Annotated in this window: 48 protein-coding genes and 2 tRNA genes (1 of these 50 running past the window's edge); 32 read left to right on the forward strand and 18 right to left on the reverse strand. The window is 70.9% G+C overall.

Annotated features, from left to right (window positions below; translation table 11 throughout):
- A partial coding sequence (locus ACZ5WE_RS17245; RefSeq protein ID WP_469157295.1) for a DEAD/DEAH box helicase occupies window positions 1-1657 on the reverse strand: 1657 nt, incomplete at its 3' end.
- 463 nt (window positions 1658-2120) lie between these two features.
- On the opposite strand from ACZ5WE_RS17245, the gene ACZ5WE_RS17250 reads away from it, so the two are divergent.
- On the forward strand, window positions 2121-2858 hold the full coding sequence (locus ACZ5WE_RS17250; protein WP_467688814.1) for a ferritin-like fold-containing protein: 738 nt from the start codon (window positions 2121-2123) through the stop codon (window positions 2856-2858).
- A gap of 210 nt (window positions 2859-3068) precedes the next feature.
- Here ACZ5WE_RS17250 and ACZ5WE_RS17255 read toward each other — a convergent pair whose 3' ends face one another.
- The 4 genes from ACZ5WE_RS17255 to ACZ5WE_RS17270 all read right to left on the reverse strand — a co-directional run bounded on the left by ACZ5WE_RS17255 (window position 3069) and on the right by ACZ5WE_RS17270 (window position 4954).
- Complete coding sequence (locus tag ACZ5WE_RS17255; protein WP_467688816.1) at window positions 3069-3341, reverse strand: hypothetical protein; 273 nt, start codon at window positions 3339-3341, stop codon at window positions 3069-3071.
- Between the two features lie 220 nt (window positions 3342-3561).
- Window positions 3562-3789 (reverse strand): DUF3107 domain-containing protein, encoded by a 228-nt coding sequence (locus ACZ5WE_RS17260; protein ID WP_055565193.1) that lies wholly within the window; start codon window positions 3787-3789, stop codon window positions 3562-3564.
- Between the two features lie 163 nt (window positions 3790-3952).
- Entirely contained in the window at window positions 3953-4594 is a 642-nt protein-coding gene (locus ACZ5WE_RS17265; RefSeq protein ID WP_467689203.1) for a TetR/AcrR family transcriptional regulator, read from the reverse strand.
- A 144-nt stretch (window positions 4595-4738) separates the two neighbouring features.
- Window positions 4739-4954 (reverse strand): hypothetical protein, encoded by a 216-nt coding sequence (locus ACZ5WE_RS17270; RefSeq protein WP_467688818.1) that lies wholly within the window; start codon window positions 4952-4954, stop codon window positions 4739-4741.
- A gap of 205 nt (window positions 4955-5159) precedes the next feature.
- Between ACZ5WE_RS17270 and ACZ5WE_RS17275 the strand changes: the two genes are divergently transcribed.
- The 7 genes from ACZ5WE_RS17275 (at window position 5160) to moeZ (ending at window position 13864) form a co-directional block, all read left to right on the forward strand.
- On the forward strand, window positions 5160-6149 hold the full coding sequence (locus ACZ5WE_RS17275; protein WP_467688819.1) for an alpha/beta fold hydrolase: 990 nt from the start codon (window positions 5160-5162) through the stop codon (window positions 6147-6149).
- Window positions 6150-6157: 8 nt separating this feature from the next.
- Window positions 6158-7567 (forward strand): DUF3152 domain-containing protein, encoded by a 1410-nt coding sequence (locus ACZ5WE_RS17280; RefSeq protein ID WP_467688821.1) that lies wholly within the window; start codon window positions 6158-6160, stop codon window positions 7565-7567.
- A gap of 233 nt (window positions 7568-7800) precedes the next feature.
- Window positions 7801-9537, forward strand: coding sequence for a DUF3492 domain-containing protein (locus ACZ5WE_RS17285; RefSeq protein WP_467688823.1), 1737 nt, complete (start codon window positions 7801-7803; stop codon window positions 9535-9537).
- The gene (locus ACZ5WE_RS17290) at window positions 9534-10754 is read left to right on the forward strand and encodes a hypothetical protein (RefSeq protein WP_467688825.1); all 1221 of its coding nucleotides are present in this window, start codon (window positions 9534-9536) and stop codon (window positions 10752-10754) included. The genes ACZ5WE_RS17285 and ACZ5WE_RS17290 overlap by 4 nt, the downstream gene beginning before the upstream one ends.
- A gap of 177 nt (window positions 10755-10931) precedes the next feature.
- Complete coding sequence (locus tag ACZ5WE_RS17295) at window positions 10932-11885, forward strand: NAD-dependent epimerase/dehydratase family protein (protein ID WP_344520507.1); 954 nt, start codon at window positions 10932-10934, stop codon at window positions 11883-11885.
- A complete protein-coding gene (locus tag ACZ5WE_RS17300) occupies window positions 11873-12622 on the forward strand; it encodes a spherulation-specific family 4 protein (RefSeq protein WP_467688827.1) in 750 nt (249 codons plus the stop codon). The genes ACZ5WE_RS17295 and ACZ5WE_RS17300 overlap by 13 nt, the downstream gene beginning before the upstream one ends.
- Before the next feature lie 63 nt (window positions 12623-12685).
- Window positions 12686-13864 carry an adenylyltransferase/sulfurtransferase MoeZ gene (moeZ, locus tag ACZ5WE_RS17305; RefSeq protein WP_453637914.1) on the forward strand — a complete coding sequence of 393 codons (1179 nt, stop codon included), beginning with the start codon at window positions 12686-12688 and terminating at the stop codon, window positions 13862-13864.
- A gap of 65 nt (window positions 13865-13929) precedes the next feature.
- On the opposite strand, the gene ACZ5WE_RS17310 is transcribed toward moeZ, so the two are convergent.
- The 3 genes from ACZ5WE_RS17310 to ACZ5WE_RS17320 all read right to left on the reverse strand — a co-directional run bounded on the left by ACZ5WE_RS17310 (window position 13930) and on the right by ACZ5WE_RS17320 (window position 20119).
- The gene (locus ACZ5WE_RS17310) at window positions 13930-15495 is read right to left on the reverse strand and encodes an alpha/beta hydrolase (RefSeq protein ID WP_467688829.1); all 1566 of its coding nucleotides are present in this window, start codon (window positions 15493-15495) and stop codon (window positions 13930-13932) included.
- 118 nt (window positions 15496-15613) lie between these two features.
- The gene (locus ACZ5WE_RS17315) at window positions 15614-17158 is read right to left on the reverse strand and encodes an alpha/beta hydrolase (protein WP_467688831.1); all 1545 of its coding nucleotides are present in this window, start codon (window positions 17156-17158) and stop codon (window positions 15614-15616) included.
- A 93-nt stretch (window positions 17159-17251) separates the two neighbouring features.
- On the reverse strand, window positions 17252-20119 hold the full coding sequence (locus tag ACZ5WE_RS17320; protein WP_467688832.1) for a lysylphosphatidylglycerol synthase transmembrane domain-containing protein: 2868 nt from the start codon (window positions 20117-20119) through the stop codon (window positions 17252-17254).
- Between the two features lie 161 nt (window positions 20120-20280).
- Between ACZ5WE_RS17320 and ACZ5WE_RS17325 the strand changes: the two genes are divergently transcribed.
- The 6 genes from ACZ5WE_RS17325 (at window position 20281) to nudC (ending at window position 31059) form a co-directional block, all read left to right on the forward strand.
- Window positions 20281-20700: an MGMT family protein gene (locus tag ACZ5WE_RS17325; RefSeq protein WP_467688834.1), complete on the forward strand. Its 420-nt coding sequence runs from the start codon at window positions 20281-20283 to the stop codon at window positions 20698-20700.
- A 167-nt stretch (window positions 20701-20867) separates the two neighbouring features.
- The gene (locus ACZ5WE_RS17330) at window positions 20868-24206 is read left to right on the forward strand and encodes an ATP-dependent helicase (protein WP_467688835.1); all 3339 of its coding nucleotides are present in this window, start codon (window positions 20868-20870) and stop codon (window positions 24204-24206) included.
- Window positions 24207-24320: 114 nt separating this feature from the next.
- The gene (locus ACZ5WE_RS17335) at window positions 24321-25016 is read left to right on the forward strand and encodes a hypothetical protein (RefSeq protein ID WP_467688837.1); all 696 of its coding nucleotides are present in this window, start codon (window positions 24321-24323) and stop codon (window positions 25014-25016) included.
- Between the two features lie 80 nt (window positions 25017-25096).
- Window positions 25097-28621 (forward strand): ATP-dependent DNA helicase, encoded by a 3525-nt coding sequence (locus ACZ5WE_RS17340; RefSeq protein WP_467688839.1) that lies wholly within the window; start codon window positions 25097-25099, stop codon window positions 28619-28621.
- 10 nt (window positions 28622-28631) lie between these two features.
- Window positions 28632-30053: a dipeptidase gene (locus ACZ5WE_RS17345; RefSeq protein WP_467688841.1), complete on the forward strand. Its 1422-nt coding sequence runs from the start codon at window positions 28632-28634 to the stop codon at window positions 30051-30053.
- 58 nt (window positions 30054-30111) lie between these two features.
- The gene (gene nudC / locus ACZ5WE_RS17350; protein WP_467688843.1) at window positions 30112-31059 is read left to right on the forward strand and encodes an NAD(+) diphosphatase; all 948 of its coding nucleotides are present in this window, start codon (window positions 30112-30114) and stop codon (window positions 31057-31059) included.
- Here nudC and ACZ5WE_RS17355 read toward each other — a convergent pair.
- Window positions 31056-31295, reverse strand: coding sequence for a mycoredoxin (locus ACZ5WE_RS17355; RefSeq protein ID WP_344522160.1), 240 nt, complete (start codon window positions 31293-31295; stop codon window positions 31056-31058). The genes nudC and ACZ5WE_RS17355 overlap by 4 nt on opposite strands.
- Before the next feature lie 45 nt (window positions 31296-31340).
- Here ACZ5WE_RS17355 and ACZ5WE_RS17360 point away from each other — a divergent pair, with 45 nt between their 5' ends.
- From ACZ5WE_RS17360 to ACZ5WE_RS17380, 5 genes are all read left to right on the forward strand, one after another.
- Window positions 31341-33662 (forward strand): ATP-dependent DNA helicase UvrD2, encoded by a 2322-nt coding sequence (locus tag ACZ5WE_RS17360; protein ID WP_467689205.1) that lies wholly within the window; start codon window positions 31341-31343, stop codon window positions 33660-33662.
- A gap of 167 nt (window positions 33663-33829) precedes the next feature.
- Window positions 33830-34192, forward strand: coding sequence for a hypothetical protein (locus ACZ5WE_RS17365; RefSeq protein ID WP_467688845.1), 363 nt, complete (start codon window positions 33830-33832; stop codon window positions 34190-34192).
- A gap of 167 nt (window positions 34193-34359) precedes the next feature.
- The gene (locus ACZ5WE_RS17370) at window positions 34360-34728 is read left to right on the forward strand and encodes a WhiB family transcriptional regulator (RefSeq protein ID WP_467688847.1); all 369 of its coding nucleotides are present in this window, start codon (window positions 34360-34362) and stop codon (window positions 34726-34728) included.
- Entirely contained in the window at window positions 34725-35048 is a 324-nt protein-coding gene (locus ACZ5WE_RS17375; RefSeq protein ID WP_467688849.1) for a hypothetical protein, read from the forward strand. The genes ACZ5WE_RS17370 and ACZ5WE_RS17375 overlap by 4 nt, the downstream gene beginning before the upstream one ends.
- Before the next feature lie 122 nt (window positions 35049-35170).
- Window positions 35171-35371 (forward strand): hypothetical protein, encoded by a 201-nt coding sequence (locus ACZ5WE_RS17380; RefSeq protein WP_467688851.1) that lies wholly within the window; start codon window positions 35171-35173, stop codon window positions 35369-35371.
- Window positions 35372-35404: 33 nt separating this feature from the next.
- Here the strand turns inward: ACZ5WE_RS17380 and ACZ5WE_RS17385 are convergent, their stop codons facing one another.
- The gene (locus ACZ5WE_RS17385) at window positions 35405-36763 is read right to left on the reverse strand and encodes an ABC1 kinase family protein (RefSeq protein WP_467688853.1); all 1359 of its coding nucleotides are present in this window, start codon (window positions 36761-36763) and stop codon (window positions 35405-35407) included.
- Window positions 36764-36804: 41 nt separating this feature from the next.
- On the reverse strand, window positions 36805-37953 hold the full coding sequence (locus tag ACZ5WE_RS17390; RefSeq protein ID WP_467688855.1) for a ThiF family adenylyltransferase: 1149 nt from the start codon (window positions 37951-37953) through the stop codon (window positions 36805-36807).
- 216 nt (window positions 37954-38169) lie between these two features.
- On the opposite strand from ACZ5WE_RS17390, the gene ACZ5WE_RS17395 reads away from it, so the two are divergent.
- The 4 genes from ACZ5WE_RS17395 to ACZ5WE_RS17410 all read left to right on the forward strand — a co-directional run bounded on the left by ACZ5WE_RS17395 (window position 38170) and on the right by ACZ5WE_RS17410 (window position 42042).
- Entirely contained in the window at window positions 38170-38766 is a 597-nt protein-coding gene (locus ACZ5WE_RS17395; RefSeq protein ID WP_467688857.1) for a M48 metallopeptidase family protein, read from the forward strand.
- 117 nt (window positions 38767-38883) lie between these two features.
- A complete protein-coding gene (locus tag ACZ5WE_RS17400) occupies window positions 38884-40578 on the forward strand; it encodes a TerD family protein (protein ID WP_467688859.1) in 1695 nt (564 codons plus the stop codon).
- Between the two features lie 11 nt (window positions 40579-40589).
- Window positions 40590-41270 carry an AIM24 family protein gene (locus ACZ5WE_RS17405; protein WP_399394988.1) on the forward strand — a complete coding sequence of 227 codons (681 nt, stop codon included), beginning with the start codon at window positions 40590-40592 and terminating at the stop codon, window positions 41268-41270.
- A gap of 16 nt (window positions 41271-41286) precedes the next feature.
- The gene (locus tag ACZ5WE_RS17410) at window positions 41287-42042 is read left to right on the forward strand and encodes an AIM24 family protein (protein ID WP_467688861.1); all 756 of its coding nucleotides are present in this window, start codon (window positions 41287-41289) and stop codon (window positions 42040-42042) included.
- Window positions 42043-42151: 109 nt separating this feature from the next.
- Here the strand turns inward: ACZ5WE_RS17410 and ACZ5WE_RS17415 are convergent, their stop codons facing one another.
- Together ACZ5WE_RS17415 and ACZ5WE_RS17420 are read right to left on the reverse strand one after the other, a co-directional pair.
- Window positions 42152-42682: an NUDIX hydrolase gene (locus ACZ5WE_RS17415; RefSeq protein WP_467688863.1), complete on the reverse strand. Its 531-nt coding sequence runs from the start codon at window positions 42680-42682 to the stop codon at window positions 42152-42154.
- Complete coding sequence (locus tag ACZ5WE_RS17420) at window positions 42679-44151, reverse strand: zinc-dependent metalloprotease (protein WP_467688865.1); 1473 nt, start codon at window positions 44149-44151, stop codon at window positions 42679-42681. The genes ACZ5WE_RS17415 and ACZ5WE_RS17420 overlap by 4 nt, the downstream gene beginning before the upstream one ends.
- Window positions 44152-44342: 191 nt before the next feature.
- Between ACZ5WE_RS17420 and ACZ5WE_RS17425 the strand changes: the two genes are divergently transcribed.
- The 4 genes from ACZ5WE_RS17425 (at window position 44343) to ACZ5WE_RS17440 (ending at window position 47532) form a co-directional block, all read left to right on the forward strand.
- A complete protein-coding gene (locus ACZ5WE_RS17425) occupies window positions 44343-45455 on the forward strand; it encodes an NAD-dependent epimerase/dehydratase family protein (protein WP_160507120.1) in 1113 nt (370 codons plus the stop codon).
- A gap of 110 nt (window positions 45456-45565) precedes the next feature.
- Window positions 45566-46030 carry a molybdenum cofactor biosynthesis protein MoaE gene (locus tag ACZ5WE_RS17430; protein WP_467688866.1) on the forward strand — a complete coding sequence of 155 codons (465 nt, stop codon included), beginning with the start codon at window positions 45566-45568 and terminating at the stop codon, window positions 46028-46030.
- A 176-nt stretch (window positions 46031-46206) separates the two neighbouring features.
- Window positions 46207-46377, forward strand: a complete 171-nt coding sequence (locus ACZ5WE_RS17435) for a hypothetical protein (protein ID WP_467688868.1) — start codon at window positions 46207-46209, stop codon at window positions 46375-46377.
- Between the two features lie 66 nt (window positions 46378-46443).
- Complete coding sequence (locus tag ACZ5WE_RS17440; protein WP_467688870.1) at window positions 46444-47532, forward strand: YlbL family protein; 1089 nt, start codon at window positions 46444-46446, stop codon at window positions 47530-47532.
- A 70-nt stretch (window positions 47533-47602) separates the two neighbouring features.
- Here ACZ5WE_RS17440 and ACZ5WE_RS17445 read toward each other — a convergent pair whose 3' ends face one another.
- Window positions 47603-48145, reverse strand: a complete 543-nt coding sequence (locus ACZ5WE_RS17445; RefSeq protein ID WP_467688872.1) for a PPA1309 family protein — start codon at window positions 48143-48145, stop codon at window positions 47603-47605.
- A gap of 145 nt (window positions 48146-48290) precedes the next feature.
- Between ACZ5WE_RS17445 and ACZ5WE_RS17450 the strand changes: the two genes are divergently transcribed.
- From ACZ5WE_RS17450 to ACZ5WE_RS17465, 4 genes are all read left to right on the forward strand, one after another.
- Window positions 48291-51236 carry a UPF0182 family membrane protein gene (locus tag ACZ5WE_RS17450; RefSeq protein ID WP_467689207.1) on the forward strand — a complete coding sequence of 982 codons (2946 nt, stop codon included), beginning with the start codon at window positions 48291-48293 and terminating at the stop codon, window positions 51234-51236.
- Window positions 51237-51286: 50 nt separating this feature from the next.
- Window positions 51287-51360, forward strand: a tRNA-Met gene (locus ACZ5WE_RS17455).
- Between the two features lie 220 nt (window positions 51361-51580).
- Complete coding sequence (locus ACZ5WE_RS17460) at window positions 51581-53377, forward strand: sel1 repeat family protein (RefSeq protein ID WP_467688874.1); 1797 nt, start codon at window positions 51581-51583, stop codon at window positions 53375-53377.
- Between the two features lie 204 nt (window positions 53378-53581).
- Window positions 53582-53655 (forward strand) — tRNA-Met (locus tag ACZ5WE_RS17465).
- Between the two features lie 62 nt (window positions 53656-53717).
- Here the strand turns inward: ACZ5WE_RS17465 and ACZ5WE_RS17470 are convergent.
- The 4 genes from ACZ5WE_RS17470 to ACZ5WE_RS17485 form a co-directional block, all read right to left on the reverse strand.
- Window positions 53718-54869, reverse strand: coding sequence for an ABC transporter substrate-binding protein (locus ACZ5WE_RS17470; RefSeq protein ID WP_467688876.1), 1152 nt, complete (start codon window positions 54867-54869; stop codon window positions 53718-53720).
- Window positions 54870-54909: 40 nt separating this feature from the next.
- Window positions 54910-55788: an ABC transporter permease gene (locus ACZ5WE_RS17475; protein ID WP_467688877.1), complete on the reverse strand. Its 879-nt coding sequence runs from the start codon at window positions 55786-55788 to the stop codon at window positions 54910-54912.
- Window positions 55785-56579: an ABC transporter ATP-binding protein gene (locus tag ACZ5WE_RS17480; protein WP_467688878.1), complete on the reverse strand. Its 795-nt coding sequence runs from the start codon at window positions 56577-56579 to the stop codon at window positions 55785-55787. The genes ACZ5WE_RS17475 and ACZ5WE_RS17480 overlap by 4 nt, the downstream gene beginning before the upstream one ends.
- A gap of 108 nt (window positions 56580-56687) precedes the next feature.
- Entirely contained in the window at window positions 56688-57104 is a 417-nt protein-coding gene (locus ACZ5WE_RS17485) for a Fur family transcriptional regulator (protein WP_453397835.1), read from the reverse strand.
- Between the two features lie 126 nt (window positions 57105-57230).
- On the opposite strand from ACZ5WE_RS17485, the gene ACZ5WE_RS17490 reads away from it, so the two are divergent.
- Window positions 57231-57671, forward strand: partial view of a catalase gene (locus ACZ5WE_RS17490; RefSeq protein ID WP_467689209.1) — the beginning only. It continues 1029 nt past the right edge of the window; the window shows 441 of its 1470 coding nt (coding positions 1-441); it begins with the start codon at window positions 57231-57233; the stop codon falls past the right edge of the window.

Consider the following 57671-nt stretch of genomic DNA (forward strand, 5'->3'; position numbering starts at 1 on the left):
CTTCCGCGGCCTTGCGGGTGCGGCGGCGGGGCTTGGCGGCCGGGGCTTCGGCCTCGGTCTCGGCGGCCTCTGCCACCTCCACCGCGGGCTCCGCTGCCTTACGGGTGCGACGGCGCGGCTTCGCGGCCGGGGCCTCGGTCACGGTCTCGGTCGTCTCCACGGCCTCGACCGTGTCGACCACGGCCTGAGCACCGGCGGCCTCCCCACCGCTCCGCGTCCGGCGACGGCGACGCGGCGCGCGCGGCTCCGTCAGCTCGGCCTCGGGAGCGGCTACCACCTCAGCCGCCATGGCGGCGGCCACCGCCGGAGTCTCCAGCGGCGTACCCGAACGGGTCCGGCGGCGGCGACGCGGCGTACGCGCCTCACGCGGCTCGCGCTCCGGCTCGGAAGCGCGGCCACGGTCACGGCCGCCGTCCCGGCCGCCGTCCCGGCCGCGATCGCGACCTCGCGAGCCACCCTTGCCGCCGGTCTCGCCGAGGTCCTCGACCTCCTCGGCGCGCAGCCCGGCACGGGTCCGCTCGCCGCGCGGCAGGACACCCTTCGTGCCCACCGGGATGCTCAGCTCCTCATACAGGTGAGGAGAGCTCGAGTACGTCTCGACCGGGTCGCTGAGGCCGAGGTTCAGCGCCTTGTTGATCAGCTGCCAGCGCGGGATGTCGTCCCAGTCGACCAGCGTGATCGCGATGCCCTTGGCGCCCGCGCGGCCGGTGCGGCCGATGCGGTGCAGGTACGTCTTCTCGTCCTCGGGGGACTGGTAGTTGATGACGTGCGTGACGCCACCGACGTCGATGCCGCGCGCGGCGACGTCCGTGCAGACGAGCACGTCCACCTTGCCGTTGCGGAACGCGCGCAGCGCCTGCTCGCGGGCACCCTGACCGAGGTCACCGTGCACGGCGCCCGAGGCGAAGCCACGCTTCTCGAGCTGCTCGGCGATGTCGGCGGCGGTCCGCTTCGTACGGCAGAAGATCATCGCGAGTCCGCGGCCGTCGGCCTGCAGAATGCGCGAGACCATCTCGGGCTTGTCCATGTTGTGTGCGCGGTACACGTGCTGCTTCGTGTTCGCGACGGTCTGGCCCTCGTCGTCCGGCGCGGTGGCGCGGATGTGCGTGGGCTGCGACATGTACCGACGGGCCAGGCCGATGACCGCACCCGGCATGGTCGCCGAGAACAGCATCGTCTGACGCTTCGCCGGAAGCATGTTGATGATCCGCTCGACGTCGGGCAGGAAGCCCAGGTCGAGCATCTCGTCGGCCTCGTCGAGGACCAGGCACTTGATGTGCTTGAGGTTGAGCTTCTTCTGGCCCGCGAGGTCGAGCAGACGACCGGGTGTGCCGACGACGATGTCGATGCCCTTCTTGAGGGCCTCGACCTGCGGCTCGTAGGCCCGGCCGCCGTATATGGCGAGGACGCGTACGTTCCGCGCCTTGCCGGCGGTCAGGAGGTCGTTCGTGACCTGCTGGCAGAGCTCACGCGTGGGGACGACGATGAGCGCCTGCGGGGCGTCGGTCAGCTGCTCGGGATTGGCCCGGCCCGCCTCGACGTCCGCGGGGACGGTGACGCGCTCCAGGAGCGGGAGTCCGAAGCCGAGCGTCTTGCCGGTGCCGGTCTTGGCCTGGCCGATGACGTCGGAACCGGAGAGCGCCACGGGCAGCGTCATCTCTTGGATGGGAAAAGGGCTGATGATGCCGACGGCCTCAAGGGCCTCGGCCGTCTCGGGAAGAATTCCGAGATCGCGGAAAGTCGTAGTCAGGGCATTGCCTCTTCTGTGAGACGCGGCGCGAGGCGAACGCTGGGGGTCGTGACCGTGCCACTACCGCCGGCTGCTTGGGGGGCGGGGCCGGGGGCGCGGGACCACTGCCTGCGCTCGAGCGCTCGTACCGCTGAGGTTCCCTCCTCGTGCCGTCCGCACTGTGCGGGCCGCCTGGAGGGCTGTCGGGTCGGAGCCGATCGGGCCTCCGACCGGGCATCCTCATTCGTACGGCCCGACGAATATTCGGCAGGCGCATTACCACTGTACCCCGGAATCTCGCAGCCGTGTCTGGCGAATTGGTCACGTCACTGTCGTCACAGTCACTGACCAGGCCCTTACACGTTGCTGCGCGCGGGCTATTGTGCGGTTTATGGACACGCCTGACACCGCCGCTGACACACCTGCCGAACCCACGGGAATCGCTGCCCAGGACTGGACGACCGCTGCCGCAGACCCGAACTACCGCGCCGCGGTCGTGGACCTCCTCGGAGCGCTTGCCTACGGAGAGCTCGCGGCGTTCGAGCGGCTCGCGGAGGACGCCAAGCTGGCGCCGACGCTCGGCGACAAGGCGGAGCTGGCGAAGATGGCGTCGGCCGAGTTCCATCACTTCGAGCAGTTGCGGGACCGGCTCTCGGCGATCGGCGCGGACGCCACCGAGGCGATGGAGCCCTTCGTGGCCGCGCTCGACGGCTTCCACCGGCAGACGGCGCCGTCCGACTGGCTCGAGGGCCTGGTCAAGGCGTACGTGGGCGACTCGATCGCCAGTGACTTCTACCGCGAGGTCGCGGCGCGGCTCGACGGCGACACCCGTCGTCTCGTCCTCGGCGTGCTCGATGACACGGGGCACGCGAGCTTCGCGGTGGAGAAGGTGCGGGCCGCGATCGACGCGGATCCGCGTGTGGGTGGGCGGCTCGCGCTGTGGGCGCGGCGGCTTATGGGCGAGGCGCTTTCGCAGTCGCAGCGGGTGGTTGCTGATCGGGATGCCTTGTCGACCATGCTGGTCGGGGGCGTCGCCGACGGGTTCGACCTCGCCGAGGTCGGGCGGATGTTCTCCCGGATCACGGAGGCGCACACCAAGCGGATGGCTGCGCTTGGCCTGGCGGCGTAGTCGCTGGGGCTCCGGGGGCGGGTTTCGTCTGCGGGGGCGTTGTGGTTGCTCGCGCCGTTCCCCGCGCCCCTTGGGGTGGGTCCGCCGGTCTACCCCTGCGGGCGCGTTGTCGTTGCTCGCGCCGTTCCCCGCGCTCCTGGCGGGGCGCTTCCCCGCGCTCCTGGCCGGGCGCTTCCCCGCGCTCCTGACGGGGCGCCGAGCCCCCGCCCCCTACGCCGTCGCCGAGCGACGGCGTAGTTGGCCCCTGCTGGGGCGGATCAGGAGTGAGAGCAGGGCTGCTGCCATGGCCACCGCGCCGATGATGGTGCCGGGTGCGTGGCCAGCGCCCAGGGCCATGTGCGTGACGAAGGCGCCGATGACAGCTCCCGCGGCGCCGGTCGACAGGACCAGGCTGCGTGCGGGGAGCCGGTGGGACAGTCGGTGGGCCGTGGCCCATGCCAGGGCGAAACCGAGCAGTGCGGAGCCGAGTGCTTCCAGAATCACAGGGTGTTCCCTCCCTCGCGGCCAGGTGCAAAACGGTCGTAGCCGGTCTTACCCCTGGTGGCCGGAATGCAATCCTCCAGAGCCTCCCTGCGCGGGGGCGCGTCAGGCGGCACGCCTCTGCGGCACGCCTCACGCGGCCCGCGTCAACACACGAGTACGGCCCGGTGGTTGTCACCACCGGGCCGTACTCGTTGTTCATCCTGTGTGCGGCGCCCCTGAACTACAGGGCGCTGAAGCCCACCTTGCGTGCGGTCGGCTCGCCGAGCTCGACGTACGCGAGGCGGTCGGCCGGAACCAGGACCTTGCGGCCGTGGTCGTCCACGAGGCTCAGCAGCGGCGACTTGCCGGTCAGCGCCTCGGACACCGCGTGCTCGACTTCCTCGGCACTCTGGCCGCTCTCCAGCACGATCTCGCGGGGCGCGTACTGCACGCCGATCTTGACCTCCACGGCTTTGTCCCTCCGACGGTCAGTGATGTGCGCGGCCTGCCGCGCCGTACTCAGCACACATTAGCCCGGTGAGGCGACCCGCATGTCTCCGCCGCTGCACGCCAGTAGCGAACAGAGATCGGGAACAGAACACGGGACGGCGAAGCCCGGCTCCCGGTCGGCCTCAGTGGCCCTCCACGCCGTGCAGCGGGAAGCCGGCGATGCCGCGCCAGGCCAGCGAGGTGAGCAGCTCCACCGCCTTGTCGCGCGGGACCGTGCTGCCGCTGGCGAGCCAGTAACGGGCGACCACCTGGGAGTAGCCCCCGAGGCCCACCGCGAGCAGCATCGCCTCGTCACGGGGCAGGCCCGTGTCCTCGGCGATGACCTCGCAGATCGCTTCCGCGCACTGGAGCGTGACCCGGTCCACGCGCTCGCGGACCGCTGCCTCGTTCGTCAGGTCGGACTCGAAGACGAGACGGAAGGCACCGCCCTCGTCCTCCACGTACGCGAAGTACGCGTCCATCGTGGCCGCGACCCGCAGCTTGTTGTCCGAGGTGGAGGCAAGTGCCGTACGGACGGACTGCAGCAGTGATTCGCAGTGCTGGTCGAGCAGAGCGAGGTACAGGTCGAGCTTTCCGGGGAAGTGCTGGTAGAGCACCGGCTTGCTGACTCCGGCCCGCTCGGCGATGTCGTCCATCGCGGCCGCGTGGTAACCCTGCGCGACGAAGACCTCTTGTGCCGCGCCCAGCAACTGATTGCGTCGGGCACGACGCGGCAGGCGTGTGCCCCGCGGGCGCGCTGCCTCTGTCTGCTCGATGGCTGTCACGCCGCCTCCCATGATCGTGAATGTGCGGTGTGCGCCGCGCGGCCATCGTACTTTTCGGTAACCGTGATGTGCGCGGTACGAGCGGAGAATTTCACGGACTGGATGCCCGTGAAAGCCGTGCGTAGCAGGGCAAACACGGGCAGCTCAGCGATAGTCGTCCTCGTCGAGGCTGACGACCCGGGCCTGTTCGGCCAGGTCGGCCTCGTTGGCCGCGTCCGTGTCCGCGTCCTGCAAGGAGTCGTCCTCGCGCGGTGCGAGATCGGTCTGCTGCTCCGCGGTATCGGCCTCGGGCGCTTCGGTGCTGTGGTCGGCGTTTTCCTCGACCTCGAAGGTCTCGGGGTCGGACGGGTCGACGGTCATCGTGGCTCTCTTCCCTGGAGGACTAGTGGTGCGAGTGCCCTGTTCGCCCTCTTCTATGAGTCGCCCTCTTCTATGAGCGTAGGAGACTGCCGAACCCGGCGCTACGCGATCTCCGGCTGATCCCGGGCGGTCTCCGGGCGACATCGGCCGGATCTGTGACGGCGAACACATGAGCCACCGTGTGATCGTCTCGTAACATTGCCGCATGTCCTCGACCGAGCTGCCGAACGTGATCGCCGCCACCGTCGCCCCCAAGCCGGGCGTCGTGGCGGTCGCGGCGGGCGAGCGGCTCGACCCGGTCAGCCTTCCCGGGCTCACGCTCTCGGTGCGGTCCAGGCCGTCGGTCCGTGAGGGTCTGCCGGCCGCGTTGTACGTGCACGGGCTCGGTGGGTCCTCGCAGAACTGGTCGGCTCTGATGCCGTTGCTCGAGGACGTCGTCGACTGTGCGGCGATCGACCTCCCGGGATTCGGCGACTCGCCACCGCCGGACGACGGCGACTATTCGATCACCGGGCACGCGCGCGCTGTCATCCGTTATCTGGACGCGTGCGAGCACGGGCCCGTGCATCTGATCGCGAACTCGCTCGGCGGCGCCGTCACCACCCGCGTCGCCGCCGTCCGCCCCGACTTGGTCCGCACCCTCACGCTGATCTCGCCCGCGCTCCCGGAGCTGCGGGTACAGCGCACGGCGGTGCCGACCGCCCTCCTCGCGGTGCCCGGAGTCGCGGCTCTGTTCACCAGGCTCACCAAGGACTGGACGGCCGAGCAGCGGGTCAGCGGTGTCATGGCGCTCTGCTACGGAGACCCGGGGCGGGTCTCGCCCGAGGGGTACAGCGCGGCCGTGCGGGAGATGGAGCGCAGGCTCGGCCTTCCGTACATGTGGGACGCGATGACCCGCTCGGCGCGCGGCATCGTGAACGCGTACACACTGGGCGGGCAGCACGGCCTGTGGCGGCAGGCGGAGCGGGTGCTGGCGCCGACGCTGCTCGTCTACGGCGGCAAGGACCTCCTCGTCTCGTACCGCATGGCACGCAAGGCCGCCGCCGCGTTCCGTGACTCACGGCTGCTCACTCTTCCGGACGCGGGGCATGTGGCGATGATGGAGTATCCCGATACGGTGGCCACGGCATTCCGCGAACTCCTCGCGGACACGGGCGAGTTGCATGCATCCGGTCATTCGGGCGCGGGGAGCTGAGGCGGCGAGTGGGACGTCATAGCCGCCGGGGTTCGGTCGACCTCGCAGACAACACGGGCAACACGAATACCGACGACATACCGTCACCGCAGGGCGCGCGCCCGCCGGGTCCCGGCACGGGGCGCCGCAGGCGTGCCCCGGGGGACGACGGCACGCCCGCGCACGGAATCCCGCAGGCCACGCCCGCGCACGGCACGCCCCAGGCCACCCCGCCGCAGGGCACGCCGCACGTCCGTGGCGGCCATCCCGAGCAGCGTGAGCCGGGCGGGGCGTGGGGATCGGGGCCGGGGATGGGCGCCGCCTACGGGACGCCGGGAGCGCGACCCGCGCCACCCCGTATGCCGGGGCCGCGCCGCGAGTACGTGGACGCGTTCAGCGGCGAGTTCGCCGACGATGACCTCTTCGGGGGCGGCGCGAGCCGTCCCTCTCCCATGTCGGCCGGCGCCCCGCCCCGCGACCCGTACGCCTCCGTCACCGACTGGGACCGCTCGGTCGACGAGGCCGACGAGAACGCTGAAGCGCGGGGAGAGCTCTGGGCCGACACGGTCGACGGAGCTGACGCCGGGGCCGGCGACCCCGGAGGCATCGCGCTCGACGAAGACGGGGACGGCAAGGGAGGCGGCAAGGGCCGCACCTTCACCGGGATCGCGGCCGCCGCGGTCACCACCGTTCTCGCGGTCGTCGTGGCCGGCCAGATGACCGACGGGCCAGAGGATTCTGCTCCCCGGACGCAGGCCGCCAAGGGTCAGGGCGAACGAGCGGCGGGCGAGGACGCGTCCCGCTCCGACGACCGCCCCACGCCTCCCGAGTCCGCCCCGGCGACGTACGAGACGAAGATGGCCAAGAAGTACCCGCTCGATGCCAAGCTCACGGCGTCCGGGGACTTCGACGCGATGGCCGGGTTCGACAAGGCGCCGGGCAAGGGGCAGTTGTTCCGCTACCGCGTCGATGTCGAGAAGGGGATGGGTCTGGACGGCGAGCTGTTCGCGTCCGCCGTGCAGAAGACCCTGAACGACGACCGGAGCTGGGCGCACGGCGGAGGCCGGACCTTCGAGCGGATCTCTTCGGGGAGACCCGACTTCGTCATCACGCTCGCCAGCCCGGGGACGACCGGGAAGTGGTGTGCGAAGTCCGGGCTCGACACGCTGGAGCAGAACGTCTCCTGCGACTCCGCGGCCACGGACCGCGTCATGATCAACGCCTATCGGTGGGCACAGGGCGCCAAGACCTACGGCGACCGCATCCATCCGTACCGGCAGATGCTGATCAACCACGAGGTCGGTCACCGGCTCGGCTTCAATCACACCGACTGCACGAAGGACGGCGAGCTCGCGCCCGTCATGCAGCAGCAGACGAAGTTCCTCGACCACGACGGAATCAAGTGCAAGGCCAACCCCTGGGCTTTCCCCAAGAGTTGAGCCCACGCCGTCGAAAGCTGGCCGCAGCCTGACGCTCCGTAGCTGAAGAGCGCTTTCCGAGCCTCATAGCGCGACAGAACGCTACCGGCGCGGGAAAGTTACTGCCGTTCACCCCTTTTGGTGGCGTGATGGACAACCGTCCATCACGCCACCGGCTTGTCCGCATACGTTCGTCCCGCTGTGAGCCGCCGGTCCAACGGCGGCTCTCCACATGGGAGATCGGGGGTGTACGCGTGCGCATCGGACTGCTTACGGAGGGTGGCTATCCGTATGTGAGCGGTGAGGCCAGGCTCTGGTGCGACCGGCTCGTGCGCGGGCTCGGGCAGCACGAATTCGACATCTACGCCCTCAGCCGCAGCGAGCGGCAGGAGGCGCGGGGCTGGATCGAGCTGCCGCCCCAGGTGAACCGCGTACGGACGGCGCCCCTGTGGACGGTCGACGACGGCGTCGCCTTCGGAGCCGGGTACGGACGGCGGGCGCGGCGGCGCTTCGCGGAGTGCTTCGGCGAACTCGCCGCCGCGGTGTGCGACTCCCCAGTGGCGGGCGCCGCGGGGGCGCCCTCCGCCTCCGACGCGTTGGCGGACCGTTTCGGCAGTGCGCTCTACGGCCTCGCCGAACTCGCCAGGGACCAGGGCGGCCTCGTCGGCGCGCTGCGCTCCGAAGCCGCCGTGCGCGCCCTGGAGAGCGCGTGCCGCGCGCCGGGCGCACTCCGCGCCGCGCGCACCGCACGCGTGCCCGACCTGCTCGCCGTGGCAAGCCTCCTGGAGCGCGCCCTGCGCCCGCTCTCCCTCGACTGGTACGGGGACGACGGCCTCGGCGCGGTGGACCTGTGCCACGCCACGTCCGGCGGCCCGGCGGCGCTCCCCGGTCTCCTCGCCAAGCACTTCTCCGGAGTGCCGCTCCTGGTCACCGAGTACGGCGTGCAGCTGCGGGCGCACTACCTCGCGACCGGCGACGACGCGCTGAGCGCGCCGGCGCGGGCGCTGCTCACCTCCTTCCACGGCAGGCTCGCCGCCGAGGTGTACGGCCAGGCCACGATCATCACCCCCGGCAACACGCACGCCCGCCGCTGGCAGGAGCGGTGCGGAGCCGAGCGGGCGAAGCTGCGCACGGTCTACCCCGGCATGGAGGCGTCCCGCTTCGCGGAGGTCGGCGAGCGGGAGGACCCGGGGGACCCCGACACCCTCCTCTGGGTCGGGCGCATCGAACCGGCCAAGGACCTGATCTCCCTGCTCCACGCCTTCGCGGAGGTCCGCAAGGAGGAGTCCAAGGCCCGGCTGCGGATCGTCGGGGCGCCCGCGGAGGGCCCCGAGGCGGCCGCGTACCTCGCCCACTGCAAGGCGCTCGCCGCGCAGCTTTTTCCCGACGAGGCCCAGGGCGCGCACGCCGTCGGCGACAACCCCGTGTCCTTCGAGGAGATCGGAGCGCCCGAGGTGCCCGAGCTCGCGGACGCGTACGCCGCGGGGAGCGTCGTCGTCCTGTCGAGCGTTGTCGAAGGGTTCCCGATCAGCCTGGTCGAGGCGATGTTCTGCGGGTGCGCCACGGTCTCCACGGATGTCGGCGCGGTCGTCGAGGTCATCGGCGGCACCGGGCTCGTGGTGCCGCCGCGCAATCCGCGGGCGCTCGCCGAGGCGTGCGTGGCGCTGCTGCGCGACGCCGGGCGGCGCGAACGGCTCGGGGCGGCGGCGCGCGCGCGGGCGCTCGAACTGTTCACCGTGGAGCAGAACACCGAGGCCTTCCGCGGCATTTACCTGGAGATCGTCTCGCACTGCCCGGTGCGCAGGGAGGCGGTCGACGACGCGGGCGAGCCCGTGCCCTTCGGTCATCCGGCGGAGGCGTACGTGCCGGGGCGGTGGGCGGTCGCCGCGGGTGGCGCGGGCGTCGGCGATGCGGACGCGGGCCCGGGCGGCGCTCCGAGCTGGGCCCAAGAGGCGGACAGACCGGAGCGGTTGAAGGAGGCGGGGGTATGAGCAAGGAGCAGCAGGTGGACGCGCCTCGGGCTCCGGGGAGCCCGGGCGGATGGGACGTGCGGTCGGAGGAGCTGGTGGCCGACGCGGCACTGGTGCGGGAGCCGGCGGCCTGGCGGGGCGCGGGTGTCGGCGCCGGGGAGGGTGCCAAGCCCGCGCGGCGCGGTGCCGTGGATCCCGTGAAGGCGCTGATGCACCGGCACCGGGAGCTGTGCGAGCGTGCCGTCGACCCGCTGGAGATCGCCGCGGGCCTCGAGGCGCACGGAGTGACCGACAGGACCGCCGGGCGGTTCAGGCACCGGGACGTGTTCGCGCTCGCCGAGGAGATGTACGCGCGCGTGCCGCGCGACGACGAGGAGCGCGGCGCCCCAGCGGCCCCCTTCTCGTACGGCGCCCCCGAAGTCCCCGCCGGGTGGGCGCTGTTCGCTCTGCTGCCGGGTGTGGTCTGCGCGCTCACCGCCATGGGGATCGAGCTGAGCGCGGGGCGCGCGCGGTACGCGGTGGGGCTCGGCGGAGCACTCGCAGTGGCCCTCGCGCTCCGGGTGGCTCTTCGGTACGGACCGTTGCGTTCTGCTCGCCATGTCGCGCCGGCCACGCGCGCGTGGGTGTGCCTTCTCGTCGCGTACGCCCTCTTCGGTGACGGGCTGACGCGGGCCGCCGTCTCGGGCGGGCCGGACGGCCCCTGGGCGCCGTCGACCGCTGCGGCACTGGGGCTCTCGCTCACCGTCGCGCCCGCCGTGTGGTGCGCGCGGCTGTTCACCGTGGGGGCGCGGGGGCGGCTTTCGCTCAGCCGGGGACTCGCTGAATTCACCGCCGCCGTACGGCCGTTGCTGCTGGGAGTCGTCGCGCTGTACCTGTGCGCCCTGGGCGCCCTGCTCGTGGGGGCCGGGGCTCTCTACGGCGTCCCGGCCTCTGCCGGGGCCGGGGCGCTCGGCGCACTGCTGCTGCTTTCCCGGCTGCTCTCCTCGTACGGGTTCACGCGCGCGCCCCTGCTGATGCTGGGGGCCGCGGGCGCGGTGGAGGCGGCCTCACTCGCCTCCGTGTTCGCGGGGCGGCTGCCCGGATGCGCGTGGCTCGCGGCGCCGGTGGAGGCGGCGGTCCGGGCCTGGGGGCCCGGTGTCGTTCCGGTCGTCGCGTGCGGCGCCGCCGCGGGCGTGCTGTTGCTCCATTCCCTGCGGGTGCTCAGCCAGGCCTCCGCGCACGGCGACGGGGCGCCCTGAGGATGCGCGCCGCCAGAACTTCCTTGCCCCATTCGAAATCTTCCTGGCCCCATTCGAAAACTTTCTCTCCCGCGGGGCCGACACCGCGGGCCTTACCCCGTGATTTACGGCAACCCCTGAAGGAGAACGCCAGATGAGCACCCTCAGCATCCGAGAATCCGACCCGGGAGCCGCCCGATGAGGGTGCTGCTGATCGGAGCCAACGGATACCTCGGCCGGTTCGTCGCCGACCGGCTGCTCGCCGACCCGGCGGTGCAGCTCACCGCGCTCGGCCGCGGCGACGACTCGGACGTACGGTTCGACCTCGCGAGCGGCAGCCCCGGCGCGCTCACCCGCTTCCTGGATGCCGTGCACCCGGGCGTCGTCATCAACTGCGCGGGCGCCACCCGTGGCGGCGCCCGCGAGCTGACCCGGCACAACACCGTCGCCGTCGCCACGATCTGCGAGGCCCTGCGCCGCAGCGGATGCGGGGCGCGGCTCGTGCAGCTGGGGTGCGGCGCCGAGTACGGGCCGAGCCAGCCGGGGTCCTCCACCGCGGAGGACGCCGTGCCGAGGCCCGGCGGACCGTACGGCGTCAGCAAGCTCGCTGCCACCGAGCTGGTCCTCGGGTCCGGTCTCGACGCGGTCGTCCTGCGGGTGTTCTCGCCCGCCGGGCCCGGTACTCCGGCCGGATCGCCGCTCGGGCGGCTCGCCGAGGCCATGCGGCGGGCCATGCAGGCCGGTGACGGCGAGCTCAAGCTCGGGGGGCTCGGCGTGCAGCGCGACTTCATCGACGTACGCGACGTGGCCCGCGCCGTGCACGCCGCCTCGCTCTCCGCCGCCCAGGGCATCGTGAACATCGGCGCCGGTCGCGCCGTACGACTGAGGGACGCGGCGGCCGTCCTGGCGCGCGTCGCCGGGTACGGCGGAGCCCTGCACGAGCTCGACCAAGGGGCGCTGCGGCAATCCATCGGGCATCCCCGCGCCGAATCCGACCACGGGAGCCCGGCCGCCTACCCCTACCCCGACGGGTGCGGCAGCTGGCAGCAGGCCGATGTGCGCACCGCGCGCGACCGGCTCGGCTGGCGGCCCCGCATCAACCTCGAAGAATCACTCGCCGACATCTGGATGGAGGCGGCATGCCGCATCTGACAAGGACCGGCACAGGCACCGCGCACACCGACATACGTCTCGGCTTCGGCATCCCCGGGTTCGCGCACCCCCTCGTCGCGCCCGCCGAATGGTCCGAACTCACCCGCCCGGGAACCCCTTTGGACTGGGTTGTTCTGAATGTGAGCAGAGGGCCGGGGGACCGGCCCGACCCGCACTGTCTGGAGGCGGCGGGCCGGCTGCGGAACGCGGGCGTGCGTGTTCTCGGTCATCTCGACGTGACGTACGGCGCGCGCAGCTTCGGAGAGCTCGTCTCCGACGCCCATCGCTACCTCGACTGGTACCAGGTCGACGGCTTCTCGCTGGACCGCTGTCCCACGGAGCGGGCGGCGCTCCCGGAGGTGCGCAGGACGGTGACGACGCTGCGGGCGCTCTGTGACGACGCGCACATCGTCCTCGGACACGGCACCCACCCGTATCCCGGATATGCCGAATCCGCCGACCAGTTGGTGACCTTCTCCGGCCCCTGGAGCGATTATCGCTGGTCACAGGTGGCCGAGTGGACCGCCGACTACCCGCCCGAGCGCTTCTGCCACTTCGTGCACGGCATGCCGCGCGGCCATCTCGACGAGGCGCTGCGCATCGCACGCTGGCAGGGCGCGTCGACGATCTACTTCACCGACCGGGTGGACGTCGCAGGAGCGGATGACCCCTGGGAGTCCATGCCCGGGTACTGGGACGAAATCGTCTCGCGCATCGGAACGGGTGTCTCGGAATGAAGAGGGGCGTGGCAGTGTTACGGACAGAACAACCGTTTCCATATTCCGACCAACGGAGTCTCCGTGTCGCTGCCACCCCTGGTCGAGCCAGCATCTGAGCTCACCGTCGACGAGGTCCGCAGGTACTCCCGCCACCTGATCATCCCCGACGTCGGGATGGACGGGCAGAAGCGGCTGAAGAACGCCAAGGTGCTGTGTGTCGGCGCCGGCGGCCTCGGGTCACCGGCGCTGATGTACCTCGCCGCGGCGGGCGTCGGCACGCTCGGCATCGTGGAGTTCGACGAGGTCGACGAGTCGAACCTGCAGCGCCAGATCATCCACAGCCAGGCCGACATCGGCCGCTCCAAGGCGGCGTCGGCGAAGGACTCGGTCCTCGGCATCAACCCGTACGTGAACGTGATCCTCCACGAAGAGCGGCTCGAGGCCGAGAACGTGATGGACATCTTCAGCCAGTACGACCTGATCGTCGACGGCACGGACAACTTCGCCACGCGTTACCTGGTCAACGACGCCTGCGTGCTGCTCAACAAGCCGTACGTCTGGGGTTCGATCTACCGCTTCGACGGCCAGGCGTCCGTCTTCTGGAGCGAGCACGGCCCGTGCTACCGCTGCCTCTACCCGGAGCCCCCGCCCCCCGGCATGGTCCCGTCCTGCGCCGAGGGCGGCGTACTCGGCGTGCTCTGCGCGTCGATCGGCTCCATCCAGGTCACCGAGGCGATCAAGGTCCTGGCCGGCGTGGGCGACCCGCTGGTCGGCCGCCTGATGATCTACGACGCCCTGGAGATGCAGTACCGCCAGGTCAAGGTCCGCAAGGACCCGGACTGCGCGGTCTGCGGCCCGAACGCCACCGTCACCGAGCTCATCGACTACGAGGCCTTCTGCGGCGTCGTGTCGGACGAGGCCCAGGAGGCGGCGCTCGGCGCGACGATCACTCCCAAGCAGCTCAAGGAGATGATCGACGCGGACGAGAAGATCGAGATCATCGACGTGCGCGAGCAGAACGAGTACGAGATCGTCTCGATCCCCGGCGCCAAGCTGATCCCCAAGAACGAGTTCCTCATGGGCACCGCCCTGGAGAGCCTTCCGCAGGACAAGAAGATCGTCTTGCACTGCAAGACGGGTGTCCGGTCCGCGGAGGTCCTCGCCGTGCTGAAGTCCGCGGGCTTCAGCGACGCGGTGCACGTGGGCGGCGGCGTGATCGGCTGGGTCAACCAGATCGAGCCCGACAAGCCGGTCTACTAGGCCTGGCGCCTGAACGGAGAGGGGCCCGCACCGTGTGGTGCGGGCCCCTCTCGTTGGTCAACCCCTCAGTTCTCGCAGACCTTGCCGTCCTTCGGGGGCTTGCCCTCCAGCAAGTAGTCGTTCACCGTGCCGTCCACGCAGTTGCTGCCCATGCCGTACGCGCCATGGCCCTCGCCCTTCCAGGTCAGCATGGTGCCGACCCCCTTGCCGAGCTCGTCGGCCATCTTCTGCGCACCCTCGTAGGGCGTCGCCGGGTCTCCGGTGTTGCCGACCACCAGGATCGGCGCCGAGTCAGGGGCGCTGACCTCAGGGGAGTCGTGCAGCCCGGCCACCGGCCAGGAATGGCACCAGCCCGCCGTGTCCCAGCCCATGAACTCGCCGAAGACCGGCGATATCTCGCGGAACTCGCCGAGCTGTCGCTTCGCCTCCGCCGGCGTCGTCCGCGCCTTGCCGTCGCGGCAGGAGATCGAGCGCTGCGAGTGGCTCTGCGTGCTGTAACGCCCGGATTCGTCCCGCTCGTTGTAGGCGTCGGCCATCTGCAGCAGGGCCGAGCCGTCCCCCTTCTCGGCCTGCTCGAGGCCACGGGTCAGGGCGGGCCAGCTCTGCTTGCTGTACAGCGTGACCGTGATGCCGGTGAGCGCCAGGGACTGGGTGAGCTTGCGGTCGCCCGACCCGGGCAGTGGCTTGGCGTCGAGGCGCTTCAGGAGGCGCACTATCTTCTGCGAGCCCGCCTTCGGGTCCTGGCCCGAGGACTTCAGATAGTTCTCCAGGGCGCGCTGGAAGCCCCGCGCCTGGTTCTTGGCGTGGCCCACCGAGTCCGCGCTCGGGTCGACGACGGCGTCCAGAGTGAGGCGCCCCACCTTCCTGGGGAACAAGTGGGCGTACGTGCCGCCCAGTTCGGTGCCGTACGAGATGCCCATGTAGTGCAGCTTCTCGTCGCCGAGCACCTGGCGCATCACGTCCATGTCCCGGGCAGCCTCGACCGTCGATACATGGTCGAGGAGCTTGCCCGAGCCGCGCGCGCAGCCCGCGCCGAAGTCGGCCGCGTCCTTGAAGTACGCCGCTTCCTCGGCCGGAGTGTCCGGGGTGAGGTCGACGGACTCCGCGGCCTGGGTCTCCTTGTCGCTGCGGCAGCGCACACCCTCGCTGCCCGCCACCCCGCGCGGGTCGAAGCTCACCAGGTCGTACCGCCCGCGCAGCGTGTCGTACATGTCCGCGAACGACGGCAGCATGGAGACGCCGGAGCCGCCGGGTCCGCCGAAGTTGAACAGGAGCGAGCCGATGCGCTTGCCCTCGCCGGTGGACCTGGCGCGGATCAGCGCGATGTCGATCGTCTCGCCGTCCGGCTTCGCGTAGTCCAAGGGGACCTTGAGGGTCGAGCACTGCCACTCGGAGCCGGGCGCGGGGTCGCTGCCGGTCGCCTTGCAGCCGCCCCAGTCGAGCTTCTGGGTGGTGAGCGAGGCGGGCAGGGTGGAGGAGGGGTCGGGCCTTGGCGACTGCTCGGGGCCTGTCGGCGCGGGCTTCGCGTCGTCCTTGCCCTCGTCCCTGTCGGAGCCACCGCAGCCGACGGCGAGCCCCGCCACCAGAACCCCTGCGGCGGTCAGAGCTGCTGACCGTACGAAACGCGGCATGGAGCGCTTCCCCCCTCGGAAGACAGTCAAGCCATAGTAGGCGGGGCCACTGACAGTGACCTGGGCGGGCCGATCGGCGCGGGCTGCCCCGGCGGCCCGGCGGAGGTCCGCCGCCCCGCTACGAGCAGACCGTGCCCTCCTTCGGCACCGTGCCGTCCAGCAGATAGCCGTTCACCGCGTTCCGCACGCACTTGTTCTTGCTGTCGTACGCCCCGTGCCCCTGGCCCTTGTACGTCAGCTCGACGCCGACGCCCTTGCCCAGCGCGTCCGCCATCTTCTTCGCACCCTCGTACGGCGTGGCCGGGTCGCCCGTGTTGCCGATGACGACGATGGGCGGCGCCGCAGGCGCGCTGACGTCCGGGTGCTCGGCGGCGCCGTTGACCGCCCAGTCGGTGCAGCCGACCATGCCCCACGCCAGATAGTCGCCGAACAGCGGCGACGCCTCACGGAACCCGGGGAGCTTCTGCTCGACGTACTCCGGCGTGTAGCGCGCCTTGTCGTCCGCGCAGTTGATGGAGATGTTGGCTGCCTGGATGTTGCTGTACGTACCGTCCTGGTTGCGGCCGTTCATGGCGTCGGAGAGCGTCATCAGGATCTTGCCGTCGCCGTCGTACGCCTCGTCGAGGCCCTCGGTGAGGTACGGCCAGAAGTCCATGGAGTACAGCGCCTGCGCGATGCCGTTCGTGGCGGCGGTCTGCGTCAGTTTTCGCGGCGCGATGGCGGGCAGCGGCTTGGCGTCCAGGTCCTCGAGGAGCTTGGCGATCTTGTCCTTGACGTCCTTCTCGGTGTCGCCGACGGGGCAGTCCTCGACCTTCGACGTGCAGTCCTTGGCGTAGTTGTCGAGCGCGAGCTGGAAGCCCTCGGCCTGGCCGAGCGATCCCTCCTCCGCGGTCTCGGTGGGGTCGACGACCGCGTCGAACACGGCACGGCCCACCCTCTTGGGGAACAAGTGCGCGTAGACGCCGCCGAGTTCGGTGCCGTACGAGATGCCGAAGTAGTGCAGCTTGTCGTCGCCGAGCACCTGGCGCATCAGGTCCATGTCACGGGCCGCGTCGGTGGTGCCCACGTGGGGGAGCACGTCGCCGGAGTTTTCCTCACAGGCTCCGTTGAAGCCCTTCACGTTGTCGACGAGCTTCTTCTGCTCGGCGTCGTCGTCGGGCGTGGAGTCCTGCTGGAAGTAGGTGTCGAGCTGTTCGTCGTCCTCGCACTTCACGCCCGCGCTGCGGCCGACGCCGCGCGGGTCGAAGCTCACCAGGTCGTAGCGGGTGCGCAGCTTGGCGTAGTCCTCTCCGAAGGCGGGCAGCGTGGTGATGCCCGAGCCGCCGGGGCCACCGAAGTTGAAGACGAGCGATCCGATCCGCCGGTCCTTCTCGCCGCTCGCCGTGGCGCGGATCAGCGCGATGTCGAGGGTGTCCCCTTTGGGTTTGTCCCAGTCGAGGGGGGCCTTCATGGTGGCGCACTGCCACTTCGCGCCGCCGGGCAGTGGGGAGGGCGCCTCACCTCCGCCTTCGGAGGCGGCGGGCGCGGGGCAGTCCTTCCAGCTGAGCTCCTGGGCCGACAGGTCCTCTGCCTTGGAGTCCTTGGAGTCGTCACCGCCGCAGGCCGCGAGGGTCGCAGACAGCAGGACGACGGTGGCGGCGGCACGGGCCTTGAGGTTGGGCATGCTCCCCATCCTGCGGGGGGCGCAGACGGGGCGCACGGCTGGCTCGGCCTTCCGTGAACCGGGGTCCTTCTCTTAGAGAAGGCGTTCCCTTCTCTAAAGAAGGCCCTTCCTTGTCAGGTGGTTGAAGAACAACCACCCCGGAAGCACCGGCAGCCACAGCGTGAGGAGTCGGAACAGAAGCACCGCCGGAGCCGCCACGTCCTTGGGCACGCCCACCGCGACAAGACCGAGGGTGAGCGTCGCCTCGACGGCCCCGATACCGCCGGGCGTGGGCGCCGCGGAGCCGAGCGCGTTGCCGGCGAGGAAGACCACAGCGACGCTGGCCAGGGTCAGGGGCTTCATCTCCGTGGTGCTGAAGGCACGTACCGAAGCGTCGAGACAGAGCACGAACATCAGCGTCAGGAGCAGCATGCCGCCGATGCCGGTGAGCAGCTTCTGCGGGCGCTGCAGTACGTCGAGCATGCGCGGCACGACGCCCGCGAACAGCGACCGCACGCGGGTGACGACGAACTTCCGCAGGAAGGGGATCGCGGTCACCACGAGCACGAGCACCGCGACCGAGAGCAGACCGGCGATGACGGTGCGGGACGGCGACAGGGACGGCGTCTTCTCCGTGCCGGTCACGTAACCGAAGATCATCAGCAGCATGATGTGCGAGCCGAGCCCGAACAGCTGCGAAGCCCCGACGCTCGCCACCGCGAGGCCGGAGCGCACCCCGGAGCGCTGCAGGAAACGCGTGTTCAGCGCGACGCCGCCCACCGCGGCGGGCGCCACGATCTTCACGAACGACCCCGCGACCTGCGCCTGCACGGCCCGCAGGAACGGCACACGCTCCGGCACGAAGCCGAGCAGGCTCATCGCCGCCGCGAAGTAGCTCAGCGCCGAGCACGCCACGGCCACGGCGACCCAGCCCCACTCGGCCTCGCCGATGATCGTGTTGAAGTCGACGTGGGTGAGCTGGGAGAGCAGGAAGTACGCGCCGATGGCACCGGCGATGAAGCTGATCAGCGTGCGCGGCCTGATCCGTTCCAGCTGGGCGGGCTCGACGGGCGCCTGCGGCCGGATCAGCAGCACCTGGTGGCGGATCTGGGTGAGCAGATCCTCCTCGCGGGCCTGGTCGAGCGCTACGTCTATCGCCTGCTTCTCGGCCTGCTTCTCCGCGCGCACGGCCTTGCGGTCGGGGCCCTTGGCCGCCTCCGTGGGCTCCGCGACCTCTGCCGCCGCGTCGGTGTCCGCGTCCGCCGCGCGGGCCAGCTTGTCCTTGCGGGACGCCTCCAGAACCGCCTCGCGCTCGCGCTGGGACCGCTCCCTGGCCAGCTTGCGCAGGGTCCCCCGGGTGGAGCGGGTCAGGGCGATGGGCTGGAGCAGCGGCAGACAGTCGGCGACCGTGTCGGGGCCGAGCACGTCCACCGCGGTCGCGACCGCGCGCTCGGCGCCCACGCGAAGACCGAAGGCCGTCAGGAGCTGGGCGATGTCCATCCGCAGGACCAGGTCGCCCGCGGCGATCTCACCGCCCCGCAGGTCGGTCAGGATCACCGTGCCGGAACGATCCACCAGAATCGCGTCGCCCGCGAGCCTGCGGTGCGCGATCCGCCGCGACTGGAGCGCCTGCACCTGCCGCCAGGTGTCGCAGAGCAGCTCGTCGGTGATGACGTCGTCCGGCAGGGAGTCCAGGGTGCGGCCGCCCGTGTGCTCGTAGACGAGGATCACCGCGTCGGGGCCGAGCTCGGAGGTGGCGATCAGCTTGGGCGCGTTGGCCCCGGCCGCGATCGCCGCGTACGCCAGGAGGGCTTCCTGCTCCAGGGCCTGGCGCAGCGACTGCAGGCTGCGGCGCTGGGTGATGCCGCGCAGCGTGAGCCTGCGCCACACGCGGTAGAAGAAGCCCTGCGCCTGCTGTTCGCGGTCGATGACCGTGACGTCCAGGGGTGGGCCGTCCTCCAGGGTGACGAAGTAGCGGCGGCCCCGGTCGCCGTGCTCGCTGTCCGGGGACTCCTCGCGGGCCGCGCTCACCGGGCGGAAGCCGACGTGCCGCAGGCCGGCGAGGAGCGTCTGGCCCGTGGGCCTGACGTTCGGGGAGCCGACCGCGTACAGCGTGCCGTAGGCCACGCTCCAGCCGAGCAGGACCGTCAGGATGATCGAGAACGGCGTCGTGTAGCCGGTGACCAGCATGGTGAAGGCGTCGAGCAGGAGCACCACCCACAGGACCACCCGCCAGCGTGGTCTTCGGGACATTCCCACTGCTGTCATGTACGCGATGACGGGGGCGAGATAACCGTGCACGGGGTCGGTGAGCGCGTGCAGATCGCCGGGGGACGGCCGGGTCAGCGCCTCCTGGATGGAGTCCGGAGCGGCCTTGGCGACCCACAGGTCGGTGGCGAGCGTCACCCCGTGCGCGAGGACGGCCGCGAGGACGCCGTCGGCGATGCGCAGCCCGTCCCGCTTGACCAGGCGCTCGATCGCGAACGCGACGGGCACGAGCAGGACGCCGATGCTCGCGGTGAGGCCCGCGAACTTGATCAGGAGGTCGGGCGCCTGCTCCGTGCCCTTGTCGATGTCCTGGGCGAGCCCCGATGTCGTCCCGTGCGCGAACGCGGCGATGGCGAGGACGACGGCGATCCCGAGGATGCCGACGAGCAGCCGCATCAGGTCCGACGGACGGTGCACGCGCGCGGCGAGCAGCGGTTCGTCACCGGCGACGCGGTCGGTGTGCGCTTCCTCGCCGTCGGCGCAGTCGTCGGTGCAGCCGTCGGGAACGAAAGCGGCGTGGGCCTCCTGCTCGGCTGCCTCGGCTGCGGACCGCTCGTCCTCGTCCCTGCCGGACTTCTCGAACTTCTCGTGCTTCTCGTGCTTCGTCAGGGAGTGCCCACCGGTGTCCGGGTGCGCCTCGGCCGCAGGGGTGCCCGCCGTCTCATCGGGGTGCACATCCTGCTGCTCCGTCGCCTCTTCTTGATCTCGTATCACCAGTCACCGCCCGCACGATGGTGGCATGCCCCACCGACAGAGGGGGGCATCAGGGTGCAATGCGGGGGCGCAAAGTGTTCACCCAGCTCCAGTTTGTCTCGTACCGCACACTCTGTCGCGGGCCACTCACGGTGTCGGTGGGGTACGGCAGGATGGTTCGGATGAGCGAGGAGAGCGGACCGGAGCAGGGGCTCTCGGGGTACCCGGAGTACGCCGAGCGTGTCTTCGAGGTGGCGGAGCTGATCCCTCCGGGCCGGGTGATGACGTACGGGGACGTCGCGGAGTGGCTGGAGGAGGGCGGCCCGCGGCAGGTCGGCCGGGTCATGGCCCTCTACGGGGACGCCGTTCCGTGGTGGCGTGTGGTGCGCGCGGACGGCCGGCTGCTGCCGGGCCACGAGCTCCGGGCACTCGGCCACTACCGCGCGGAGGCCACACCCCTGCGTGAGGCCGGCCGCGCGTCCGAGGGGCACGTGCCGCGCCTCGACATGCGGCGGGCGCGGTGGGACGGCACGGCAGCTGTCCATGACGCGGCGGGAGGCGGCGGCGCCGACCACCCGCGGGCTCCGGAGGCTCACACCTGACAGCTTCGGCCATCCCGCGGCGTCGCGGGGGGCCGGTGGCCCGTACGGGGGAAGCCACCCGTCCCACGCGCCCGCAGGCGTAGCGTCGACAGCACGCATTTCTCTCCCCCCGCAGCCACCGCGCGGCTGTTGTTCACCACGTACACCCACCAGGACCGGCGACCCACGTGAGCTCCACTTCTTCCGCCCGGCACACCCGGCACCCGTCGCACCACCAGGTGCGCCAGGGGGCCCAGGGCGCCTATCGACTGGTGCGTACCCCGCCGGTCCGTGTGGACCCCCCTCGTCTTGACGCACGGCAGCGTGCGGTGGTTGACCATCCCGGGGGGCCGCTGCTCGTCCTGGCGGGGCCCGGCACGGGCAAGACGACGACGCTCGTGGAATCCGTCGCCGCGCGCATCGCGAAGGGCACGGAGCCGGAGCGGGTCCTGGTCCTCACCTTCAGCCGCAAGGCCGCGGTGGAGCTGCGCGACCGCATGGCGCTGCGCATAGGAGCGGCCAACGCCCCGCAGGCGACGACCTTCCACTCCTTCTGTTACGCCCTCATCCGCGCCCACCAGGACGCGGACCTGTTCGTCGAGCCCCTCCGCCTCCTGTCCGGTCCCGAGCAGGACGTGGCCGTGCGCGAGCTCCTCGCGGGCCAGATCGATCTCGCGGGCGAGGGGCGCGCGCACGTCCGCTGGCCGGACGAACTGCGCGCCTGCCTGACGACGCGGGGCTTCGCCGACGAGGTGCGCGCGGTGCTCGCCCGAAGCCGTGAACTGGGCCTCGGCCCCGATGCCCTGAACGCCTTCGCCCGCCGCGCGGGGCGCCCGGACTGGAGTGCGGCGGCGGCGTTCCTCGCGGAGTACCTGGACGTACTCGACATGCAAGGAGTGCTCGACTACGCGGAGCTCGTGCACCGCGCGGTGCTGCTCGCGAGGCGTCCCGAGGTCGCACGCGCGCTCGGCGCGCAGTACGACGCGGTGTTCGTCGACGAGTACCAGGACACGGATCCGGCGCAGGTACGGCTGCTGCACGCGCTGGCGGGCGGCGGGCGCTCCCTCGTCGCCTTCGGCGACCCGGACCAGTCGATCTACACCTTCCGGGGCGCCGACGTGAACGGCATCCTGGAGTTCCCCGACCGCTTCCCGCGCGCGGACGGCAGCACGGCGCCGGTCGAGGTCCTGACCACGTCCCGCAGATCGGGATCGGGCCTTCTCGCCGCCACGCGCCTGCTCACCCGCCGTATGCCGCTGACCAGGCTGCCCGCGGAGAAGGTACGGGCCCACCGGGAGCTGGCCGCGGTCAGGGACGGCGGCCATGTGGAGACCTACACGTACCCCACGTCCGGCGCCGAGCTCGACAACATCGCGGACATCCTGCGCCGCGCGCACCTGGAGGACGGCGTCCCCTGGGGCGAGATGGCGGTCCTGGTCCGGGCGGGAGCCCACACGATCCCCGCGGTCCGCCGCAGCCTCACCGCGGCCGGCGTCCCCCTGGACATCGACGGCGACGACATCGCCCTCCGCCACGAGCCGGCGGTCACGCCCCTGCTGACGGCGCTGCGGGCGGTGGCGACGGCGGTGGTGTCGCAGCCGTCGTCCGCGGAGCCTTCCGCTGGCCCTGAGGGGGAGGCTGCCGCCCCCGCCACCTGGCTCGACACCGAGACCGCTGTCACCCTCCTCGCATCCCCCCTCGCCGGCATGGACGCCGCTGATCTCCGGCGTCTCGGCAGGGCCCTTCGTGCGGAGGAGCGTGCCGCGGGGAACCACCTTCCGCCGCCCTCCGACGAACTCCTCGCCCGCGCGCTGGCCGAACCGGAGCGGCTCGTCGCGCACGACCCCGCGTACGCGCGCGGCGCCCAGCGGCTCGGTGCGCTGCTGTGCAAGGCCCGCGAGCGTCTCGCGGGCGGCGGCACCGCCGAGGAGGCGCTCTGGGAGCTGTGGGACGGCACACCGTGGCCACGCCGTCTGGAGCGCACCGCCCGCCGCGGCGGCGCCGCAGGGCGCAACGCGGACCGCGATCTCGACGCCGTCTGCGCCCTGTTCGCGTACGCCTCCCGCGCCGAGGAGCGCACCGGGGGGCGCGGCGCCCTCAACTTCCTGGAGGAGACCGAGGCGCAGGACATCGCCGCGGACACCCTCACGCGCAGGGCGGTGCGCCCCGACGCCGTACGCCTGATGACGGCGCACCGTTCCAAGGGCCTCGAGTGGCGGCTCGTGGTGGTCGCGGGTGTCCAGGAGGGCCTCTGGCCCGACCTGCGCCGCCGCGGCTCGCTCCTGGAGGCCGACCGCATCGGAAGCGACGGCCTCGCCGAGCCCCTCACCCCCGGAGCGCTCCTCTCCGAAGAGCGCCGGTTGTTCTACGTAGCCGCCACGCGCGCGCGTGAACGCCTCGTCGTCACCGCCGTCAAGGCGCCCGCGGACGACGGGGACCAGCCCTCCCGCTTCCTCACCGAACTCGGCGTCGAACCCAAGGACATAACGGGCCGCCCGCGTCGCCCCCTCTCCGTCTCCGCGCTCGTCGCCGAGCTGCGCTCCACCACCGTCGACCCCCGGATCTCCGAGCCGTTGCGCGAGGCGGCCGCCCACCGTCTGGCCCGGCTCGCCGCGCTGAGCGACGCGGACGGGCGCCCGCTCGTGCCGTCCGCGCACCCGTACCGCTGGTGGGGCATGTACGAGCCGACGGCGAGCGCAGTCCCTCTGAGGGACCGCGACAAGCCCGTCGTCCTCTCCGGAAGCGCCCTGGACCAGCTCGCCAACACCTGTTCCCTGCAGTGGTTCCTGGGCCGCGAGGTGAAGGCGGACGCCCCCGCGACCGCAGCCCAGGGCTTTGGCAACGTGGTGCACGTCCTGGCCGACGAGGTCGCCTCCGGCAGGACACCCGCCGACCTCGCCGTCCTCATGGAACGCCTCGACTCGGTCTGGGACGCGCTCGCCTTCGACGCCCCCTGGAAGTCGACGCAGGAGAAGGAGCACGCGCGCGTGGCGCTCGAACGCTTCCTCCAGTGGCATGTGATGGACCGCGCGACCCGCACCCCCGTCAGCAGCGAGCACGACTTCGACGTGACCCTCGAAGCGGGACCCTACGAAGTACGCGTGCGCGGCTCCATGGACCGCGTCGAACAGGACGCGCAGGGGCGTGCCTACGTAGTCGACTTCAAGACCGGCAAACAGACCCCCACCGCCGCCGAGGTGGCCCGCCACCCGCAGCTCGCCGTCTATCAACTCGCCCTTCGTGAGGGCGCGGTCGACGACGCCTTCGAAGGCGTACGTCCGGAGGCGGGCGGCGCGGAACTGGTGCAGCTGCGCCAGGGCGCCGCCAAGAAGGACGGCGGCGAAGCCCTCCCCAAGGTGCAGGCCCAGGAGCCGCTCGCCGGGGAGTGGGTGGGCGACCTCCTGGCCACCGCGGCCGGCAAGGTCCTCGACGAACGCTTCTCGCCCACCACGGGCCAGCACTGCACGCACTGCGCCTTCCGAGCCTCGTGCAGCGCCAAGCCGGAGGGCCGGCAGGTCGTGGACTGACGCCCCCCGAGGGAGCCAGTGGCCAACGTCACCTCTCACCCCGTGTGTTCATAGCAGGCTCACAGGCCATCTACAGTCGCGGCAAAGCTCTACGTCTTCTGAGGAGAAACACACATGGCAGCCAACCGGAAGCTCCTGGCCGCGGCAGTCGCCTGCGCCGCCGCGTTCGTCAGCGTCACGGGCTGCTCCAGCGAGGAGAAGGACCCCTTCGAGGGGATGAGCGCCGACAAGATCGCCAAGAAGGCGTCCGACGCGTCCAAGGACGCGGGCTCCTTCAGGGTCTCCGGCGAGGGCAAGCAGGACGCCGAGACGGTCAAGGTCGACTTCTCGGTCGCCAAGTCCGGTGACTGCAAGGGCAAGGTGGGCGGCGGCGCGGCCGGCACCGCCGAGCTGCTCGTGTCCGGCAGTACCCAGTACATGAAGGGCGACGAGGCGTACTGGAAGAAGGCCATGGGCGGCAGCGGCAAGGCCGCGGCCCTCAAGGACAAGTGGGTCAAGACGCCGAACGGGGAGAACGGCGGTGTCTGCGACCCCGACGCCATGTTCCAGTCCAAGGACCTCAAGGACATGAAGCGCGAGAAGGACTCCGAGGTCGACGGCGAGAAGGCGGCCGTCCTCACGAAGAGCAAGTCGGGCAAGAAGACCACCTTCTACGTCGCCGCCGAGGGCAAGCCCTACTTCCTGAAGGTCGTCACCTCGGGCAAGGAAGACCCGGGCACGATGAACTTCTCCGACTACGGCAAGCCCGTCGCCGTCAAGGCGCCGGCGCCGGGTGACGTCATGGACATGGAAGAGCTCATGAAGTCCTGACGCCTTGACGTCATGAGTAACAGCGGCCACTGACCACCGGGAGCCCTCGATTGTCAGTGGCCGCCGCTAGCCTCTCTGACGTGCCACCTCGTATCACCGACCCCGAGCAGCTCAAAGAGCTCCTCGGCATCCCGTTCACCCCGGAGCAGACGGCCTGCATCACCGCGCCGCCCGCCCCGCAGGTCATCGTGGCCGGAGCCGGGTCGGGCAAGACGACGGTGATGGCGGCCCGCGTGGTCTGGCTGGTCGGCACCGGGCAGGTCGCCCCCGAGCAGGTGCTCGGCCTGACGTTCACGAACAAGGCGGCGGGCGAACTGGCCGAGCGGGTGCGCCAGGCGCTCATCAGGGCCGGTGTCACCGACCCCGAGGCCCTGGACCCGGACCACCCTCCGGGCGAGCCGGTCATCTCCACGTACCACGCCTTCGCCGGCCGCCTCCTGACCGACCACGGCCTGCGCATAGGGCTCGAACCCACCGCCCGGCTGCTCGCCGACGCCACCCGATTCCAGCTCGCCGCGCGCGTGCTGCGGGAGGCGCCGGGGCCGTATCCCGCGCTGACCCGTTCCTTCCCCGACCTCGTCAGCGACCTCCTCGCCCTCGACAGCGAGCTCGCGGAACACCTCGTACGCCCCGAGAAGCTCCGCGCCTACGACACCGAGCTGCTGCACGCCCTGGAGGGCGCCAAGCTCTCCAACGCCGACCTGCGCAAGGTGCCGGAGACGGTGGCCGCCCGGCTCGAACTGGCCGAGCTCGTCGGCCGCTACAGGGAGGCGAAGCGCTCCCGCGACCTCCTCGACTTCGGTGACCAGATCGCCCTCTCCGCGACGCTGGCCGACGCCCGCGCGGAGGTCGGCGAGATCCTGCGCGAGGAGTTCCGCGTCGTCCTGCTCGACGAGTATCAGGACACGTCGGTGGCCCAGCGCATCCTCCTGGCAGGCCTCTTCGGAGGCGGCACGGGCCACCCCGTGACCGCGGTCGGCGACCCCTGCCAGGCGATCTACGGCTGGCGCGGCGCCTCCGTGGCGAACCTCGACGACTTCCCCGAGCACTTCGCCTACGCCGACGGACGCCCCGCGGCCCGCCACGCGCTCAGCGAGAACCGCCGCAGCGGCGGCCGTCTCCTGGACCTCGCGAACGGCCTCGCGGAGCCGCTGCGCGCCATGCACGCGGGCGTGGAAGCCCTGCGGCCGGCGCCCGGCGCCGAGCGCGACGGCATGGTGCGCTGCGCCCTGCTGCGCACGCACGCCGAGGAGATCGACTGGATCGCCGACTCGATCGCGCACCTCGTGCGCACCGGCAAGGCCCCCGGTGAGATCGCCGTCCTGTGCCGCACGGCGACGGACTTCGCGCAGATCCAGGGCGCGCTGGTCGCCCGCGACGTCCCCGTGGAGGTCGTCGGCCTGTCCGGCCTTCTGCACCTCCCGGAGGTCGCCGACCTGGTCGCCGTCTGCGAGGTGCTCCAGGACCCGGGCGCGAACGCCTCCCTGGTGCGCCTGTTGACCGGCCCGCGCTGGCGCGTCGGCCCGCGGGACCTCGCCCTCCTGGGCCGCCGCGCACGCCTTCTCGTACGCCATGGGCACGCGTCCCCCGACGACGACCCGGACCGGCGTCTCGCCGAAGCGGTCGAGGGGGTCGACCCCGCGGAGGTGATATCGCTCGCGGACGCGCTCGACACGTTCCTGGAGACGCCGCTGGAGGAGGGCATTGAGGACGACGGGCTGCCCTTCTCGCCGGAGGCGAGGGTGCGGTTCGCGCGCCTCGCGGCCGAACTCCGCGATCTGCGCCGCTCGCTGGCCGACCCGCTGATGGACGTGCTGCACCGGGTGCTCGCCGTCACGGGCCTGGAGGTCGAACTCTCCGCGTCACCGCACGCCCTCGCGGCACGCCGCCGCGAGACGCTCTCGAACTTCCTGGACGTCGCCGCGTCCTTCGCCGCGAACGACAGCGGGGCGAGCCTGCTGGCCTTCCTCGCCTTCCTGCGGACGGCCGCGCAGTACGAGAAGGGCCTGGACAACGCCCTGCCCGGCGGCGAGAACACGGTCAAGGTGCTCACCGCCCACAAGTCGAAGGGCCTGGAGTGGGACGTCGTGGCCGTCCCCGGCCTGGTCACCGGGACGTTCCCCAGCACCCAGGGCCGCGAGAAGTGGACGGCCCAGGGAAAGGTCGTCCCGCACGCGCTGCGCGGGGACGCGGCGACCCTGCCCGACATCGAGGCGTGGGACTCCCGGTCCATGAAGGCGTTCCACGAGGACATGAAGGAGCACCAGCGCACCGAGGAGCTCCGCCTCGGCTATGTGACGTTCACGCGCCCCCGCTCGCTGCTCCTGGGCTCCGGCCACTGGTGGGGGCCTTCGCAGAAGAAGCCGCGCGGCCCCTCGGACTTCCTGAGGGCGCTGTACGACCACTGCGCGGTGGGTCACGGCGAGATCGAGGCCTGGGCGGACGAACCGGAGGAGGGCGAGGAGAACCCCGCCCTGGCGGAGGGCGCCGCCGAGCACGCGTGGCCGCTCCCGCTGGACGAGACGTCCCTGGCCCGCCGCCGGGCCGCCGCGCAGACGGTCCTCACAGAGCTGGACCGCCTGACGGGGGAGGGGGCGCCCGACGCGACGGACGACGCCCGCTCGCACGAGGAGCCCCACCCGTCGGCGTACGACGACGTGCCCCCGGCCGAGGACCCGGACTGGCCGCCCCCTCCGGAGGACGAAGAGCCGCCGGACGCCGGCCCCGGGAATGCCGGCCCCGGTGACTGGGACTCCTGGACATCGGCCCGCCCGGCGATCCCGCACCAGGCCGCCCCGCCCAGCGAGCCGAAGGCCCGCCCGCACCCTGCGGCCCCAGACCCGGAAGAACCCCGCCTCACCCCGGAGGAGGCACGCACGCTCGCCTCCTGGGACCGTGACCTGGACGCCCTCACCGGCGAACTCCTGCGCGCCCGAGAGGCGGTCAGGGACATCCCCGTACCGGCATCGCTCACCGCGTCCGAGGTACTGCGCCTTGCCGCCGACCCGGAGGGCTTCGCGCAGGAGCTCGCGCGCCCCATGCCGCGCCCGCCGCAACCCGCGGCCCGCCGGGGCACCCGCTTCCACGCCTGGGTGGAGACCCGCTTCGAGGAGCTGCGCCTCCCGCTGCTCGCCCCCGACGACCTGCCGGGCGGCGGGCCCGGCGAGGCCGAGATCGCCGACGAACGCGACCTGGACGCACTGAAGGAAGCCTTCGAGCGCACCGAGTACGCCCACCGCTCTCCGCACCGCGTCGAGGTGCCCTTCCAACTGACGCTCGCGGGCCGCGTCGTCCGCGGCCGGATCGACGCGGTCTACAAGGAAGTCGACGGCGACGACGTGACGTACGAGATCGTCGACTGGAAGACCAGCCGCACCCGCACCGCGGACCCCCTCCAGCTCGCCGTCTACCGCCTGGCCTGGGCCGAGCTGCACGACGTGCCCCCGGAGTCCGTGAAGGCGTCGTTCCTGTACGTCCGCAGCGGCGAGACATCCCGCCCCGCGTACCTGCCGGGCCGGGCCGAACTGGAGCGGATCCTCCTCGAGGAACCGGGCGGGCAGCCGGGTGGCGAACCACCGGACGGATCGGCTCCCGGGGGCGGCTAGGCTCGTGACCATGAGCCAGTCCGTTGACAGTGACGTCAGTGGCGGCAGCGCCGTCCGTACGTACATCCAGACCCACCGTGCCGCCTTCCTCGACGACCTCGCCGAGTGGCTGCGCATCCCGTCCGTGTCGGCGCAGCCCGACCACGCCGAGGACGTGCGGCGCAGCGCGGACTGGCTCGCGGCGCAGCTCAAGGAGACCGGCTTCCCGACCTCCGAGGTCTGGCAGACGGCCGGCGCCCCCGCCGTCTTCGCCGAGTGGCCCTCCGGTGACCCCGAGGCCCCCACGGTCCTCGTCTACGGCCACCACGACGTGCAGCCCGCGGCCCGCGAGGACGGCTGGCACACGGACCCCTTCGAGCCCGTCGTCCAGGGCAACCGCCTCTACGCGCGCGGGGCGGCCGACGACAAGGGCCAGGTGTTCTTCCACACACTCGGCGTCCGCGCCCACCTCGCCGCCACCGGCCGCACCGCCCCCGCGGTGAACCTGAAACTCCTGATCGAAGGCGAGGAGGAGTCGGGCTCCCCGCACTTCCGCGCGTTGATCGAGGAGCACAGGGAGCGCATAGCGGCCGACGCGGTGATCGTCTCGGACACCGGTATGTGGGCGGAGGACACCCCCACGGTCTGCACCGGCATGCGCGGCCTCGCCGACTGCGAGATCCAGCTGCACGGCCCCGACCAGGACATCCACTCCGGCTCCTTCGGCGGCGCCGTACCGAACCCGGCGACCGCGGCCGCCCGCCTCGTCGCCGCGCTGCACGACGAGCACGCGCGCGTGGCCGTCCCCGGCTTCTACGAAGGCATCACCGAACTCACCGACCGTGAGCGCGAGCTCTTCGCCGAGCTGCCCTTCGACGAGGAGAGCTGGCTGCGCACGGCCAAGTCGCACGCGACGTACGGAGAAGCGGGCCACACCACCCTGGAGCGCATCTGGGCCCGCCCCACCGCCGAGGTCAACGGCATCGGCGGCGGCTATCAAGGACCGGGCGGCAAGACGATCGTCCCCTCGTCCGCCTTCCTGAAGCTCTCCTTCCGGCTCGTCGCGGGCCAGGACCCGGACCGCCTCGAAGAGGCCGTGCGCACCTGGGTCGCCGAACAGCTACCGGCCGGAATCAGCCACACGATCACCTTCGGCGCAGCCACGCGCCCGTGCCTGACACCGCTCGACCACCCCGCGCTGCAGTCCGTCGTACGGGCGATGGGCCGGGCCTTCGAGCAGCCGGTCCGCTTCACCCGAGAGGGCGGTTCGGGTCCCGCGGCCGATCTCCAGGACGTACTCGCCGCCCCCGTGCTCTTCCTGGGCATCTCCGTGCCGTCCGACGGCTGGCACGCGCCGAACGAAAAGGTCGAACTCGATCTGCTCCTCAAGGGAGTCGAGACGACGGCCTACCTGTGGGGCGATCTCGCCGAGCACTGGCGCGATGCACACTGAGCCGCGCCTTGTCGACCTTGCCGCACCACCCATTCCATCGGGGGAGTAGGAAGCACCTGTGACCACCTGGACCGACCGCACCGCTGACCGTCCCGTCTCGCTCACCGCGCCGAGCGGCATCGATCGCGCAGCCCACCACCGCCTCGACGAGGCCTGGCTCGCTGCCGCCTGGAGCCACCCCACGACACGGGTCTTCGTGGTCTCCGGCGGCCAGGTCCTCATCGACGAGACACCGGACGGCAGCACCGAACTGGTGATGACCCCGTCCTTCGAGGCGCCCCTCACCGAGGCCCACCGCTACTTCCTGGGCACGGACGACGAAGGCGTCAGCTACTTCGCGCTGCAGAAGGACTCCCTGCCGGGCCGCATGGACCAGCAGGCACGCCCCGCGGGCCTGCGCGAGGCGGGGCTCCTCCTGTCACCCCGTGACGCGGGCCTGATGGTGCACGCCGTCGCCCTGGAGAACTGGCAGCGTCTGCACCGCTTCTGCTCGCGCTGCGGCGAGCGCTCCGTCATCGCGGCGGCCGGCCACATCCGCCGCTGCCAGGCGTGCGGCGCCGAGCACTACCCGCGTACGGACCCGGCCGTGATCATGCTCGTGACGGACGACCAGGACCGCGCGCTCCTCGGCCGCCAGGTGCACTGGCCCGAGGGCCGCTTCTCGACGCTCGCGGGCTTCGTCGAGCCGGGCGAGTCCATCGAGACGTCGGTGCGGCGCGAGGTCTGGGAGGAGGCCGGTGTCATGGTCGGCGACGTCGAGTACGTCGCGAGCCAGCCCTGGCCGTTCCCCTCCAGCCTGATGCTGGGCTTCATGGCCGACGCCACGTCGTCGGAGATCAACGTGGACGGGGAGGAGATCTCCGAGGCCCGCTGGTTCTCCCGGGAAGACCTGCGGGCCGCATTCGAGTCCGGGGAGGTCCTGCCTCCCTACGGGATCTCGATTGCGGCCCGACTGATCGAGCTCTGGTACGGCGAGCCCCTGCCGAAGCCGGGCACCGTCGGCTAGGCCAGCTTCTGCTTCACCTGGGCCAGCGACGGGTTCGTCAGCGTCGAGCCGTCGGGGAAGAGAACGGTGGGAACCGTCTGGTTCCCGCCGTTCGCCTTCTCGACGAAGGCCGCGGAGTCCGGGTCGTGCTCAATGTTGATCTCGTTGTACGTGATGCCCTCGCGGTCCATCTGGCCCTTGAGCCGGCGGCAGTAGCCGCACCACGTGGTGCTGTACATCGTCACAGTGCCCGGCATGTGTCTCGCGCTCCTTTGTTGCTCGGGGTGCGTCATCGCAATGACCTGAACGTACGTGACCCGGCCACCATTCCCGCATTAGTACGACCGCACCGGGCTCCCTGTGGACAACCGGCTCACGCGCCTCCGGCGACCTGGCAGCATGGCGGGGTGACAGCAGCAACGCACTCCACCCTCTTCCCGCAGGTCCCGGACTCTGCCGACGCGGTGCTCGCCGGGCTCGACCCCGAGCAGCGCGAGGTGGCCACCGCCCTGCACGGGCCGGTGTGTGTGCTGGCGGGTGCCGGCACGGGCAAGACACGGGCGATCACCCACCGGATCGCCTATGGCGTGCGCGCCGGAATCCTCCAGCCCGCCAGTGTGCTCGCCGTCACGTTCACCAACCGCGCGGCGGGCGAGATGCGCGGCCGCCTCCGCCAGCTCGGCGCCTCCGGGGTCCAGGCACGCACGTTCCACTCCGCCGCCCTGCGTCAGCTCCAGTTCTTCTGGCCGAAGGCGGTCGGCGGCCAGCTGCCCCGGATCGTCGACCGCAAGATCAAGCTCGTCGCGGACGCGGCGGCCGCCTCCCGCATCCGCCTCGACCGCAATGAACTCCGCGACGTGACGAGCGAGATCGAGTGGTCCAAGGTCACTCAGACCGTCCCCGCGGACTACGCGGCAGCGGCCGCGAAGTCGGGCCGTCTCATTCCCAGGGACGCGGCGGAGATCGCCCAGATCTACAGCGCGTACGAAGACCTCAAGCGCGACCGCGCCGTCATCGACTTCGAAGACGTCCTGCTCCTGGCCGTCGGCATCCTCCAGGACCGCCACGACATCGCCGACCAGGTCCGCGCCCAGTACCAACACTTCGTGGTCGACGAATATCAGGACGTCAGCCCGCTCCAGCAGCGCCTCCTTGAGCTGTGGCTCGGCGACCGCGACAGCCTCTGCGTCGTCGGCGACGCCAGCCAGACGATCTACTCCTTCACCGGCGCGACCCCCGACCACCTGCTGAACTTCCGCACCCGCCACCCCGGAGCGACGGTCGTCAAGCTCGTCAGGGACTACCGCTCCACACCCCAGGTCGTCCACCTCGCCAACGGCCTGCTCTCCCAGGCCCGCGGCCGCGCCGCGGACCACCGCCTCGAACTGATCTCCCAGCGCGACGCCGGAGCCGAACCCGTCTACGCGGAGTACGCGGACGAGCCCGCCGAGGCCGAAGGCGCCGCCCGCCGCATCCGTGCCCTCATCGCCGACGGCGTCCCGGCGAGCGAGATCGCCGTCCTGTTCCGCACGAACTCCCAGTCCGAGATCTACGAACAGGCACTCGCCGACGCCGGTGTGCCCTACCAGCTGCGGGGCGCCGAGCGGTTCTTCGAGCGCACCGAGGTCAGGGAGGCGGGCGCCGCGCTGCGCGGCGCCGCCCGCTTCGGGGGCAACGACTCCCTCCTCGACGATGTCGTCGACCTCCCCTCACAGGTGCGGGCCGTCCTCTCCACCAAGGGCTGGACGACACAGCCCCCGGCGGGCTCCGGCGCGGCCCGCGACCGCTGGGAGTCCCTGGCGGCCCTGGTGCGCCTCGCCGAGGACTTCGAGCGGGCCAAGCCCGACGCGACGCTCTCCGACCTCGTGGGGGAGCTCGACGAGCGCGCGAGCGCCCAGCACGCGCCGACCGTCGAGGGCGTCACCCTCGCCTCGCTGCACGCCGCCAAGGGCCTGGAGTGGGACGCCGTCTTCCTGGTCGGTCTCGCCGAGGGAATGATGCCGATCACGTACGCCAAGACCGACGAGCAGGTGGAGGAGGAGCGTCGCCTCCTGTACGTGGGCGTCACCCGGGCCCGCCTCCACCTCTCCCTGTCCTGGGCACTGTCGCGTTCACCCGGCGGTCGCGCCGGACGCCGCCCCAGCCGCTTCCTGGACGGGCTGCGTCCGGGCTCGGGGACGGGTGCCGGTGCGCGCGCCGCGGGCGGTGGGCCCGGCGGCGTCGAGCGCGGCAGCGGCAGCGGCGGCGGCGAGGAGAGCGGCGGCGTCAGGAGCCGCCGCAGGACGAGCAGGTCACCGGCCCGGTGCCGGGTCTGCGGGCGGACCCTGACCGACGCGGGCGAGATGAAGCTCATGCGGTGCGAGGACTGCCCGTCCGACATGGACGAGGGGCTCTACGAACGTCTGCGGGAGTGGCGCTCGGGCCAGGCCGAGCTCCTCGGACAGCCCGCGTACTGCGTGTTCACGGACAAGACATTGATCGCCATCGCGGAGGCCGCGCCCGACGAGGAGGGCGAGCTGGCCCGGATCCCGGGCGTCGGCGTGCGCAAGCTCCATCGTTTCGGATCTGATGTCCTCGCCATTTGTGCAGGTGAGGACCGTGTAAGGGGCGCCGATGGCAACTGATTCAAACTCGTCGAAAAAATAGTTTGCGCATGCGCAAGGAAGACCCATAGGTTCTTAAGCACGGGAACGGCAGCTTCTCCGAAGCCCTGGCCCCGTGCTGTACTTAATAGTCCGCCCGCAGGATCGGTTCCGGCCGATCCCATAGACGCCGAGAGGAGGCGATTCCAGTGATCAGCATCAACGAGAGCTTCATCAGCACCGCGAAAATGACCGATCGCTCGGTCGTCGCTTCCTGCCTGCTCGGCTTCTCGAACCTGGGCACCGGTCTGTCCGGTGGCATCGCTGCCGCCGCCATTCGTCCGGAGTCCTCTGTCCTTCCTCTGTCCCCGCGCGCCGCTCTCAATGAGCTTCCGATGCGTGAGGTCAATGAAGGCGGCGAGCGAGCGACCAAGGCACCGGGAGCAGTAGTGACGGCGCAGGCGCATGCCTATGCCTTTGCCGCAGCCGGTGCCGGATCCAAGAAGCAGACGACGCAGCACCACATGATGTGGGCCTTCCGTGGGCTCGAACCCTGGAGTGATCCAGTCTGATCCTCGATCAGACCGGCGCCTTCAGGGCCGCGGAACCCCACCCGGGATCCGCGGCCCTTCTGTTTTCCCCAAAACGGGATGACGGAGCGAAGGGGCCGAGCAAGACCCGGTACCAGCCGCCAACCGGCCGACCCAGGCCGGCACGACCAGACGAGGAAAACACCACCGTGCAACTCGAAGCGCACGCCCCGTCCGTACCGCCTTCAGCGACTCTCCCCCCGCCCGCTCCCACGGAGGACCCGACCTTGACTCCCCTGACCGCGCTCACCGCGCTCGACGACGCCATCGAGAACCTCGGCGTACCCGTTCCCTGCCGTGCCTACGACCCCGAGGTCTTCTTCGCCGAGTCGCCCGCCGACGTCGAGTACGCCAAGTCCCTCTGCCGTACCTGCCCGCTGATGGAGGCCTGCCTTGCCGGCGCCAAGGAGCGGCGTGAGCCGTGGGGCGTCTGGGGCGGCGAGCTCTTCGTCCAGGGTGTGGTCGTTGCCCGCAAGCGGCCGCGTGGCCGTCCGCGCAAGAACCCGGTTGCGGCATGAGCACCGTCGGAACGATCGATCGCCCCCTGACGCACGACCCCAAGAAGCAGGCCCCGATGAAGGCAGCCACCGCCGAGCCCGCAGGCTCCGCCACCCCAGACTTCACCACCACCGGCGCGAACGACTCACGCCAGAACAGGACCCGCGAGATGCAACTCATCCCAGAAGCCCTGGCTCGTGCGCATATGCACGAACGCATGCGTGAGGCCGAGGCCCAACGCCCGGCCGCTCGCCTGATGGCTGCCCGCCGGATGCAGCGCCGCGCCGAGCGCGCGTCGCTGCGCGCCAGGCGCGCGCTCGCCATCGCCGTCATGCAGTGACGAGACGGCCGACGCGCTGACTGAGCTTCACCACGATGCCCGCCGGGGGCCGGTCCGAACGGACCGGCCCCTGCGGTGCGTTGTGCCGGACGAACCTCCGGGAGCGGCGATAGGGTCGCCGGGTGGACCAGCAGACTCCTCAGCCCGCGGACATCGAGAATGCCGAGAATCTCGTGTGTCACTGCTGCGGCAAGGTCGCCGACGGAGCGCCGCCCACCTGGACCTGCTCCGTGGAGAACGGCGTCCGTCGCTACTTCTGCGACTCCTGCGCCCGCGAGAACCTCAGAGCCATCGAGGGACGACTCGACTCCGCCTGGTGGTGAGTTCCACCTGGCGCGGAGGCCGGGCCCGAGGCCTCAGGCCTCGGCCGCGGGATCCTCCGCCTCCTGCTCCTCCTCCAGGAAGCCCGGCAGCCACTCCTCGAGCTCGTCCCGCATCCGCACCGTCGCCCCGAGCTGACAGAGCACCCCGATCGTGCTCAACGTCACACGGTGGATCAGCAGATACGAGGGCGGGAGATTCAGCCGCTTGCCCAACTGATAGGCGGGGGAGCGGGGATCGGCGATCCGCGCCGCCTGGCCGCGCATCCAGCCGCGGGTGAAGGTGAACTCCTCCACCAGCATCGGTTCGATGATCGGCAGCAGATAGTCGAGCACCGCGTCCGGTTCGAGCTCCACGGACTCCTGGACGAAGTCCTCCTCGCGCAACATCGCGTAGACCGCGTCGGCCTCGCCGTCGAGCGTCATCCGCAGGGAGCGGCCGATGGTCGGGGGAAGCCCGCCCGGCAGCCGGTCCACCGTGCCGAAGTCGAGGACCCCGAGCCGCCAGCCGTCCTTCTCGTCGGGCAGCAGACGGAAGTTGCCCGGGTGCGGGTCGGCGTGCAGCAGGCCGGTGCGTGCCGGGCCCGAGAAGAGGAAACGGGCAAGGAGCTGCCCCGCCCGGTCCCGCTGCTCCTGCGTGCCGTCCGCGATCACGTCCGAGAGCGGAATCCCGTCGATCCACTCGGTCACCAGGACCTGCTCGCACTGATGCACCACATCGGGCACCGCGACATCCGGATCGTCCGCGAACTCCTCGGCGTGTGCTCGCTGAGCCTGGGCCTCCAGGCTGTAGTCGAGCTCCTCGGAGACCCGGTCGCGCAGCTCCGCGATGAGCGGCTTGATGTCCATGCCCGGAATCAGCGGCCCCAGGAGCCGGGCGAACCGGCTGAGCTGGTTCAGGTCGGAGAGCAGCGCCTCGCCCGCCCCCGGATACTGCACCTTGACCGCGACCTCGCGCCCGTCCTCCCACACCGCCCGGTGGACCTGGCCTATCGAGGCGGCGGCGGCCGGCTTGTCCTCGAACTCCAGGAACAGCTCGCGCCAGTCCTCGCCGAGCCGCTCCGCGAGCACGGCGTGCACGGTGCGCGTCGGCATCGGCGGCGCTGCTTCCTGCAGCTTCGTCAGGGCGGCGCGATAGGGCCCCGCGACCTCCTCGGGCAGCGCCGACTCGAAGACCGACAGGGCCTGGCCGAACTTCATGGCCCCGCCCTTGAGCTCGCCGAGCACCTTGAACAGCTGCTCCGCCGTGCGCTGTTGCAGCTCACGGCCGACGATCTCCGCCGACTTGCCCCCGATCCGCTTGCCGAGCCCCCAGGTCGCCCGCCCGGCGAAGCCCAATGGCAGCGCGGCCAGTTTGGCGGTACGGGTTACCGCCTTCCGGGGAAGATCAGACATGCGCCCCTCCAAGTCCCAGACAGCCACGCCTTCGCAGGCGGTTACCCCGCCATTGTGTCGTGTGGCTCTGTCTTCCCGGCGGGGTGTTCCCCCTTATCCACCACACCCGCCCCACACGGGCACGTGACCTGCGGTGGCACCGGCCGTGCATGCCAGTCGAATCCGGGCACGGACGCCTCCCAGCGGACCCCCGCGCTCGCCGGTGCCGCCCCGTCCAGGAAAGCCAGGGCGTGCGCCGCGGCAAGGCCGGCGACCGTGGTCGACAGCGCCAGATCGCACGCGTGCACATGGCGCGCGCGTCCCGAACGCCACTGAGCCAGCATGCGCGGCCAGCTGGGATCCCGGTCCGCGCGATCCAACGCCAGACAACCCGCGCAGGCTGTCGTCCCCGGCAGGACGAGCGGCCCGACCAGTCCCGTTCCCTCGATCACGCCCGCATAGAGGTGAGGCGTCCCCGACGAGACGAGCGGCTCGGCGATGAGCGGATCGGGCGCGTGGGCGTCGAGCCCGTCCCGCGGGGCGATGATCACGAGGGAGAGACCCGGCTCCCCTTCTCCCGGCGCCTCCGCTTCCTTCCGGCCCCGGCGGGGCGGCCGGTCCGGAGCCGACTGCCGCACGAGCCGCCGTGCCGCCGAGTCCCTGCGCTCGCCGACCGCTTCGGCGGGCAGACCACCCGGTGCCACATCCCAGGCTTCCACGACCCCTCCGTCCATCACGTCGACCTGCCCCACGCCCGCCCCGGACAGGACCGAAGCCACCACCGCCCCCACTCGGCCCGCTCCCCGGACCTGCACGCGCATCGCCCGACGCGCCGCCAGCTTCCTCATCCCGTCACCCGGCCCGGGGGTCACGACCGCCAGGGAGGCCAGGTCCGGGCGCAGCCGGTCCATGGCCGCTGTGTTCTTCCGCAGGGCGTCGGCCGCGGCGCCCCCTCCCGTCGCGTCGTCGATGAGCCCGGCTCCGGACAGCCGCCGCACGAGCTTGTCCACGTGATCATCGGGCAGGCCCATCCGCTTGCTCTCGTCGCGCAGGAGCGGCAGTCCGCGTGTGCCGTCCAGAAGCTGGAGAAAGCTGCCTGTCGCCGTGTCGACAGGGCCGAGCACCAGGGCGTGGGCGGGCGCCACGCCGAACTGGATGGTGTTCAGATCGCGCCAGCCGCGCCGCAGCGCCGGTTTCAAGATCGGATGCATGGTCTTCGTCCCCCCGTGGTTCCCCGTGTTCCTCCGGCGCTGTCCCCGTCCGCAGCACCGGGCGACAGCCAGAATGCCCGCCCTGCCGGACCGCCGCCGAGCGTTGTCCACAGGCGGGGGGTATTCGTCGTACTAATCGATCGCACGGGGAGCGATACCCCGCCGAACCGTCCCGGAGGCGGGACTTCCCCCACGCCCAGCGGGTAACGTCGGGGCGTGCCCGCCGACCCACTGCACCGCGCCGGAAACCCACAGCGCAGCACGACCAGCCCGCCGTCACCCGGCTCGGGGACGAGTGCGGTCGAGGTCAGAAGGAGCGCCCGCCGCCGCAGAACGGTCTCCGCGTACCGAGAGGGCGATCGCACCGTCGTGCTCATCCCCGCCCGCATGTCCGAGGCCGAGGAACAGCGCTGGGTCAACGTCATGCTCGACAAGCTCGCGGCCCAGGAGAGCAAGCGGGTCCTGGGCGACGCGGAACTCGCCGAGCGCGCCGAGCGTCTCTCCGAGCAGTACTTCGACGGCCGGGCCAGACCCACGTCCGTTCGCTGGGTCACGAACCAGAACACCCGGTGGGGCTCGTGCACTCCCTCGGAGGGCAGCATCCGCCTTTCGCACCGGCTGCAGGGCATGCCCGAGTACGTCGTCGACTACGTCCTCGTCCACGAGCTCGCGCATCTCCTCGTCCCCGGGCACGGGCCCAACTTCTGGCAGCTCCTCGAGGCGTATCCCCGTACGGAGCGGGCTCGTGGGTACCTCGAAGGTGTGGTCGCGGCCGACCGGCTGCCCCACCTGCCCGCCGCCCGCGACGAGTGAATTTCCGCCGGGCGCGGAGGTTGTGTACCGGGTCTGTACCGGCTTGGTCCGCTGTCGGACTTTGCGGATAGCCTGACGCGACGCATTTACATTCGGGATGGGGGACGGTCGTTACGTATGGCCAGGGAATTCCAACGCGGCCACAAGGCCAAGATCAGTGACCTCACCGCGGGGACCGATCTGTACGTAGGCGTGCAGATCTCCGCCCCCGGACTGAGCTTCGACATCAGCTGCTTCGGCCTCGACGCGGACGAGCGCCTGTCGGACGACAGTTACTTCATCTTCTTCAACCAGCCGAAGTCTCCCGAGGAGTCCATCCAGCTCCTCGGCGCGCAGGCGGGTGACACGGAGTCCTTCCGCGTCACGCTCGACCGGATTCCGCCGCAGATCAAGAAGCTGTCGTTCACCGCGACGATCGACGGCGCCGGGCAGATGTCGCAGGTCGCCCCCGGGTACATCCGGATCGTCGCGGGCGGCGAGGAAGTGGCCCGCTACTCCTTCAACGGCGCGGAGTTCTCCACGGAACGCGCCGTGATGCTGGGCGACTTCTACATGAAGGACGTCTGGCGGTTCGCCGCGATCGGCCAGGGCTTCGACGGCGGTCTCGACGCCCTCCTGAAGAACTTCGGCGGCGAGGTCGCCGAGGAGGAGCCCGCGCCGCAGGCACCGCAGGCGACCGGAGCTCCGTCCTTCGCGCCGCCCGGCCAGGCCGCCGCGCCGCCCGCGTTCGGCGCACCCGCCGCACCTGCGCAGACCCCGGCACCGGCCCCCGTACCTGCTCCGGCCCCCGCGCCCGCCCCTGCTCCGGCCCAGAATTTCGCACCGCCGCAGGGCGCGACTCCGCCGCCCGCCCCCGCCCCGGTGGACCCCTCGGTGCACGCCGCGCAGACCATCGTGGCGCCGATGAACCCGCCGCAGGGCGGCACCGTCCCGCCCCCGCCAGCCCCCGCGCCGTACGGCCAGCCCGGCCAGCAGCAGCCGCCGCAGCAGCCGCAGTTCGGCCAGGTCCCCGGCCAGTCGGCGCCCCCGCCGCCCGGTTACGGCCAGCAGCCGAGCGCCCCGATGCCTCCCGGCTACGGCCAGCAGCCCCCCGGCCAGCCCGCGGCCCCGTCCCCGTACGGAGCCGGCGCACCCCAGGGTGCTCCGCAGGCCGGCGGCGTGGCAGCGGCGCTCGCCGCGTACCGAGAGGCCCCCACCGGGCAGCGCTGGACGCAGCAGAACGAGAAGATGATCCGTGTCGACCTCGGCGTCAGTGAGCAGGCCGTGCTCGCCCGGCAGGGCAGCATGGTGCTCTACCAGGGCAAGGTCGAATTCAGCTACAAGGGCGCGGGCTTCGCGGGCCGCGTCGTGGGCAACTCGACCGGCCAGGAGATGCAGCTGATGCGCTGCTCCGGCCGTGGCCAGGTCTTCCTCGCCGAGGAAGCCACGCATCTGCACCCCATCGAGCTCCAGGGGGACGCGCTCTGTGTCTCCGCGGAGAACGTCCTCGCGTTCGACGAGTCCCTCCAGCACGAGGTGCGCAGGATCGAGGGCCACGGCATCCCCGGTGGCGCGCTGTTCGTGATGCAGTTCCAGGGCACCGGCACGGTCATCGTCAAGACGCACGGCGTGCCCGTCGTCCTGCCGGTCACGCCGACGACGTTCGCCGACTGCCACGCCGTGGTCGCCTGGTCGGCGGCGGCCCAGGCGATCGTCTCCAGCCAGGTGCGGCTGCGCAGCAACGCGTACGCGGGCTCCACGGGGGAGAGCGTGAACCTCCAGTTCCGGGGTGCGCCCGGCAACTTCATCATCGTCCAGCCGTTCGAGGTCTGAGGGAGCCCGTCATGAATCAGCAACTCGCGGGCTTCGCCCCCGCGCCCGTCGCCGCCCGTATGGAGAACCACGGCCACCACATGGTCAAGGTGGCGATGCAGACCGGAAACGACCTCCTCGCGCGCGTGGGCTCGATGGTCGCCTACGAAGGGTTCGTGCAGTACGAGCCGAATCCGCCGGCGGTCCGCCAGATCGCCAAGGAGTGGATGACCGGCGAAGGCGCACCTCTGATGAAGTGCTCCGGAGACGGCCTGCTCTATCTCGCCGACTACGGAGCCGACGTCGTCGTCATCAATCTGGCGGGCGACTCGCTCTCGGTGAACGGCACGAACCTGCTGGCCTTCGACGCGAACCTCCAGTGGGGCGTCGAGCGGGTCAAGGGCCTTGCCAAGTTCGCCGGTCAGGGCCTGTGGAACATCAAGATCTCCGGCCAGGGCTGGGTGGCGCTGACCTCCCGCGGCACCCCCATCGTCGTCGACTGCGGGCGCGGCGAGGACGAGACGTACGTCGACCCGGACGCCCTGATCGCCTGGTCCCCGAACCTCAAGGTGAAGGGCAAGCGCAGCTTCAAGGCCGGTTCGCTCATCGGGCGCGGCAGCGGCGAGGCCTACCAGATGGGCTTCTCCGGAGAGGGCATCGTCGTCGTACAGCCCAGCGAGGACAGCACCGACCGTCTCCGAGCCCGGGGCTGAGGGGGAGCAACACACCATGCAGAGCCCACTTTTCGCGCACACCGAGCAGCAGACTCAGGAGCGCTACACCGTCCAGAACCCGCAGCTGCTGCGGGTCGCCCTCGCGGGCCACGACGACATCCTGGCCCGCAAGGGCGCGATGGTCGCCTACCAGGGCCTGGTCGAGTTCGACGCCGAGTACCAGAGCCAGGGCAACCAGCGGGCCCGCGCGCACACCGGCGAGGGCCTCGACCTGATGCGCTGCCACGGCCAGGGCACGGTCTATCTCGCCAATCTCGCCCAGTACATCCACGTAGTGGATGTGGATCAGGACGGTCTGACCGTGGACAGCAGCTATGTCCTCGCGCTCGACTCGTCGCTGACCCACCAGGTCATCGCCGTGGACAGCCAGTACGGGATCTCCGGATCCGGCAAGTACCAGCTCAACATCACGGGCCGCGGCAAGGTCGCTCTGATGACCTCGGGGCTGCCGCTGATGCTGCAGGTCACGCCGGACCAGTACGTGAACGCCGACGCCGACGCGATCGTCGCCTGGTCCAACGGCCTGCGGGTGCAGATGCAGGCCCAGACGCACTCCTCGGGAGTGTGGCGGCGCCGCGGCAACACCGGTGAGGGCTGGGAGCTCAGCTTCATGGGCCAGGGCTACGCCCTCGTCCAGCCGAGCGAGATGCTGCCGCCCCAGAATGCCGTGGTCGGGCAGGGCGCCAGGGCTCAGTACGGCATGGGCCAGCAGGGGGCCCGTGGGCAGAACCAGGGCAACGTCTGGAGCTAGCCCCTGCGCGGGGGCGGGAGCAGTAACAGGAGCGTGGGGAACCGCGGGCCGGCTGTGGCTGGTCGCGCAGTTCCCCGCGCCCCTGTCGGGGCGCCTCTTGAGTGGGTTTCTACAGCCGCGTCCTTGTCGCCTCCACCAAGCGCACCACCGACTTGTCGGCAACCTCCGCCACCTCGTCGTACGCGAACCAGCGCAGGTCCAGTGACTCGTCGCTGATCGCCTCGACGGCGCCCCGCGGGGCCAGCGCCGCGTACTGCACGTCGAGGTGCTGCGTGCAGGGCCCCGGGATCGGGTGGCGGTCCAGCCGGACAGGGCCCCCGGCGAGGAGCGTCAGGCCCGGCACACCCGACTCCTCCGTGGCCTCGCGCAGCGCCGCCGCCGCCAGGGTCGGGTCACCCGGCTCGCAGTGCCCGCCCATCTGCAGCCACATCCGCAGCTTCTTGTGCAGGGTCAGCAGCACGCGCCCGCGCTCCGGGTCGATCACCAGGGCGCTGGCCGTCACATGGCCGTCCGTGCACGCCTTCCACATGCCGTCCCCGGGGTGGGCGGCGAGATGGTCCAGGTAGTACTGGCGCAGGTCTTCCTGGTCCTCGACCTCGTACCCCTTCAGGACGAGGACCGTGTCGTCGTACAGGCTCACTTGTCGCTGTCGCCCTTGTCCTCGCCCTTGGTGTCGCCGTCGTCCTCGGTGGTGTCCTTCTTGAGGTCCGGCTTGGCGGAGCCGCCCGCCGCCTCGCCGAGCATCTTGTCCAGCTCGGAGAAGTCCACCGGCTCGTGGTGCACGAAGCCGTCCGGGTCGTCCAGGTCCGAGGCCGTCGGCAGCATGTCCGGGTGGGCCCACAGGCCGTCGCGTCCGTCCACGCCGCGCGCGTCCGTGAGCGAGGCCCACAGGCGCGAGGCGTCCCGCAGCCGGCGCGGACGCAGCTCCAGGCCGATGAGCGTGGCGAAGGTCTGCTCGGCGGGACCGCCCGACGCGCGGCGGCGGCGCAGCGTCTCGCGCAGCGCGTCGGCGGACGACAGGCGGGGCTTGGCCGCCGTGTGCACGACCGCGTCGACCCAGCCCTCGACGAGCGCGAGAGCCGTCTCCAGACGGGCCAGGGCGGCCTTCTGGGCGGGAGTGTCCTCCGGCTGGAACATGCCCTGCTGGAGTGCTTCCTGAAGCTGCTCGGGGTTCTGCGGGTCGAGCTGGCCGACCACGTCCTCCAGCTTGGCGGTGTCGACCTTGATGCCGCGGGCGTACCCCTCGACCGCGCCGAACAGATGCGAGCGCAGCCACGGCACGTGGGCGAAAAGCCGCTGGTGGGCGGCCTCGCGCAGCGCCAGGTAGAGCCTGACCTCCTCCTGGGGAACGCCCAGGTCCTTGCCGAAGGCCGCGACGTTCACCGGGAGCAGGGCGGCCTTGCCGGCCGGGCCGAGCGGCAGGCCGATGTCGGTGGAGCCGACGACCTCGCCCGCGAGCACGCCCACGGCCTGGCCGATCTGCTGGCCGAACATGGCGCCGCCCATGGAGCGCATCATCCCGATCAGCGGGCCCGCCATGGCCTGCATCTCCTCGGGGAGCACGTCACCCATGGCGAGGCCGACGCGCTCGGCGACGGGGTCGACCAGCTCCTTCCACACCGGAAGGGTCGCCTCGACCCACTCGGCGCGGCTCCAGGCCACGGCCACACCGGAGCCGGACGGCAGCGACGTCGCGTCGTCGAGCCACAGGTCGGCGAGGCGGATGGCCTCCTCGACCGCGCCGCGCTCGGTGGGCCCGACGCTGGCGTCCTTGGTGCCGTCGGGCGTCCCCTGGGAGACGGTCTGACGGGCGATGTCCTTGGCCATGTCCCAGTTCACCGGGCCGCCCTCGTACGAGAGCATCTGGCCGAGCTGCTGGAACGCGGCGCCCAGGTCGTTCGGGTTCATCGAACCGAACATCGCGGCGAACGGATTGTCGCCGCCAGGGCCGCCCGCGCCGGGCAGGCCGCCGAAGCCGAATGGGTTCCCAGGGCCACCTGCACCCTGTCCCCCGCTCTGTCCCTGTCCGGGGGATTCCTTCTTCTTGCCCTCGTCGCCGTTCTCCGGCTCCTCCGGCGGAAGGCCGAATCCGAATGGGGTGTCACTCACGGGATTCCTCGGCTCGTCAGGCCGCCGGTACTGTTCCGGCGGCGGCTGCCTTACAACACCACCCAGCGTAGACACCGTGACGGGATCGGGCCTCAGTGCTTCGCCGACTCATGGCCTGCGGCAGGATGGATGCCACCTGGTACGTACGCGTCATTCGCGTATCTACTGAAGACAACCGCTGGAGACGCCTGGTGAGTTCCCCAGATCCACAGGTTCGCGCAGCGCGAAACCTTTCCACCCCGGCCCCCGTCCGAGGGCCCGTGGTCGCCGTCACCGGCGCCGCCTCCGGCGTGGGCGCCCTGCTGACCGAGCGCCTGGCCGCGTCCGAGGAGATCAAGCAGGTCGTTGCCATCGACGAGCGGCGGGGCGAGTGCGCCCAGGCCCAGTGGCACATCCTGGACGTCAGGGACCCGGCCATCGCCGAGAAGCTGCGGGGCGCGGACGTCGTGGTCCACCTCGCGCTCGATCTCGACCTGGAGACCGACGCGGCGGCCCGTACGGCATACAACGTGCGCGGCACGCAGACCGTGCTGACGGCCGCTGCCGCGGCCGGCGTCCACCGCGTCGTGCTCTGCACGTCGGCGATGGTCTACGGAGCGCTGTCCGACAACGAACTGCCCCTCTCCGAAGACGCCGAACTGCGCGCCACCGCGGAGGCGACCGGCGTCGGCGACCTCCTGGAGGTCGAGCGCCTCGCCCGGCGTGCTCCCCGGGCCCACCCCGGCCTGAACGTCACCGTGGTGCGGCCCGCGATCCTGGTGGGCGGCACGGACACCGCCCTCACCCGGTACTTCGAGTCGCCTCGGCTGCTCGTGGTGGCGGGCTCGCGCCCCGCCTGGCAGTTCTGCCACGTCGAGGACCTGTGCAGCGCCCTGGAGTACGCGGTCCTGGAGAAGGTCGACGGGGAGCTCGCCGTCGGCTGCGACGGGTGGCTCGAGCAGGAGGAGGTCGAGGAGCTCAGCGAGATCCGGCGCATGGAGCTGCCCTCCACGGTGGCCCTGGGCGCGGCCGCGCGGCTGCACCGGATCGGTCTCACGCCGTCGCCGGCCGGTGACCTCGCGTACACGATGTACCCGTGGGTGGTCAGTGTCAGCAGGCTGCACGACGCGGGCTGGCGGCCGCAGTGGACCAACGAGGAGGTCCTCGCGGAGCTGCTCGAGGAGGTCGCGGGGCGCCGGACCGTGGCGGGACGCAGGCTCGGCCGCAAGGACGCGACGGCCGCGGGGGCCGCCGGTGCGACGGTCGCGCTGCTGGGTGCGGCAGCGGTGGTGCGGCGTGCCCGGAAGGCACGGCGCCGGATCTGAGACCCGCCGCGTGCCCGACCGCGGGCTGTAGAGAGCTCCAAGACGGCACGCGCGCGTGCCGGGCGAAAGCGCTATTCCGTGATGTCCGTGCCGTGCGGCACCATGGCCGCATGGCACGCACCACGAACGACCACCCCGGCGAGCAGGCCGCACAGGACCCCATCCGGCTCCTTGCGATCCGTGACGCACCGCTCTCCCTGGACGAGGTCTTTCGGGCCGTCGGCGACGACGCCGCGGGCGGCACGGCGCTCTTCGTGGGGACCGTGCGCAATCACGACGGTGGTGCGGACGTCGACGAGCTCGGCTATTCGACCCACCCGACGGCCGAGGCCGAGATGCGCCGGGTGGCCGAGAAGGTCGTCGGCGAGTACCCCGTGCGCGCCCTGGCCGCCGTCCACCGCGTCGGTGACCTGGCGGTGGGAGACCTCGCGGTCGTCGTGGCCGTCTCCTGCCCGCACCGCTCAGAGGCCTTCGCCGCCTGCCGCAAGCTGATCGACGACCTCAAGCACGAAGTGCCGATCTGGAAGCACCAACGGTTCTCCGATGGCCAGGAGGAGTGGGTCGGCGCCTGTTGACCTCATGGAGCGGAGGAGCGTGCACGGGACTGCCCGCATCCTCCCGCCGCCATCCGGCCAGTTGGCCCCAAGGCGCTCCGGTTGCGTAACCCGACCCCTGGCGTGAGCGTTGACGCAGCGGATGGTTAATCTGCTGATCAGTCAGTTGCGGTCGCTCAAGGGGTCGGGAGGTCGACATGGCATCACTTGCCTGGTTGCTGATTCCGTTTGCGGCAGCTGTCGGTGCGGGGCTGTGGGCCGCCCTGGCGGCGCGCAACCGCAGGTCCGGCAAGACCGGGGACCACACCGAGCTGAACGGCTACGCGGCCTTCCGCGAGGCGATGGAGAAGTCCCACTCCGGATCGTGAGGCCCCGGCCCCCGTACGGACCGGCCCCAGCGGTGCACTGACAGGCAGGTCCCGTACTGTCGTTCCATGCCACGCCGCACCGCGACGATGCTCGCCTCCACCCTGATGCTGATCGCGCTGCTCTGCGCCGGAGTGCTCATCAAAGTGCCGTACTCGGAGATGTCCCCGGGCCCCACGGTGAACACCCTCGGCGACCACGGCGGCGAGCCGGTGCTGCAGATCTCCGGCCACAAGACGTATCCGACGACCGGTCACCTCAACATGACGACGGTCCGGGTCACGAGCGCCGACTACAACATGAACATCGCGGAGGCCGTGTACGGCTGGCTGGCCCACGACAACATCGTGGTGCCGCACGACACCCTCTACCCGGACGGCAAGACCGAGCAGCAGTCGACCCAGGAGAACGCCGAGGAGTTCAGCCAGTCCCAGGAGAGCGCCAAGGTCGCGGCGCTCAGGGAGCTGGAGATGCCGGTGAAGTCCCAGGTCGTCGTCTCCACCGTCTTCAAGGACAGCCCCGCCGAGGGCAAGCTTCACGCGGGTGACGTCATCAGGAAGGTCGACGGCACGCCCGTGAAGGAGATGACGGACGTCGCCGAGCTGGTCACCAAGCACAAGCCGGGCCAGGACGTCGTCTTCAGTGTCGTCCCCGTCAAGGAGGCGGCCGCCGCCGAGAAGGCGGGCAAGGAGGCGACCCGGACGGACGACATCAAGATCACCACGGAGAAGGCGAAGGACGGCCGCGCGATCGTCGGCATCCAGGCGGGCACCGACCACACGTTCCCGTTCACGATCGACATCAAGCTCGCGGACGTCGGCGGCCCCAGCGCCGGACTGATGTTCGCGCTCGGCATCGTCGACAAGCTGACCCCGAACGACCTCACCGGCGGCAATTTCGTGGCGGGCACCGGCACGATCGAGGCCAACGGCAAGGTCGGCCCGATCGGCGGCATCGGCATGAAGACGGTCGGCGCGCGCGCCAAGGGCGCCAAGTACTTCCTGACGCCGAAGGACAACTGCGCCACGGCGGCCAAGGACGTCCCGGACGGCCTCACCCTGGTCAAGGTGGACACCCTGGACGACGCGGTCGACGCCCTCGACGACATCCGCAAGGGCGACACCTCGGACCTGCCGCAGTGCACGGTGAAGAAGTAGCGGCACAGAGCACCGAGACAGAAGTACGCGGGTGAGGGCGGCCCCACCCGCGTACGAGAACAGTGTGGTGTCAGTCGGCGAACGTGGCCGCCAGCGCGTCCGCGAGCCCCGGAACCAGGGCGGACCCCGTGAGGACCTCGGTGGGCGAGTCCTTCTCGCGCAGCCGCAGGGCCGATTCGCGCGCACCGTCACGCAGCACCGCGACCGTCATGCGGACCTCCTGGCGGTCCGGGTGCTCGGCCACCCACTTCGCGAGCTGAGCCTCGCTGAGCCCCTCGGGGACGGACGTCTCGGCCGAAGGCGGGAGCATCAGGCGCTCCACCGTGAGGGCGCAGCCCACCACGGCGTCCGGCCAGGCGATGGTGCCGAGGAACTCGTCCAGCGGCTTGCCCTCCGGGATCTCCTCCTGCTCGATGGGGGTGAGGCCGGTTTCCTCGGGGGAGTTGTCGAGGCCGAGCTGGTTGGCGAGGCCGGGTTCCTGGGAGCGCAGTCGCGCCGTGTCGACGAGCGCGAAGAGGCGTGCGGGCCGGTCCCAGCCGAGGCCGGACGCGTACTCGTCGATCTCGAGTACGGCTCGGGTGAGGGGGCTCGCTGCCATGGGAGTGTTGGACATGGTCACAATCCTGCCTCGTTAGTCCCGAGAAACGGGAACCGAGTAAAGCGTAGGTAAGTTGCATAGGTGTGGGTCCACGATCACAGGGCCCTGACGGATCAACAGAATCAACATCGACTTCGAGGTGCGCACCTTGGCTTTCCAGATGCCGGACCGCGGCGGAGGCCCGACGGGGCCACGGATCAGAGTGGGCCGACCGTCCCGTCGCGTCCGGACCCTGCTCATGACACTGGGCATCCTGGCTGTTCTCGCCATGGTGTTCGTCATGTTCGCGGGGTTCTGGACGGACTGGCTCTGGTACCGCTCGGTCAACTACTCGTCGGTCTTCACGACGACCCTGTGGACCAAGATCGGCCTGTTCTTCGTCTTCGGCCTCCTGATGGCGGCCGCGGTCGGACTGAACATCTGGCTGGCGCACCGGCTGCGCCCGCCGCTGAGTGCCATGTCGATGGAGCAGCAGAGCCTCGACCGGTACCGCATGAGCATCGCGCCGTACAAGAAGTGGCTGCTGCTCGGCATCGCCACGCTCGTCGGCCTGATCGCCGGCGCGTCGGCAGCGGGCCAGTGGCGCACATGGCTGCTGTGGGTGAACGGCGTCTCCTTCGGTCAGAAGGACCCGCAGTTCCACCTGGACGTGTCGTTCTTCGCGTTCGACCTGCCCTGGTACCGCTTCCTGCTCGGCTTCGGCTTCGCGGCCACGGTGCTCTCCCTGATCGCCGCCGCCCTGACGCACTACCTGTACGGCGGGCTGCGGATCACCAGCCCCGGCGCGCGCGCCACGGCCGCGTCCACAGGGCACCTGTCGGTGCTGCTCGGCGTCTTCGTGACGCTCAAGGCGGTGGCGTACTGGCTCGACCGGTACGGCCTCGCGGTGAAGGCCAGCGACTTCAAGGCGACGGGCAACTGGACGGGCCTTCGCTACGTGGACGCGAACGCGTACCTGCCGGCGAAGACCATCCTGTTCTGCATCGCCGTCATCTGCGCGCTGCTCTTCTTCGGGACGCTGTGGCGGCGCACCTGGCAGCTGCCGGTCATCGGCTTCGGCCTGATGGTCCTCTCCGCCATCCTCATCGGCGGTCTGTACCCGGCCATCGTGCAGAAGTTCCAGGTCCAGCCGAACGAGCAGGCCAAGGAAGCGCCGTACATCGAGAAGAACATCAAGGCGACGCGCGACGCGTACGGCATCAGCGGTGTGAAGCCCGAGGACTACAAGGGCGCCGGCAAGGCCGACGAGGACCCCAAGAAGAAGCGCGACGACGCGGACTCGGCAGCCAACTACCGGCTGAACGACCCGAACATCGTCTCGCCGACGTTCCAGCAGCTGGAGCAGGAGCGCGAGTACTACCGCTTCCCCAAGACCCTGGACGTGGACCGCTACAACGGCCAGGACACCATCGTCGGTCTGCGTGAGCTGAGCCTCGACAAGCTCGAGAAGCGCAACTGGATCAACGACCACTTCGCCTACACCCACGGCTATGGCATGGTCACGGCCAAGGGCACGGAGACGAAGAAGGGCTCCAAGGGCGCCCCGGACTTCACGAACTACGGTCTGCCGACCAACGGCAACCTCGGCGAGTACGAGCAGCGGATCTACTACGGCGAGAAGACCACGCAGTACTCGATCGTGGGCGGGCCCCAGAAGGAGCTCGACTACGAAGAGGACGGCGGCGGCCAGAAGACCTACAGCTACAAGGGCGACAGCGGGGTCAACCTCTCCAACCCGATCAACCGCGCCGCGTACGCCGTGTCCTTCGGCGAACCGCAGATGCTGTACTCGGGCGCGATCGGCGAGGGCTCGCGGATCCTCTACAACCGCACCCCCAAGGAGCGCGTCGAGTCGGTGGCTCCCTGGCTGACCATCGACGGCGACAGCTATCCGACGGTGGTCAACGGCAGGATCCAGTGGGTCGTCGACGCCTACACGACCAGCAACGGCTATCCGTACGCCTCGCGGACCACGCTCGGCGACACGACGGCCGACTCGCTGTCCGAGTCCGACGACCAGCGCGCGGTGGTGGCCCAGCAGAACCAGGTCAACTACATCCGCAACTCGGTGAAGGCGACCGTCGACGCGTACACCGGAGAGGTCAAGCTCTACACCTGGGACGACAAGGACCCGGTCCTCAAGACCTGGAAGAAGGCGTTCCCGAACACCGTCAAGGACAAGGGGGAGATCCCCAAGGCCCTGATGGACCACCTGCGCTACCCGCAGGACATGTTCAAGGTGCAGCGCGAGCTCCTGACGCTCTACCACGTCACGGACCCCGGCCAGTTCTACAACGCGAGTGACGCCTGGCAGGTGCCGAACGACCCGACGAAGAAGGACAACAGCGCGGTCCCGCCGTACTACCTGTCCATGAAGACGCCGGGCCAGACGCAGCAGCAGTTCGCCCTGACGACGACGTTCACCCCCAGCGGGCGCCCCAATCTGCGCGCCTTCATGACGGTCGACGCCGACGCCAGAAGCAAGGACTTCGGCAAGATGAAACTGCTGAGAGTCACGGGCGACGTGGACGGCCCGGAACAGGTCCAGAACAAGCTGAACTCGATGACCGAGGTCGGTAACTTCGTCCGGGACATGAAGGGCGCCGATTCCGACGTCCTCTACGGAAACCTGCTGACCGTGCCACTGGACGACGGGTTCCTCTACGTCGAGCCCGTGTATGTCCAGGGACGTAAATCGGCGTATCCGCTCCTGAAGAAGGTCGCGGTGTCCTACGGCACGGAGACCGCGTTCGCGGACTCCCTGAGCGACGGCCTCAACCAGGTCTTCGGCGCCGAAGGGACCACGAAGCCACCGGCCGACGAGGGCGACACGGATGAGCCGACCGAGCCGCCCAAGTCGAACGACCCGACGGTGCAGGCCGCCCTCGACGACGCCCAGACGGCGTTCGAGGACGGGCAGACGGCCCTGAAGGACGGCGACTGGAAGGCCTACGGCGAAGCGCAGGAGAAGCTCGAGGACGCCCTGCAGCGAGCCGAGGACGCCCAGGCCGCGGCGGACAAGAAGGGCGACAAGAACGGCGACGCGAACGCCGACAAGAACGGCGACGCGAACGCCGACAAGAACGGCGACAAGAAGGGCGGCTGACCTGCTGCGAAACACCCCCTCCGCGCCGTGGTACGGTTGCAACACAACGGCGCGGGGTGGAGCAGCTCGGTAGCTCGCTGGGCTCATAACCCAGAGGTCGCAGGTTCAAATCCTGTCCCCGCTACTAGAAGACGAAGGCCCGGATCCTTATCGGATCCGGGCCTTCGTCGTGTGTGCCCAGGGTTCGTGGCGGCGTGCGCTGGTCTGTGCGAACCGTGCTCCGCCCGGGGGGAGTTGGGAAAACTGTGTTTCACTTATCTCTCTGTGGGCATGTCGACAAAACGCTGAAGTGACCTCGCTGGAGGCGGTATACCCGGTGTACCCAGGGTGCAGGTGGTGCGACGATGGACGTTATGGGGGACAAGGCAACTCTGTTGGATACAGGGCGGTTTGTGCAGGCGGCCGACCGGGAGGATCCCGGGACGGCCGCCGAGGAGTTGCGCCATCGGCTGGCCGCCGAGGCCGGAGATGTCGACGCGATGAGCGTCCTCGGAAGCCTGCTGCTGCGCCGCGGTGATCTCGACGGGGCTGAATCCCTGCTGCGCGCCGCGACCGCCGAGGGCGACCGTGCCGCCGCCAACAACCTCGGAGTCCTCCTCCACCAGCGCGGATACGCCGACGAGGCGGCCGGCTGGTGGCGGGTCGCCGCCGTGGCCGGTTCCGCCGCGGCCGCGCACGCGCTCGGGCGCCACCACCGCGAGCGCGGCGACGAGCCCGCCGCGGAGTACTGGCTGCGGCAGTCCGCCGAACAGGGCCACGCCCTGGGCGCGTACGCCCTCGCCGATCTCCTCGAGCACCGCGGTGACGTCGGCGCCGAGCGCTGGATGCGGGCGTCGGCCGAGCGCGGTCACCGCGAGGCCGCGTACCGGATCGCCCGCGCCCTCGACCGGCGTGCCACCGCCGAGCGCCCCGACGACACAGGCGTGGGTCCCGCTGCCGCCGAGGCCGAGCAGTGGTACCGCCAGGCCGCCGCGCGCGGTCACCGACGTGCCGCGCTGCACCTCGGCGCGATCCTTGAGCAGCGTGGCGAGCTGAAGGAGGCCGGGCGCTGGTACCTGAACTCCGCCAAGGACGGGGAGGCGCGCGCCGCCTGCGCCCTCGGCTTCCTGCTGCGTGACGCGGGCGACGAGGAGAGCGCCGCCGTCTGGTGGCTGAAAGCCGCCCAGGACGGCGACGGGAACGCCGCGAACGCCCTGGGCGCGCTGCACGCCGAGCGGGGCGAGACCCAGACCGCCGAGCGGTGGTACAGGGCGGCCATGGACGCGGGCGACGTGAACGGCGCGTACAACCTCGGTCTGCTCTGCGCCGAGCAGGGGCGGACCGTGCAGGCCGACCAGTGGTACAGGCGTGCCGCGTACGCCGGTCACCGCGAGGCGGCCAATGCTCTTGCCGTGCTGCTGCTCCAGGGCGGCGACGCGGCGGGCGCCGAGCCGTGGTTCTCCAAGGCCGCCGAGTCGGGCAGCGTGGACGCGGCCTTCAACCTCGGGATTCTGTACGCGTCCCGTGACGACGAGGGCTCCGCCCTGCCCTGGTACGAGCGTGCGGCGGCCGCCGGGCACACCGAGGCCGCGCTCCAGGTCGGCACCGCGCGGCTGCGGGAGGGCGACGAGCAGGACGCCGAGCGGCATCTGCGGTGCGCGGCGGGCGGGGGCAGCGCGGAGGCGGCGTACCGTCTCGGCACCGTGCTCGACGCGCGGCGGTCCGCCGCGGGCCCGCCCGCCCTCGGGGAGCCCGCGGCCGAGAAGACCGAGTGCGAGGAGTGGTACGAGCGGGCGGCGCAGCAGGGCCACCGGCGTGCGCAGGTCCGGGTCGGGATGCTGGCCGCGGGGCGCGGGGATGTCGTCGAGGCGGCGCGGTGGTACCGCCTCGCGGCGGACGCGGGCAGCCGGAACGGCGCGTTCAACCTGGGGCTGCTGCTTGCCCGCGAGGGCAGTGAGCCGGAGGCGGCACTGTGGTGGACGCGGGCCGCTGACGCGGGGCACGGGCGTGCGGCTTTGCGGCTCGCGCTGCTTTACGCCCGGCGCGGGCAGCTGGTTGAGGGGCAGCGGTGGGCTGCCCGTGCGGTGGAGCTGGGGCCCGCTGAAGTTTCCGAGCGGGCGGCTCGGTTGCGCGAGGCCTTGCAGCAGGAGCTGACTGCTTAGCCCACCGCCCTGCCTTGGCTCGCTCTGTCGCGTGTGCCTTGCGTCTGCGCCTGCGCCTGTTCTGACTTCCTGCTGTCGGGCGGGTGCGGGCCGTCTGTGGGCTGCGCCCACCCGTTCCGCCCTTGCGGAACGCCTGCCCGCAGCGGGGCACCGGTACGGATTTGCGCTGGTCGTCGACGTTGACGTACGGTTACAACACAACGGCGCGGGGTGGAGCAGCTCGGTAGCTCGCTGGGCTCATAACCCAGAGGTCGCAGGTTCAAATCCTGTCCCCGCTACTAAAGGCCAAGGGCCGGAAAGCTTTTCGAAGCTTTCCGGCCCTTGGTGCGTAACGGGGCCGCTACCGCTTGTGGCCCACTGCCTCCTCGTACAGCCTGCGGTCCACCGCCTTCTCCTCCGGGACCTTGCCGCCATCGGCGACGCCCGCGGCCTCGTACGCCGCCTGGAGCCGGTCCGTCGTGCCGGCCCTGATCTCCCAGTCCATGCGCAGGGACGGAGTCGACCGCAGGACCGCCTCGTCGGTCTTGAGGAGCTTCGCGAGATCGGCCACGAAGGCCTTGTCCGCCTTGTAGTCCCCGGCGAAGTACGTGTTCACGGTCCTGATGTACGCGCGCAGCAGCGCGACGCCCGCGTCCGGGTCCTCGGTCAGGAGGTTGGGGCCGAACAGGAGGCCGCCGAGCGGTTCGCCCCTGGGCTGGCCGCCGAGGAAGGCGTACTGCTTGTCGCCGTCGACTTTGCGCCAGACCGGGTCGAGGAGCCAGGCGGAGTCGGTGCCGCCGTTCTGGAGTGCCGTCAGGACGTCGGCCGAACCCAGCTGCTGGAACTGGATCTTGTCGAGGCCGCCGCCGTGCTTCTTCAGGGCCTTGCCCATGGGGTACGAGATGACCGAGCCCTTGCCGATCATGGTGCCGAGCTTGCGGCCCGCCATCGGGACGCGGTCCGCGCTCTCGCCCTTCTTCAGCTTCACCCACAGGCCGCTCTTGGACTTCGGGTCGGGGGAGAAGTTCCCGGCGGCCCACTTGATCGTGAAGCCGCTGGTGATGCCGTTCATGACGGCGGCCTCGGGGGCGGCCCACTGGGCGTCGATGTCTCCCTTGGCGAGGAGTGGCAGGGCGTCGGGGGTCGGGAGCACCTTGAGGTGGACGTCCAGGCCCTCTTTCTTGAACTCGCCCTTCTGCACGGCCATTTGGAGGGGCGCGACGTACTCGGCGCTGAGTGTGCCGGTCGCGATGGTGAGGCTGCGCTCCTTGGGCAGTGGGCGCGGCGTCGGGGTGCCCTTGGCGCAGCGGGCGGGCGCGCGGTCCTTGGCGAGGTCGGAGGGGTCTGTCCAGCTGCCCTTGCCGCAGCCGGGGACGGCCTCGACGGTGCGGGGCTTCGCGGGTGCCGCCGAGTCCGGGGCGTCGTCCTCTTTCGCGCACCCCGCGGAGGCGAGCAGCGCGCCGGCCATGAGGACAGCCAGGGTGGAGAACCGGGTGCGGATGCGGGTGTGCATGGAGCCTCCGTACGCGTACGAATGGTTCATGACCGGTGGTTCATGACTGGCTTCTGCCGCGGTCGCGCGGGGCCCACGGAGTGAGCAACCGCCCTGCGATCCGCACCAGTTCGGAGAAGACGACGCCGAGCACGGCGACGCAGACGATGCCGACGAACATCACGTCGTTCTGGAAAAGCGCCCGGGAGTCGAAGATCAGGTGGCCGAGGCCGTTCGACGCCGCGATCTGCTCCGACGCCACGATCACCAGGACCGCGACGCCCGCCGCGATCCGCGCGCCCACGAGCACGGCGGGCAGCGACGCGGGCAGCAGGACATGGCGGAACATCTGCCACGGCGACGCCCCGAAGACCTGGCCCGCGTCGCGGTGGCCGGAGGGCACGGCGAGCACCGCCGCCATCGTCGAGATCCAGACGAAGAAGAAGACGGTGGCCGCCACGAGCGCGATCTGCGGGCCCTCGCCGAGGCCGAACATGTTCAGGAAGACGGGCAGCAGGGCCAGCTTCGGTACGACGTACAACGCGTCCAGGAGCGGTTCGAGCGCCGCGCGTACGAGGGAGAGCGAGCCCATGAGGAGGCCGAGGGCGTAGCCGGTGACCGTGCCGATCGCGTAGCCGGCGAGGACGCGCTTGAGCGTGGCCCAGACGTCGGGCCACAGGTCGCCGTCCGCCGCGCGCTCCCAGCCGTCCTCGAGGATGGTCTGGGGAGCGGGGTAGACGCGGTCGTCGATCCAGGCCTGGGTGGCGGCCAGTTGCCACAGGAGGATGAGGGCGAGGGGGACGGCGACGGCGAGGCTGATCTCCAGGGTGCGGCGCCTGCGGTGGGTCCGGGCGGGGTGCAGCTCCTGGGGGCCGGGCTTGCGGACGAGCACGCCGTCCTGGGGTTCTTCGGGCGCTTTGGGTGAGGTGGTCGTCGTCATGCCACGGCCGCCTCGTCCCGTGAGTTCTCGCGGACCACCTCGCCACGCAGCAGGTCCCACAACTCGCCCTTGAGGGCGTTGAATTCGGAGGTCGCGCGTACGTCTCCGGTGCGGGGCCTCGGGAACGGCGGGCGGTGTTCGGCGATGACGCGGCCCGGTCGGGCGGACATGACGAGGACGCGGTCGCCGAGGACGATCGCCTCTTCGAGGCTGTGGGTGATGAAGAGGGTGGTGGTGCGGGTCGTCTGGGTGAGGTCGAGGAGTTCGTCCTGGAGGATCGTGCGGAGCTGGGCGTCCAGGGCCGCGAACGGCTCGTCCATCAGGAGGATCTCGGGCTCCACGGCCAGGGCGCGGGCGATGGCCACGCGTTGGCGCATGCCGCCGGAGAGGGTGGCGGGGTAGGCGTCGGCGAAGTCGGCGAGGCCGAGGCGGGTCAGCCAGTCCGTAGCGCGGGCATTTGCTTCTTTTCGCGGTACGCGCTGGATGTCCAGGCCGAAGCGGACGTTGGCCTGGACGGTCTTCCAGTCGTAGATGCCGTAGTCCTGGAAGATCATCGCGGCGGGTCGCTGCGCGGCCGTGCGGATGGTCAGCTCGCCCCTGCTGGGCCGCAGGAGGCCTGCGGCTATGCGGAGCAGGGTTGATTTACCGCAGCCGGAGGGGCCGACGATGCAGGTGAACTCGCCGGGGGCGATGGTGAGGTCCAGCGGGCCCAGGGCTTCTACCGCCCTGGAGCCTCGGCCGAACGTTCTTGATACTGCGTGGGCTTCTAGTTTGGGGTGCGGATCTCCCACGGGATCTCCTTGCGGAGGGCAGGCGGATGCTGGGCGCCGCCGACCATATGACGCACCGTCAGATTCCGGAAGAGGGTGTGCCGTGGCTGAGATTCACTGCTGTCGGTCCTACGCCCCCGCGCAGTTCGGGCACGTGCCCCGGTAGGTGACGTCCGCGCCCTCGATCGTGAAGCCGAAGCGTTCGGAGTCGGGGAGGCTGCTCAGGGGGTTGCCCGTGGGGTGGACGTCGCGGATCGTGCCGCACTTCGCGCACACCAGGTGCTGGTGGGGGCGGTGGGCGTTCGGGTCGTACCGCTTGGCCCTGCGGTCCGTCGAGACCTCGAGGACCTCGCCGATGGTCACCAGCTCGCCCAGGGTGTTGTAGACGGTCGCCCGGGAGATCTCGGGCAGCTTGTCCACGGCGCGGGCGTGCACCTCGTCCGCGGTCAGATGTACGTGGTCCCCGTCGAGGACCTCGGCCACGACGCGCCGCTGCGCGGTCATGCGCCAGCCGCGTCCGCGCAGTCGTTCCAACAGGTCGCTCATGAGAACCAGCCTAGCAGGCGAAGCGCCTAAGTCCCGACCATGTGTGAAATTGGATGTTCACTTGACTTAGACAAAGTCCATCGTAGGATCGGGTTCAGCGAAACCCAAGGACAGGACTTGCAGGAAATGACGCAGGAGGCGCACGTGACGCAGGGACCGCTCACCACGGAGGCCGGCGCACCGGTCGCCGACAATCAGAACAGCGAGACCGCTGGTGTCGGCGGTCCGGTTCTCGTCCAGGACCAGGCGCTGCTCGAGAAGCTCGCGCACTTCAACCGCGAGCGCATCCCGGAGCGCATCGTCCACGCGCGCGGCGCCGGTGCCTACGGCACCTTCACGCTGACCCGCGACGTCTCGCAGTGGACGCGTGCGAAGTTCCTCTCCGAGGTCGGCAAGCAGACGGAGACCTTCCTCCGGTTCTCCACCGTCGCCGGCAACCTCGGCTCCGCCGATGCCGTGCGCGACCCCCGTGGCTTCGCGCTGAAGTTCTACACGGAGGAGGGGAACTACGACCTCGTCGGGAACAACACCCCCGTCTTCTTCATCAAGGACGCCATCAAGTTCCCC

The sequence above is a fragment of the Streptomyces sp. NPDC033180 genome (genome assembly GCF_055577645.1).

Excerpts from the sequence above, each read along its gene's own strand:
- ACZ5WE_RS17475 (WP_467688877.1), bottom strand. The coding sequence starts at position 55,788 with ATGACGACGACCACCTCACCCAAAGCGCCCGAAGAACCCCAGGACGGC.
- ACZ5WE_RS17435 (WP_467688868.1), top strand. The coding sequence starts at position 46,207 with ATGGCATCACTTGCCTGGTTGCTGATTCCGTTTGCGGCAGCTGTCGGT.
- ACZ5WE_RS17390 (WP_467688855.1), bottom strand. The coding sequence starts at position 37,953 with ATGCATCCGATCTTGAAACCGGCGCTGCGGCGCGGCTGGCGCGATCTG.
- ACZ5WE_RS17270 (WP_467688818.1), bottom strand. The coding sequence starts at position 4,954 with ATGACCGTCGACCCGTCCGACCCCGAGACCTTCGAGGTCGAGGAAAAC.
- ACZ5WE_RS17375 (WP_467688849.1), top strand. The coding sequence starts at position 34,725 with ATGAGCACCGTCGGAACGATCGATCGCCCCCTGACGCACGACCCCAAG.
- ACZ5WE_RS17440 (WP_467688870.1), top strand. The coding sequence starts at position 46,444 with ATGCCACGCCGCACCGCGACGATGCTCGCCTCCACCCTGATGCTGATC.
- ACZ5WE_RS17250 (WP_467688814.1), top strand. The coding sequence starts at position 2,121 with ATGGACACGCCTGACACCGCCGCTGACACACCTGCCGAACCCACGGGA.
- ACZ5WE_RS17295 (WP_344520507.1), top strand. The coding sequence starts at position 10,932 with ATGAGGGTGCTGCTGATCGGAGCCAACGGATACCTCGGCCGGTTCGTC.
- ACZ5WE_RS17275 (WP_467688819.1), top strand. The coding sequence starts at position 5,160 with ATGTCCTCGACCGAGCTGCCGAACGTGATCGCCGCCACCGTCGCCCCC.
- ACZ5WE_RS17485 (WP_453397835.1), bottom strand. The coding sequence starts at position 57,104 with ATGAGCGACCTGTTGGAACGACTGCGCGGACGCGGCTGGCGCATGACC.
- ACZ5WE_RS17345 (WP_467688841.1), top strand. The coding sequence starts at position 28,632 with ATGAGCCAGTCCGTTGACAGTGACGTCAGTGGCGGCAGCGCCGTCCGT.
- ACZ5WE_RS17300 (WP_467688827.1), top strand. The coding sequence starts at position 11,873 with ATGCCGCATCTGACAAGGACCGGCACAGGCACCGCGCACACCGACATA.
- ACZ5WE_RS17450 (WP_467689207.1), top strand. The coding sequence starts at position 48,291 with ATGCCGGACCGCGGCGGAGGCCCGACGGGGCCACGGATCAGAGTGGGC.
- ACZ5WE_RS17315 (WP_467688831.1), bottom strand. The coding sequence starts at position 17,158 with ATGCCCAACCTCAAGGCCCGTGCCGCCGCCACCGTCGTCCTGCTGTCT.
- ACZ5WE_RS17430 (WP_467688866.1), top strand. The coding sequence starts at position 45,566 with ATGGCACGCACCACGAACGACCACCCCGGCGAGCAGGCCGCACAGGAC.
- ACZ5WE_RS17335 (WP_467688837.1), top strand. The coding sequence starts at position 24,321 with ATGGCAGCCAACCGGAAGCTCCTGGCCGCGGCAGTCGCCTGCGCCGCC.
- ACZ5WE_RS17400 (WP_467688859.1), top strand. The coding sequence starts at position 38,884 with ATGGCCAGGGAATTCCAACGCGGCCACAAGGCCAAGATCAGTGACCTC.
- ACZ5WE_RS17325 (WP_467688834.1), top strand. The coding sequence starts at position 20,281 with ATGAGCGAGGAGAGCGGACCGGAGCAGGGGCTCTCGGGGTACCCGGAG.
- ACZ5WE_RS17310 (WP_467688829.1), bottom strand. The coding sequence starts at position 15,495 with ATGCCGCGTTTCGTACGGTCAGCAGCTCTGACCGCCGCAGGGGTTCTG.
- ACZ5WE_RS17470 (WP_467688876.1), bottom strand. The coding sequence starts at position 54,869 with ATGCACACCCGCATCCGCACCCGGTTCTCCACCCTGGCTGTCCTCATG.
- ACZ5WE_RS17460 (WP_467688874.1), top strand. The coding sequence starts at position 51,581 with ATGGACGTTATGGGGGACAAGGCAACTCTGTTGGATACAGGGCGGTTT.
- ACZ5WE_RS17405 (WP_399394988.1), top strand. The coding sequence starts at position 40,590 with ATGAATCAGCAACTCGCGGGCTTCGCCCCCGCGCCCGTCGCCGCCCGT.
- ACZ5WE_RS17410 (WP_467688861.1), top strand. The coding sequence starts at position 41,287 with ATGCAGAGCCCACTTTTCGCGCACACCGAGCAGCAGACTCAGGAGCGC.
- ACZ5WE_RS17290 (WP_467688825.1), top strand. The coding sequence starts at position 9,534 with ATGAGCAAGGAGCAGCAGGTGGACGCGCCTCGGGCTCCGGGGAGCCCG.
- ACZ5WE_RS17355 (WP_344522160.1), bottom strand. The coding sequence starts at position 31,295 with ATGCCGGGCACTGTGACGATGTACAGCACCACGTGGTGCGGCTACTGC.
- ACZ5WE_RS17445 (WP_467688872.1), bottom strand. The coding sequence starts at position 48,145 with ATGTCCAACACTCCCATGGCAGCGAGCCCCCTCACCCGAGCCGTACTC.
- ACZ5WE_RS17385 (WP_467688853.1), bottom strand. The coding sequence starts at position 36,763 with ATGTCTGATCTTCCCCGGAAGGCGGTAACCCGTACCGCCAAACTGGCC.